The sequence below is a fragment of the Leuconostoc rapi genome, from assembly GCF_016908715.1.
Taxonomy (GTDB): Bacteria; Bacillota; Bacilli; order Lactobacillales; family Lactobacillaceae; genus Leuconostoc; species Leuconostoc rapi.
On the sequence record NZ_JAFBEK010000004.1, the window covers coordinates 115344 to 161951 of the forward strand.

The following is a 46608-nucleotide window of genomic DNA, read 5'->3' on the forward strand; positions in this document are numbered from 1 at the left end:
GAGTGGTAATGAAAAAGTTGAAATAATATCTAATCGTGCCCATTCCAAATAATTCATGTCTGCCCAATTTAAATCCTGTACTTGATTCGATTTAAAAGCCACCGGCATGATCAATTGTTCGCCAACATAATCATCTAAATGCGTTAATATGTCTTCAAAACTTTGATGTAATACTAATTCCTCATGCGTGACATAGTATTGCGCTGCCAGTTGTGAGTCTGTTCCTATCGGCCCTAATGTGTGTAATTTCATCGTTTTAATTGTTCATTTTCTTTATTAATAGCAGATGTGGTCAATATTGACATGATTTGATCAATCATATCATCAGTAATATCCTTAGAGTTCTCAAAATCATATTTTAGTAACTCACGCATTTTCAACATACGCGGTTGTTGAACAGTCTGCATATCAAATTTTTCTTTATATTGTGCCACTGACGATACAACTTGCATGCGTTTTTCGATGAGTTGAAAAATTTGACGATCAAAAGCATCTATTTCCGAACGCAGTTGCAATAAGGCTAACTCATCTTCGTTTGAACTAAAGAGTGCGACAATCTCGGCAGCAATTCGCTCAGGTGTTTTTCCTACTGTTTCAACTGTAAAATTAGCAATACGTTCATATTTAGGATCACGCTGTTGCCATAAGTTGAAAAAAGCAACCGCTGACTTTTCTTGTAATAGTGGGCGTTGCCCCTCAAGTAATAATCGACTAATTGTACTTTCCAAATTACCATGTAAATAAATAACCGTTGCTGGTGAATCTCTTAATATGTCTAAATTTTCAGCCCTTTCAACAACACCGCCACCAGTAGCCACAATACCGTTAAACGTTTGTACCTCTGATAAAACTTGTGTTTCAAGTTCACGAAAACCAGTTTCACCACGCGTAGTAAATATTTCTGAAATAGATTGATTCGCTATACGCTCGATTTCCGAGTCAACATCTATAAACAACGACTGATGTTGTCGCGCTATTTCTTGACCCACCGTGGTCTTACCAGCGCCCATAAATCCAACCAACATTAAGGTTTGCGGCTCTTTAATCATCATTTCTCCTAACTAACAATCGCTGGCGTGATATTTGAGCAGCATGAATCATTTTAGTGAGGTTCATTGCATCATCGGCAGTCAACGCCTGATTAAACGCTTCTAATTCAGCTATTAGCGCGCGATTATTTGTCAATACACTTGCTTTATTACTCAATAATACATCTGTCCAAAGTTTGGGATCACTTTGAGCAATACGTGTTGTATCTTTAAATCCACCAGCAACATACTGACCAAAATTTTCTGAAGGTCCTAATTGTTTGACCGCAGCATTCACCAGTGCAAACGCTACAATATGGGGTACATCACTAACCATCGCCATCAAATCGTCATGTGCTGTAACATCAATTGATGTAAAATGTGCCTGAATTGGCGCTAAAACTGTTTTTAATTGCTTTATGCGCTGTTGCCCCATTTGGTTTGGTATTAAAAAATAAGGGGTTCCAACATATAAGCGCTCATCTGCGTATGTCACACCAGTTTTGTGCGTTCCAGCCATGGCGTGGCCTCCAATAAACGCAACATGCTGCAGTTCTGAATTTGCAAAAGCCATGATCTCATTTTTCGTTGAACCTGTATCTGTAATAATGACATTTGATTTGAGAATTATTTTCGATAATTCTTTCATTGCTTGTTTAATAATTGAAACCGGTGTTGCTAAAATGATTATATCAGCCTGTCCTGCAACGTCTATGAGGTTATCAGAGATTTCAGACACTATATTACTTTTTAAAGCAGCCTTTCGTGTCGCGTCTTTTGTATCGACACCAATCACGTGATTATCACTTTGTTGGTTTAAAATTAACGCTAACGAGGCGCCCATCTCACCCAACCCTTGAACGACGATGTTCATATCATCACCCGAGACAAATTTTCCAAAAACCCAGGATACGAAACACTGATGGCATCTTCTCCTGTTAACACAACATCCCCGCCGGCCGTTATCAATGCTGCAATGGCATTCATCATTCCAATACGATGATCACCATGTGATGCTAATAAGACCGATTCATTTGTCACATGTAATGGCGTGCCGCCATGAATGATCATCCCGTCTTCTAATGCTTCAATATTTGCCCCCAATTTAGTTAACTCACTAATCACGGTTGTAATACGATCTGTTTCTTTAACACGTAATTCCCCCGCACCAGTGATAATTGTATCGCCCTGTGCTTGGGTTGCTGCCAAAGCTATGATAGGTAATTCGTCGACTGAACTAGGAATGTCTTTTTCAGTAATATTAATACCATGCAACTGTTGTGTTTCAACAGTAATATCCGCGAATGGTTCACCTTGTTCTTTAATCTCTGTCATCACAATTTTAGCCCCCATACGTTTTAATAATTGCAAAGCACCGTCCCGAGTTTTGTTTATACCAACTTTTTTAATCGTTAATTTTGAATTAGGCGTAATCAATCCTGCAACTATGAAAAAAGCGGCACTAGAAATATCTGAAGGCACTGTCACATGTTGCCCTGTCAAATGATGCTGTTTCGTCACAGAAATCACGCCACCTTTGACTGTTATCGTACCACCAAACTGACGTAACATACGTTCAGTATGATCACGTGAAGGTATTTTTTCAATAATGGTTGTCACACCCTCTGCTTGTATGCCCGCTAGTAAGATAGCACTTTTAACTTGCGCAGATGCAACCGGCATCTCATAAGTGATACCAGTTACCTGACGATTTGAATAAATCACACCTGGTAATGTGCCATTTTCAGATAACTTAATATTAGCCCCCATGAGCGACAAAGGCGTCAAGACACGTTTCATGGGTCTACGACTCAAAGACTCATCGCCGTCTATATGAATATCAAACGGTTGTCGACTTAATAAGCCCATTAAGAGGCGTGTAGATGTGCCAGAATTGCCCATGTCAAGCGTTTTGTTAGGTTGACTAAACTGGTCAATACCTCGCCCAATAACACGAACATTCGTCCCTTGCTGATCAATTGTCACGCCAAGCTCACGAAAAACGGCCATCGTGTGTAAAACATCATCAGACACCAAAAAATTCTCTATTTCTGTCACACCATGAGCAATTGCGCCAAACATTAATGCACGGTGAGATATAGATTTGTCTCCTGGAACGGTCATATTGCCATGAAGTCCTGTACTTTGAGCACGCATTAATTTAATCATTTGCATTTTTCCTTATTGTTCATGACATAGATTCGTCATCAAGTATCGTGTCAGTGATAATTCTGATGCACAAGTTAGTTTTTAAAACGCACGAATTTCTTCACGATATTGTGCCACTTGCTCTTTCATACGATCAATATTATCTGAATCAAATTTGTCCAAAACCGACTTGGCTAATTCGATTGCTACCATGGCTTCTGCAATGACTGCCGCTGCTGTAACAGCCGTTGTGTCCGAACGTTCAATAGACGCGCGATGCTCTTTATGTGTATCAATATCAACGGATTTCATTGGTCGATATAATGTTGGAATTGGTTTGACGACACCACGTACAAGAATAGCCTCACCAGTTGTCATCCCGCCTTCAAAGCCGCCTAAATTGTCTGTCCCCCGATAAAACCCTTTGGTTGCGTCCCAAAAAATTTCATCCATAATTTCATCACCATATTTTTCAGAATTATCAAAACCGCCACCAAACTGGACACCTTTAAAGGCATTGATGCCAACAATAGCACGCGCAATCTTACCATCCAATTTTTCATCAGCAGATACGTAGGAACCTAGGCCCACAGGCATGCCTGTAGCAATGACTTGTACTTGTCCACCCACCGTATTAGCATCTCTTTTTGCCTTATCAATGACATCACGCATCGCAGCATCCGCTGTAGCATCTAAAGCGCGCGTTTTAAAATTCTCAGTCACTTCACGCAATTCTTGTAAGTTTTTATATTGAGTCAGTGTGCTCAAATCAGATTTTGCTGGCCCGATATTGACCACAAAGCCGTGGACATCAACACCAATTTCCGCCAAAATTTTCTTTGCAACCGCGCCAACGGCTACACGCATTGTTGTTTCCCGAGCAGACGAACGTTCTAATACATTCCTTAGATCACTCTGATGACGGTACTTCATGCCACCTACCAGATCAGCATGCCCTGGTCGTGGTCGTAACACTTTACGCAACGTATTTTCAGAGGTTGCCACATCATTAGGAGCCATAATTTTAGACCAACTATTGTGATCATCGTTATGAACATTTAACGTTATTGGTGATCCTAAGGTCAGTTGATGGCGCACGCCAGTTAAAAAAGTGACCGTATCCGTTTCAATTTTTTGTCTTTCACCACGACCGTAGCCATGTTGACGACGTGATAATTGTTCATTAACGTCTTCTTGTGTGATATGTAGGCCTGAAGGTACGCCTTCAATAATTGCAATTTCTTCTGGACCATGGCTTTCACCAGCTGTTGTATAACGCATAAGTATCTTTTTTGTGCGAGTCAGGGTTGAACCATGCCCACACTTTCCTTTCTAAATTATCCTATAAATGCCGACATATCGCTGACTTTTTTCATAATCAATGTTGGCTTACCGACAGCTTCTAGCGCAACGAGATTTAAGACGCCGCCGTGGTTCTTTTTATCATTGATTAGTCGTTCAAAAAATTCAGGCGTGCCAATTAACTGTGAATCAGTTGGCAAGCCAACCACCTCTAATCGTTGTTTCAACGCCGCAGTTAAATCATTTTTTGACACCCCATCACGCGCCATACGCGAAGTCATTGCAACCATACCAATAGCTACCGCTTCACCATGTCGCAACTCACCATGCGCAATGAGCTCAATAGCATGTCCAATCGTATGTCCAAAATTAAGGTATTGGCGTTGACTAGCTTCTTTTTCATCGGCCATGACAATTTTGGCTTTATAGACAATAGCACGCCGAGACAACTCTTGTGCATTTTTACGAATATCTGACACCGATTGTATCTTACCAGTAAAATCGAAGAAATCTGAGCTATCAAGTGCCGAAGTCTTAACAACTTCTCCGTACCCTTCAACCAAATCTCGATCAGTCAGCGTATCTAGGTAATAGCTATCAACTAAAACTAAATCTGGTTGATAAAACGTTCCGGCAATGTTCTTTGTCTGACCTAAATTAACAGCTGTTTTCCCGCCAACCGACGAGTCAACTTGTGCAGTTAGTGATGTGGCAATTTGAATAAAAGCGATACCTCTCATATAAAGCGATGCCACAACACCGCCTAAATCGCCGATTACACCACCACCTAATGCAATTAATCCATCCCCACGAGTGAAACCAGCCTCTGCCATTTGCGAAATTAGTTCACCAGCCACCACTAACGATTTTGATGTTTCACCAGCAGGTACTTGTAAAGGTAACACATCAAATCCAGCTTGTTCTAATTGTTTTTGTGTATCAGTTAAATAAAGCGGTCCGACGTGGCTATCTGTTAATAAAACAATTTTACGTGGCGACCAGGCATCAGAAATTTCTTTGCCAATTCTATGGTGTAACTGGGAATTAATTTTAACATCGTAAACTTTTTGATCAAATGATACATGTACCGTCGTCATCATGTTTCCTTTCTAACTTCTCATTCATCCCAACGTGCAGCATGCTATTGTACAATTTGATGAATCTGTCTCACTTTTTCAGCTAGTTGAAAAAACTCAGCTGGTGTTAAAGCTTGGGCCCCATCTACAAGGGCATGCTCTGGATCGTCGTGTATTTCCGTCATAAGTCCCTGACTACCTGCAGCAGTAGCTGCTAACGCTAAAGGTGACACGAACTTTGCAACACCTGCAGCATGTGATGCATCAGCAATCACTGGATAATGTGTCATACTCTGTAAAACAGGAATAGCTGAAACATCAAGTGTGTTTCGTGTATATTTATTATCGTAAGTACGGATACCACGTTCCATTAACATAATCTGATGATTACCACCTGCAGCAATATATTCTGCAGCATTTAATAGATCATCAATTGTTGCTGACATACCACGTTTTAGGATTACTGGTTTACGTTTCTGACCCAAAGATTTTAGTAAGGCAAAGTTTTGCATATTACGCGTGCCAACTTGAAAAATATCAGTATAGAAATCAACCAACTCAACATCACGTGTATCTAAAATTTCAGTTACCATATCCATGCCTAATGTATCAGCAGCAGCACGATGTGCCTTTAGCCCTACTTCACCATTTCCTTGAAAAGAGTACGGTGATGTTCGTGGTTTAAAAGCACCACCACGTAAAATTGTAGCACCAGCTGATTTCACTTTTTGTCCCATCTTGAGTACATGTTCTGGACTTTCAATTGAATCGGGACCAGCCATGAAAACAAAGTGATCACCGCCAATAATTGTATGCTTTGTTTTAATAATTGTATCTTCAGGGTGAAACGCACGAGATGATACAATTGCAGAATGATGATTTGTGATTATTTCAACAATATCTTGTGATAATTCTTTCAAGATTTGCTCTGGTAGACTTTTTACCCCCGCCAAAGCAACACGGTTATCGTGTACAAAGACTGGTTTAATTGGATCTTTTGTATCGAGCTTCTCAGCAATTTTTTGTGCGATATTATTGTTCTTTGTAACTAAAATCATATTATTTTTCCTTCTATGGCTCGTGCCATTAATTGCCGATCTGCTGATTGATTGAACCAAAATTCAAAACTTAAGGCGCCTTGCCCAACTAACATCGGCAAACCATTTTGTGTGAGTAAGTTACGCTTATTAGCTGCTTTTAATAAGCCCGTTTCTTGGTTACGGTAAATCATATCAACCACTAACGCATACTGCGGTAACAACCCAATTTGATACTCTGTTAATAACGTCCTAGCATCATTCATGCCTACTGTCGTTGCATTAATCAATAAATCCGCTTGCTGCAGCGCTGACGTTAATGAACGATTATCTGATAAGTCTGCCAACTGACCTATACCTCGACTCAAATACGCTACCTCTGTTTCGCGTTGAGACCAATTGCCATGTGGCCGATTAAATGCTGTCAACCGGCGAACCCCATATTGTTGCGCTGTGGCAATAACAGCACGAGCAGCGCCACCAGTACCTAAGATGACAACATTTTCATGTGGTTGATTGGGATTAATGCTTTGCCAAAAACCATCGCCATCCGTACTTGTACCAACCAGATGACCATTTATATTCTTAACTGTATTCACTGCATGTAATCGCTGCGCTAATGGTGTTAATTCATCCAAATAGGTAATAATTTCTGATTTATACGGTGTTGAGACGTTGAATCCACCAGCCATTAACACACGTAGCCCAGTGACAGCTGCTGCTAAATTCTCAGGTGCAACATCAAAAGTATGATAATAAGATGCAATTTGTCGTTGAGACATCATTGTATTTTGCATAGCAGGGGATTGCGAATGGCCTGCTGGATGTGCCACTAAACCATATATTGCCATTTTATGCCTCCAAATATTGCGCTATTTTTTTAACAATCACACTGGCATTCAAACCGTACTCGTCTAATACTGTTTGTGGGGCTGAACTCATACCAAACCGATCAATACCAAATATAAGCCCACTATGACCAGTTAGTGCTTGCCAACCAAGTGTTGTTCCTGCTTCTATTATCACATTTTCTGCATTATCTTTGGGGATGATTTTGGCCTTTTGAGCAGTATTCAGTAATAAAAATTGTTGTAAATTAGGCATTGAAATGACACGGCTAGCAACGGACAATTTTTGACTCACTGCCAAAGCCAACTGCACCTCTGAACCTGTAGCAATTAAGTTAATCACAGCATGTGGTTTCTCGTTTATTTTTGCGGCACCATATTTCATAGCTAAATTGGCTTGTGACACTGTGCCGTGTGTACCAATTGTGCCACGACTTAAAATTAAAACAGTTGGCCGATTTGTTGACATTAAGGCTGTTCGCCAGGCTGCTGCAATTTCTGATGCAGTACCTGGACGCAGGACGTTAACATCAGGAATCAGACGTAAACTCATCATTTGTTCCGTTGGTTGATGCGTTGGTCCATCTTCACCAACTGTTACACTATCATGTGTAAACACATAGATAACTGGCACTTTTTGAAGTGCACTCAATCTAATGGCCGCTTTCATATAATCTGAAAATGCCAGAAAAGTAGATCCAAAAATTTTAGTCCCACCATGCAAAGCAATGCCATTCATTACTGCACCCATGCCGAATTCTCGCACACCAAAAGCAATATTTTTACCAACACGATGATTTTTATCAAATAATGGTGCATCAGCAATTTCTGAATTTGTTGACGTAACTAAATCAGCTGATCCTCCCCATAATTGTGGTAATTGTTGCGCAAACGATTGTAAGACTATTTTTGAAATTTTACGACCTGCTTGTCCTTTTTCCATCTCAGTTAAAATTGGCGTCTGCGTTACCTGACTTCGTGTAAACGCTTCATATGCTGCTAACGCACTAGCTTTTGGCTTTTTTTGTTGTACTAATCGTCGGTTGATACGATCACGCATGTCTTTCCGAATAGGCCGTGGCACAGTAAAGTCATGAATTGTTGTGTTGAGCCGTGCGCTTAATTCCTCAAGTTGCACTGGATTTAATGGCGTGCCATGTGCTTTATTTGTCCCCGCGAATGGACCAGAATCACCAATAACTGTCTTAACAGCAATAAATGTTGGCTTAGATGTTAATTTAGCTTCTTCAATTGCTACATGAATTGCTGCCAAGTCGTTACCATCAGCCACCTCCTGCACATCCCAACCATAACTTACAAAGCGCGCTTTGTTATCTGATATGTCTGACCTGCTCTTTTCCCCATCAAGGCTCACTTGATTATCATCATATAGCACGATTAGTTTAGCTAGCGATTGCTGTCCAGCTAATGAGGCCGTTTCATGACTAACCCCTTCCATTAAATCCCCATCACCCACAAGCGAGTAGGTAAAATGATCAATAACACTCGGAAACTGCTCATGTAACTTTGCCTCTGCCATCGCCATGCCAACTGCCATACCCAATCCCTGTCCCAATGGACCAGTCGTAGCCTCAACGCCAGGTGTAACACCTACTTCAGGATGACCCGGTGTTTTTGAGTGCGGCATTCTAAATTGCGCTAAATCAGCAGATGATAAATTAAAACCAGCAATATGCAGTGTCGCATACAACAGCGCAGCGCCATGCCCAGCTGATAACACAAAACGGTCCCGATTGATCATAGTAGTATTTTTGGGATCTATAACCAACTGATTCGCATATAATTCGTATAAAATCGGTGCAACACCAAGCGCAATACCAGGATGTCCAGAGCCAGCTTTTGAAATCATCTGATTAGCAATCAGACGTAAACTATTAACGGTTTGCCATTCTGTTGAGACGGGAATTAACATTTTACTCATAATATTCTCCTAAAAAAATCGTGCTAGTGGCTGACACTTAGCACGATTTCTTAAAGCAGTTTTATGCTGCAAAATAAAAAGTCACTAAGTGTTTTAAATCCACTTAGTGACTGACCTTAAAAATCTTCTGGTCGCTAAGTGCGTCGTATCCCGACGCACTTAACGCATGCGACGGTTCTACATAAACCAGAAGTAATAATAGCTATTGTTTTTCAAGATCTTATTGTTCATAATTTTTCTCATCCTTATTTAATGTTCTAACTATACAACTTTAAATGATAATTGTCAACACATTAATTAAGAAAAAATGTGTTTATACTCATTGATTATAACTCTGAATGGTTTTATACACGATTGCAACAACATACACACCGATGACACGATCAAAGTAATCCGTGCCCACTTGCACAAGAAAAACAGCAATCGCTTGATTAATGCCCATACCGTGCAATACCTGTACCAACATGCTGGAACCCGACGACGTTACTCCATGGAATAATATAACAGTAATGATCGTACTGACAATAGTGGCAGGTACTGAAATGATTAATGCTACCCACCATATTTTTTTAAAATCCGTTGGTTTTACTTTTTTATAAACAAAACCCGAAACAAGTGCCGTTGTTATTTGGCTAGGCATAAAATAAATTGAAAAAAGGTCTCCCGTAGCGCCATTAATCAGTGCCGTTAAGACGCCTGTCATCACACCACCAATAGGTCCAAAAACAGCACTACCAATCAACGTACCGATTGTATCCAAGTATATTGGTAGCCTAGCATACAAAGCCAGATGGGTACCAATAATGTTAATAACAATGAACAGTGCTATTAACGCAATTTTTTGAGCTGACATGTGATTTTTCATGGTAGACGCTCCAAATCAGTCGCAATACGATCTAATTCAATCGCAACGTCGCTGACATCAAGTCCGATTAACCCACTAACAATATAAGTCATTGCTTGTTTGGCATCAATTTCTTGTAAAATTGTGGCGTTAGCTGCCTTATTCCAAAAGTTAGCAGTGTCCACAATACTTTGCCCCAAGGCTATACCTGATGTAACCACAGTCACATATTTATGAATGCCCCTTGATAACTCTGGATGTAATGCATAAACAATAACCAAAGGATCATTAATCACCGCACCTAATACGTGTTCTTGTTGCCAATGAAACTGAAAATAAAAACGAATAATTTTAGCAACGAATATTGTTTTTTGTGGATCTAAGTTTTGCATTAATGCCAATATATTTGGCGTTAAAACAATCTTGCGTGTCACATCCAATGGTACCAATTCGATACAAAGTGGTGCATTTTGAAAAACATAATCTGCTGCATCAGGATCAACCCAAAAATTATACTCTGCAACTGGCGATGTGTTGCCATGACTCTTGTATGCACCACCCATAACAATCAAACGTGAGACATGTTGCCAGATATTTGGCTGCTGCTGAAGCGATACCGCCACATTTGTTAGCGGCCCTAATGCCATAAACCACACGTCGTCATTTTCGGTTAATAACTTGACATAACCTGATTGGGCATCAAGTTCACTTAAGGGCTTTTCTGGCGCATTTGGAATACCACTTTCACCTAGACCATCCATACCGTGCGTATCTTGCGCACTGGTGTACGCATGTTTTAATGGCCTAGTGGCACCGGAAAACACTGGAATATCAAGGCGACCTGCTTCATGCAAAACTTTCAATACATTTTTCACACCTATATCTGTTGGTACGTTACCCGCAACTACTGTGATACCAATAATATCAAGCTCCGGTGAATTTAGTGCTACCAAAAGCGCAAGACTATCATCAATACCTGGATCAGCATCAATAATGACTTTATTTTTTTGCATCATCTCTCCTACCTTTCAAGGTTACTTGGTTTTTTATCCTGGGCAGTTTTCGAACCAGTCCAATAATAGTTAATTATTGATTTTGATAAATGCTCATTAATCATATCAAACATTTGTACACAATAAAACCCCAAAACTATATTTTTGGGGTTTTAGGTTATATATTCAATTTAATATGCATGATACAAAATAGCTAACGCACCAATACCTGTATGCGTTGATATAATAGGACCCGTATTTGTGACTTCAATTTTAATATCTGGCCAAATTTCGTTTAAACGTGCCGCCATTTTTTCGGCTACCTCTGGCACGCCAGCATGAGAAACCCCGATGGCAAGCATATCCGAATATTCTTGCATTTTAGCGATAACATTATCATTGAATTTGGCTATTGCCTTCATCCCGCGACCCTTTACAAGGACCTCAACTGAACCATTTTGATCTACTCCAGCTCCGACCTTGATATTCAGCAAATTTCCAATGAGACCAGATGCTCTACTCAAGCGGCCACCGGCCACCATGTTATCCAATGACGTAAAGCTCAAATATGTGTGCGCATGGGACCGTACTTTTTTAATTTCAGCTACGATATCTGCCATTTTAGCCCCCGCTGCCGCCATTTTAGCCGCAACAAGAACAGGAAAAGCTTGGGCGCGATCTGCGTTTAACGTATCAAAAGTCGTAATTTTAGCAGAAGTCAATGCTGCTGCCTGCTCGGCCGCATGAACAGTACCTGACAAACCAGAAGAAAGGTGTAAACTCAATATTTCTGCGTCAGGATATTTATCATTAATTTCTTCATAAACTGCCTGGAATTTTCCAATTGAAGGCTGAGATGTTTGCGGCAAACTATGACTTGTTGCCATTTTTTCTAAAAATTCATTACGTTGAATTGTTACACCATCTTCATATACGACGCCATCAATTTGAACAGTAAGCGGTACGATTGTGATATCGTATTGTTTAATTTCTTCTTGTGTCAATGCTACAGCTGAATCCGTAACAATCTTAATATTAGACATTTTCTCCTCGATTTCTACGCTTATAACGTTCCACAACAAACGCATAATCGTGCCTGTCATCTTTGTCATGTGGTTGACGACTCACTAACTCAAAGGTTGTTAAGTCAATATCATCTACAAATGTGTCACCATTAATTATACCATCAATACGCGTTACAATCAGATCGGTTGCATACGGCATAAACGCGCGATAAATGGAAGCACCGCCAGCAATAGAAACATCTTTAGATTCAGATTGAATAGTATCTAGTGTTTCCGCAACTGAATGCGTAATCAAAACATCTTCAAAAGGTAAGTGCCAATCTAATTGCCTTGTTAACACAAGGGTTTTGCGATTTGGTAATGGGCGACCAATACTCGACCAAGTTGTCCGTCCCATAACCATCAAAGTATCAGTGGTCTCTTCACGAAACAACTTTAAATCATCTGGTAAACGCCATGGTAAGCTACCATCTTTTCCAATAGCATGTTCCTTGTCCTCTGCCCAGACCATCTTAATTTTTGTCATATGATGTCAACTCCTCTACATAACTAAATAATGAATCAGTTGTGTTATTCACTTCTCCAAGTAACACGGCATGCGCTAGCTTTTTAAGCATCCGTCCTATCTCAGGTCCTGGAGAAATCATGCCACTCGACAGCAAATCATTTCCATTAATTGCCAAATCAGACGTTTGCTTAATCGGCAACGTTTTAAACAGGTGTGCGATATTTTCAATCGTTTGTGTATCTGTCCCAATTAATTGCAGAACCTCAAGAAGTTCCTTACGATAACTATAAATACGATAAAGATCAAAAATATTGGCTGCATTAATCTGACGTGCTATTGGCGCGATCATAACAACTGCCTTAATGTCCTCACGGCTCGTTTTCCAGAGTCTCATGAATTTTTTCATGTCCTCAACAGGCAACGATGATCTAGATAATAAATGTGCCCAAACGACTTGATGATGCTGGCCTTGTCGAAGTTTCAAATCAGAAATAAGCGGCGTTAAATTCCAATTTTGTAAATTACCAGGAAGATACGGTATCACATCGTCACGTACAGCTATTTCCAGGCTTTGAGCTGACTTTTCCCCTTGCAACAGTTTTTCAAATTCAACACGAATGCGCTCAACCGCAATTTTTTCAAGGTTGGGCGCTAATTTTTTCAAGGCATTTTGCGTATCAATCGCAATATCAAATGCTAGTTGCGCACTAAAACGTAACGCACGCATCATTCTTAGCGCATCTTCTGTAAAGCGCACCTCAGCGTCGCCAACAGCGCGAATAACGCCTTTCTGAAGATCAGATAGGCCATTAAACAAGTCAACCATTTCACCAGTATACGTCATCGCTAAAGCATTAATTGTGAAATCACGCCGCTTCAAATCTTCGGCCAAACTACGAACAAATGTTACTTCGTCTGGCCGTCGAAAATCAGTGTAAGTAGATTCTGTTCGAAAAGTTGTTATTTCGTAACCGCTGCCATAATCTAAAACCATCACCGTTCCATGTTGGATACCGGTGTCCACAGTGGTATTAAATAAATTCTTCACCTCTTCTGGGAATGCCGATGTGGCAATATCAACATCGTGTATTGGCTTGTTCAAGAGCATATCGCGCACTGCGCCACCAACAAAATAAGCTTCATGACCAGCATCTTCAAGGCGTTTTAAAGCAAGTTGTGCATCTTTAAATTCTTGTGGCAATGTCTCAATTCTCATCATAAAAGTCCTTAATCAAATTATACCAAAAACAGACTACTAGTGCTGTGAAACTTGATTTGGTAGGTATAGCACGCCCGGACTTTTTTGTCCACATGACGCGCTTAAAAAGCTAAATCTTCTAAGCGCATTTGCATATCTGAGTCATTTGGCGCCAAAAAAAGATAGTGTTTTAGCGTGTCAATTTCTAGTTGTTGTTGTCCCTGTTCATGATACCAAGTAATGAGATCTAATAAAAATTGAACGTTATCTTGGAACAATGGCACAGCATCATGCCAATAGTGCTGCGCCTTGTTATCGTCTCCCACGGCTTGGTAAGCACGGGCTAAAGTCCAATAAAATTGAGGATCAGTTAAATCATCAGCCAAGTATTTTGTCATATCAGTAATCACCTCATCAAATCGCTGCTGCTCAAGATATAAATCAGTTAAATTAATAATTGTCGTGACATCCGCATCATCAATTTTCAGCGCTTGATGGTAGTAATTCTCTGCAGCATCTAAATCACCCATTTTTTGGGCCGCTGTGGCTGCCAAACGGTATAACTGTATATTTGTTTCATCCTGTGCCAAACCAGCCTGATACGTACGGTAAGCATCTTCAATTTGGTTTAGTTGTTCGTATGCCTTTCCCAACAAAGGATAAATTGATGTATATTTAGGATCTGAGGCTAAAATCTCATTAAAAAGTGTGATTGCTTCGTTTTCATGTTGCGTTTCCTGATACAAAATAGCCAACTGAAAGCGTGTATCCATTGTCATACGCTCAGGCTTAATTTGTTCTAAATAGCCAATTGCGTGATCATAATTGCCAATTTGTGCGTACGCTACACCAATACGAGCGACAATATCAACACGGCTAATCTCACGTTGACCTTTCAACAATAACGCACGGTAACGTTTGATAGCTTTTTGAAAAGATTGATTAGCAAAGTAAAATTCTGCCAATGCAAATTGAATAACCTCTTCTTCTGGTGCAATATTTTCAGCCTGCAACAAACTATACTCTGCCGACTCATTGAGACCTTCTGTTTGATAAATATCTGCCTTCACAAGCAATGATCGAAGATAGGAAGGTGAGTCAGGTTGAATTTGCGCTAAGTAATTTTGTGCCTCATCAATTTCACCATCCTCAATTGCTATATCTGCCAACGCAGCGCGAATTTCATCTTCTTCCGGATACTTTTCTAGCAGCTTTTTATAGGCACGACGTGATTGATTTAAAAAACCTAAAGCATATAATTCTTCTGCCAAACTATAAATTAAATTCTCATCGTCGTGTCTTAAAGACTGTGCAAATAAATGTTGCGCTTCGTCAAGCTGTCCGCTTGATAACGCATCCAACATTTTTTGCGCATAATTTGATACCATGACTTACTCCTCCAAATATTAAGTTCCTATCATAAATAATCGTAATATATTTCTCTTAAACGTTTAATTACTAGCATAATTAACTAACAGTTCATTTTAACATAAAACATACCCACACATGAATTACGCTAGCCTCTAATAGGTCGTATTATATCAAATCATAAAAGGCGTTACCCATTAGGATAACGCCTTTTATGTTATACTTTACTTTTTTAAATTTTCAACGCCATCTTTGACTGATTCATAAGCATCTTCAGCCTTATCTTTAACTGTTTCAGCTGCATCAGACAACTTGTCCTTAGCTTTGCCAAACAAACCTTGTGCCTTACCTTCTACTTCACGACTCTTATCACCAGTAATTTTGCCTTCGACCTCTTTGGCCTTACCCGTAACCTTGTCCTTAGCATTATCAAACTTTTCATCAATTGACATCATATGTTCTCCTTGAATTTTATTTGATTGGTACACCAATATTGTAACATACACTGTATTAATTGTATATTAACAAGCTTCAATTGCCATCATAAAAGCGTCTGACGCCAAACAAAAAAACAGCCCTATTTCAAGACCGCTTTTCCAGATATTACTGTTAATATCACAGTATATAAATTACTTCACTGCTTCTTTTAGAGCCTTACCAGGCTTAAATGCAGGTACCTTTGATGCAGGAATTTCAATTTCTGCACCAGTTTGTGGGTTACGACCCTTACGAGCTGCACGATCACGAACTTCAAAGTTACCAAAACCGATCAATTGAACTTTTTCACCGTTCTTCAAAGCTGCTTCGATTGATGCAAATACTGCGTCGACTGATGCAGTGGCATCTTTCTTTGTCAAACCTGTTGCTTTTGCAACTGAATCTACTAATTCTTGCTTGTTAGCCATTTTGCTTCTCCTGAGAGTATTTATTAACCGTCGAGCGGTTTTGAAATGTGTCGAAACATTATTTCATGTAACTAGAATAACATAAGAATGCCCCAATGTGTAGTGTTTACGCGACTTTCGCCGTTTCGTAACCATTTTGTCATAAAAAATTCATGACTATGAAAGAAATCATTTAAAAAAACTAATTTATCGGCTTTACTTACGAGCGCGGACAATTAACTTAATTGGTGTACCTGTAAAGTCAAATGCTTCACGTATTTTATTTTCTAGGAAACGCTCATACGAAAAATGCATGAGCTCAACGTCATTAACAAAAATCACAAATGTCGGCGGCTGAATAGCTACCTGAGTCGCATAATAAACACGCAAGCGACGCCCATTATCTGAAGGTGTTGGGTTTACTGCAATAGCATCCATAATAACATCATTAAGAGTTGATGACGATACACGCTTTCGATGATTATCATCAACATCCCTAACAAGTTGTGGTAGGCGGTCTAGACGTTGCCCTGTCTTAGCGGAAACGAAAATAATTGGTGCATAGTCTAAAAACTTAAATTCCGCACGGATTAAATTTTCAAAATCCTTCATTGTACGATCATCTTTATCAATTGCATCCCACTTATTGACAACCACAATCATAGCACGCCCAGCTTCATGAGCAAAACCAGCGACATGTTTATCTTGTTCGCGAATACCAGCCTCTGCATCAATTACCATTAAAATAACGTTACTATTATCGATTGCCTTTAAAGCGCGCATAACAGAATACTTCTCTGTGTTTTCGTAAACCTTTCCACGCTTGCGCATACCCGCCGTATCAACCATGATAAATTCATCGCCTTCAGGCGTTACAAAACGTGTATCAATGGCATCTCTAGTTGTTCCTTCAATGCTAGATACAATAACACGTTCCTCACCTAGCATGGCATTGACAATTGAAGACTTACCAACATTGGGGCGGCCAATGATACTAAATTTAATCACACCCTCATCTTCTTGTTCAGCTGCTTCATCTGGGAAATTTTTAACAACTGCATCTAACATGTCGCCTAAACCAAGACCATGAGCCCCTGACACTGGGTAGGGTTCTCCTAAACCAAGTGAATAAAAGTCATAAATATCTTGTCGCATTTCAGGATTATCAACCTTATTGATTGCTAAAACGACAGGCTTTTCAGTCTTATATAACATTTTAGCCACAACTTCATCTGCAGATGTGACCCCTTCTCGACCAGAGGCGACCATAACAATAACATCTGCCTCATCAATTGCCAACTCAACTTGTGCGCGAATCTCAGCTAAAAAAGGTTCATCACCAAGTTCAATACCACCGGTGTCAATCATACGAAACTCATAATTCAACCATTCGGCTGGCGCGTATAAACGATCACGTGTCACACCAGGCTGATCTTCCACGATTGCAATACGTTCTCCAGCCATACGGTTAAATATCGTTGACTTGCCCACATTTGGGCGTCCAACAATTGCTACTATTGGTGCTGACATAATAGCACCCCTTTCTTTTCTTACCGTGAGCCACTACTAATACCCACTCAATTTTTCTTCCAAAATAAAAGAACTGGCTAACCAGCTCTTTTATGTGTTAATTTTACAACTTATCACCAAAGATGTCGCCTAATGTTGCACCAGAATCATCGTTTTGCTTATAAGCAGCGATGTCTGCACGTGAGGCTGAACCATCTTTACGACGATCTTCACGTTCAGGCTTTTCTTCCAAAGCTTTCATTGACAATGAAATACGTTCTTCGGCTGGCTTGATATCCAATACTTTAACTTGTACCTTGTCACCAGACTTCAAAACTTCTGAAGGGTTCTCAATACGCTTATTTGAAATTTGTGATACATGGACAAGTCCTTCAATACCAGGCAAGATTTCAACAAAGGCACCAAAGTCCTTCACGCGCTTAACTGTTCCTTCAAGAACGGCACCAGCAGCAATTTGGTCTGCGGCTTCATCCCAAGGTCCACGTTGTGTTGCTTTGATTGACAATGAGATGCGACCCTTTTCAGTATCCAAAGCCAAAATTTTAACATTAACCTTGTCACCCTTTGTCAAAACATCGGCTGGGTTTTTAACGCGGTCATGTGAAATTTCTGATACATGGACCAAACCATCAACACCACCCAAATCAACAAAGGCACCAAAGTCTGTCAAACGGGCTACAGTTCCTTCAACTACTTCACCAACTGTTAACTTACTAAATACTTCAGCAAGTTGAGCGGCGCGTTCTTGGGCTGCTACGGCCTTACGTGACAAAATCAAGCGTGCATTAGCAGGGTCAATTTCGATAACTTGTGCCTTGATATCCTTATTCTTGAACTGGTTCAAGTCAGATACGAAACGCTCTGCAACCATAGAAGCAGGTACGAATCCACGGACACCATTAACATCAACAATTAAACCACCGCGAACAGCATTGATAACTTTTGCATCAACTGTGTCGCCTTCGCCAAAGCTAAGGTTTCCCCAGGCTTTACGAGCGTCTAAACGCTTCTTTGACAAAAGGTATGACACACCCTCTTTATCACTTGTTACATTCGAAATAACAACAGCTTCAATGCTGTCACCAATCTTCAATTCGTCTGCCAGGTTGATGTTACGATCGTCTGAGTACTCACGTGCTGGCACAACTCCTTCTTCACCGGTAGGCAAACCAACAACTGCTTGGTTATCGTTATCAATGGCTAAAAGCTCACCTGTAATAACATCTCCCACCTTAATTTGATCTGCTGCGCTTTCGAGAGCTGCTAAGAACTCGTTGTTTGTTTCACTCATGACGTCTAACGTCCTCCTACAATTTACACTATGAATATAGTTTACCAGAATATTTTGTTCTTGTATAGTAAAAAACAGCGTTTTCACGCTGTAAATTATTGTTTCTGTTTATTTTGAATAATTTTTGTGATTTTAGACACAACTTCATCAATACTTTGCCCGGTTGTGTCCACTAAAACGGCATCTTCAGCCTGTGTTAGTGGACTAATTTCGCGATGAGAGTCTTTATAATCCCTCGCCTCAATATCTTTTTTTAACGACACCAAGTCAACCGTCATGCCTTTAGCAATATTTTCTTTGTAGCGTCTGTTTGCACGTTCTTCAACACTAGCAATTAAAAATATTTTGACCTGAGCATATGGCAAAACTGTCGTGCCAATATCACGGCCATCCATAATAATATCACTACTGTTGGCAATATGCCGTTGTCGTCCTACTAAATCTTGGCGGACTGCTGCATATGAAGCAACTTGAGAAACATTATTCGTGATTTCTGTTGAACGAATGTCTTCAGTTACTTCTTGATTATTGAGATACACACGTTGGGTTGGTGTACCGGGTTCAAATCTAATGTCTATTTGTGTCAACAAGTTAACAATCCCTGACTCATCATCATAAGCTATGCCAGCATTTTTAGCCGCCAAGGTCACTGTACGATACATTGCACCTGTGTCAACGTAAACATATTTTAGATCAGTTGCCAATATTTTAGCAATTGTTGACTTACCTGCTGACGCTGGGCCATCAATTGCTACTTGGAAATTCTTTAACATAATTACCCTCTGCTTATTGCGTATTCAAATCTCTGCCAGCATATTGCGTATAGTTCTCAACCGTTAATCCAGGGTTCAATGCAACAACTTGTTCTGTTGTCATACCATGAGTTACAGCAAAATTATACAAAGTTTGACTAGCACCAAGAACTGCTGTTTGCGTTGCGCTTGAAGAGCTAGCTTGACTACTTGTTGCTTCACTTGAAGAAACACTTGAACTGACTTCAGCACTAGGTTCTTCACTTGACTGACTGTCAACTTCAGATTCTGAACTTGTTGACAAATCATCTGATGATGTATTTGACGATTCTGAAGAAGATGATTTGTCATCAGACGTTGATGATTTTTTAGAACTAACTGATTTGGCAGCTTGCTGTTCAGGCTCTTTGTGGTTCGCCCAAAAACCGTAAACCGGCACACTTGATAGAATGACTAAAGCCAAAATGCTCAAAAATAAACGTAACCCTTTATGTCCAGTTGCGTTATGATCAGATTTGCGAGCAAATTTTGGCTCTAGTTTTTGTTTTTTTGGCCGAGAAGATCGGCTCATGTTATTTGGGTCATAATCGTTCATTATAAAACGACCTCCATTGTCGTATATTCACTTAAAATTTTACCACATAGGACTTCATCAGTGTGTATAATGTTTGGTTAAGAATTTAAACTATTTTGTAATGGTCTCAAAATTGATAAGACACTCAAACTAACAACACCCCATATGGCACCCTGTATTAAGTTAAAAGGCAAGACCATGGCGACAAAATACTGCGTTAAGCCGATTATTTTTTCAATATCAAAATGGGCAAATTTTGCGTATAGTGGAACTGCTACAAACCAATTCATAATCACCGCCGCAACAGTCAACCCCAACGTTGCTACTATGACTGCCAATACACTTTTAACAATATTCTTAGTTTTAAACTGTGGCATCACCCAAAACATAATAAGCGCAAAAACGATTACTGCTACCAGATTAACTGGCAACCCCAGGTAGGTATTAACGCCCTCGTTTGCCAAAATTAATTTTAATACTGTTCGCAAAACAATCGTCCATATTGCTGCAGACGTATTAAGCCAGTAGCCAGCAATAAGAATAGGCACAATTGAAAAATCAAGCTTCAAAAAATCAGCCCCTGGAATCAATGGCACCTGCGGGAATAACATTAAACCAAACGAAATTGCGCTAAAAATCGCAATTAAGGTTAAGCGTTGCGTTCGTGTTGTTGATGAAATAGACATCATTTTTGCCTCAAAAAAGCTGCGCAATTTGTCAGGGTATCACAAAAAGGCAGCTTTAACTTTCTTTTTTAACTTCTTTATACCCGACTTTACGGTCGGCTCTGGATTTTGACCAGATCAGCTGCTTACGCAGGTCGCGGGCTTATCATGTCATGCATGTCTCACCGCCGGTTGGGAATTACACCCTACCCTGAAGTTTTTATTTAATTTTCATCATTGTAACAAATAAATAACCTAATAGCAATAATTTATTTTCTACGATAATTTTTGTAATCTTCTGCTTTTAAACGTTTAATTTCGGGGTTTGTTAATTTACGATATTCCCCAGACTGCAAACCAGTTAAATCGAAAAAAGCATATTGCTCTCGTGTCAATTTTTCAACAGGTAATCCCACCTTTTGCAACATGTTTTTAACTTGATGATTTCGACCTTCATGAAGAATAACACGGACCATACTAGTCTTCTTGTCTTTATCAATACGCTCAATCGTCACGCGCGCCGGTGCCGTCTTACGACCTTTAATGACAACACCATGTTTCAATGGCGCTAACTTATCATCTGTTGCAATACCCGCTACCTTCGCAATATATACTTTATCTACCCGTGACTTTGGGTGCATCAATTGATTAGCCACAACACCATCATTTGTCAATAACAACACGCCAGTTGTATCATAATCTAAACGCCCAATAGGATAAACACGTTCAGTAACGTCTGATAAAATATCTAGAACTGTTCGGCGACCTTTTTCATCATTGTTTGTCGTTACCACACCGCGTGGTTTATTTAATAAATAGTAAACTAATTTTTCACGACCCTCAAGCGGTACGCTATCAACAGTCACAGTGTCATTTGGCTCAACTTTCACACCAAGTGCTGTAATTGTTTGACCGTTCACTTGAACGCGACCCTTAGCAATGAGTTCTTCTGCGCCACGTCTGGAAGCTAATCCAGCTTGGGCAATTACTTTTTGTACACGTTGTGCTTCTTCAGACATGTTTGTTCTCTTCTTCCGTTTCTGCTAGACGCATTTCAAACGCGCTAGTAAATAACTCACCACCCTCATCATCAATTTCTAACGTATCAAAATCTGGTAGCGGTGGTAAATCTGATAATTGTTTTAAACCAAAATAATCTAAAAATTCTGCTGTTGTGCCATACATAATAGGTCTACCAGGTTCATCCTTTCGACCTGTAGCGATAATCAATTGTCGTAATGCTAATTTTTGTAAGGTCCCTGACGATTGCACACCACGAATTTGATCAATTTCAACACGTGTAATTGGTTGTTTGTAGGCAATAATGACCAATGTTTCTAATTGTGCTTGTGACAGCGTTGTGTTAATAGGCGCGTCAAAATAGCCTTTTACTACAGCACCAAGTCCTGATTTTGTGACTAAACGGTAGGCATCATCGGTTTCTCTAATTTCTAAAGCACTGGTGACGTCATTATCATAATGTGCTGCTAAATCATCAATTAGCGCGATCACAGCGGGCCGATCAAACTTTGTGATACTACAAATATCTTTAATTGTTATGCCTTCATCCCCCGCCACAAATAACACGGCTTCTATTTGAGCAAGATTATTCATTTTCATCCAACTTTTCAATTTTTAAAAATATTTCTGCGTACTTATCTGTTTGGTAAAGTACAATTTTATCTTCTTTAGCCATCTCAAGCACTGCTAAAAAAGTCATCACGAGCGGTTCACGATCGTAAACCTCATCAAACAATGATTCAAAACGAATTTCATCACCCACCTGATACAAAGCAAAGTGCCGTTTGATATTGTTAATGGCACGAGTCAACGTATATTTTTCACTGACAACCCGTCGGCTTATTGGACGTTGTTGTTTCTTTTTACTTAATAAATGCGAAAAAGCTGTTTGTAAATCGATTAACCCTAAACCTGGTGCTAGCTTTGTTTCAGGTATCATATCTATTGGCGCCAACATTGGCAACCTAGAAAATGATTGTTGATGTTGTATTTCACGTTCACGTAACTCGTTACTGGCAATTTGAAATTGCTTATATGTCAATAATTGCAACATTAACTCTTCGCGTGGATCAAAAAAATCGTCATCCACAAACTCATCATCAAATGTTTCTTGTGGCAATAAGTCAGATGATTTAATTTGAACAAGTGTGGCTGCCATAACCAAATATTCACTGGCAACATCTAGCTGCATATTTTGTTGTTCATGAATAAATGACAAATATTGTTCTGTAATCGTTGCAATGGGTAAGTCCAAAATATCCATTTCGGATTTTTTAATCAAATGCAATAATAAATCCAATGGCCCCTCAAATTCACTTAATTTAATTGTTAACCCATTGGTTGCGATGTCGACTTTCTCCACTTATTAATCAATTTTTGATTATCTAATGTACCCATAATAAAGGCTGTTTGGTTTTGACTCTGAAATTCTGATAACATGGCAAAATAATTGGCTGCTGTACGCGATTCTGGCGTCAGTGCCACGTGCCGGATAAGCACAATATCTTCGGACAAAAACTCAACACCTAAAACACCTTGGACTTGCGCACCATCTTGCCAAACATACAAGCAACGCGCATCACTCCCATTATACCAAGCAATCTCCGCATTTAAATGGGCTAATTCACGAAGACCTGGTAACAAAGATAGAATACCCATAACCGTCTTCTGATTGTCATTTCTAGCTTGTGTTAACATCGTTTCTCCTGAATTATTTTAGGTTAAAATCAGTTTACGCTCGTGGGTGAAAAGCGTCATACACTTCGCTTAACCTCTTCTTTGAAATGTGTGTATAAATTTGCGTTGTCGAAATATCAGCATGACCCAACAATTCTTGCACAATTCGCAAATCTGCACCATTTTCTAAAATATGGGTCGCAAAAGAATGCCGTAGTGTATGTGGAGACACATCTTTATCAATTCCTGCAGCCAATACTAATTTTTTAATGATTTTCCAGACACCTTGCCGACTTAATTGTGTGCCTCGATCATTTAAAAAAACAAACGGCGACACTTTTTCCTTTAATAAAGTTAACCGACTGTGAGCAAAATAGCGTTCTAACCACTCAGCAGCAACCTCACCAATCGGAATAATTCGCTCCTTATCACCTTTCCCAATCGTTTGAATTAGACCAAGTTGCAAATGCAAGTCACTCATTTTGAGGTTGACCAGCTCGCTCACACGTAAGCCCGTAGCATACATAACTTCAATAAGCGCTCTATTTCGTACACCTAATGCGGTTTTTTCAGTTGGCACCTGCAATAACGCATCAATTTCCGCAACACTCAATACCGCTGGTAGATGCTCTGCCTTTTTTGGGGGCTTCACATCAACCATTGGATTATGCAGAATCATTTTTTCTTGTGACAAATAACCAAAAAATTTACGCAATGACGTAACCATACGAATGACTGAATTATTTGATTTATTCAACTCACGTAAATGGTTTAACCAAGTGAGTATAACAACATGATCAATGGCATTTAAATTAAGTTTTTCAGCTGTCATATAGGCCCCAAATTGCTTCAAATCTTGCTGATAACTTTTAATTGTGTTGTCCGATAAGCCGCGCTCAATGCGAATATAATGTAAATAATCTGCAATGGCGTTATCTATTTCTTGTGTCATTATTTTTCAATTAGCTTAATGCCGCCATCAACTTGTTCAATGACGCGGTCTTTGTAGAGATGGCCTAGTGCCCTTTTAAATTGGCTTTTACTAAAACCAAATTGACGCTTAATAGCTTCTGGTGCGCTTTTGTCATTAAATGGCAAAAAGTGGTCACTACGTCGTTGTAACTGTACAAGCAGGAACTGTGCGTCTTCGTCCATGGTTTTATATGCTAATGGCTTCAAAGATAGGTTCAACGAGCCGTCCTCTCGCACACCAATAACGCGCGCATCAACAACCTGTCCTAAACGTGGTTCATCATCACGTTGTGAAGGATGAATGAATCCAAGATAATATTCGTCAGTTACAACAAGTGTCCCAGCAATTTTATTACGATAAACAGTTGCTTTAACAGTTTTTGATTTTATTTCTTGCGGTGCACGGCGAGACACGGCATCAATAATATTTTGTTGCGCAATCGCACCCCAAAGGCGTCCCTTATTGTCCTCTTTCATAGCTAACATCAACTTGTCGCCCTTTTGTGGCCACAAAGTTGTTATTGTTGGTAAATCATCTAGAGATACAACAAGATCTTTATTGGGTAATCCAATCGACACAAAAACGCCTAAATCATGACGGTTCGCCACAACACTGCCCCACCCATAGACATCTTTTTGTGCAGTTGGGGCTTGTTTTGTTATTTGAAATTTATGATTCTCATTCTCATAGGCAAACCCAGTGACAAAGCCACCAACCTTTAGGGGTTTCTCAAGTTCAGCTTTATCGATTTCATAAGTATGCCCATCGATTTGCGCGAAAAAGAATTTATCATTTTCGTCTGTTACATTTGCTTTAATAATTGTTCCAACTATTGGATTCGTCATCAATTTTCCTCTGACACGCAACTTCACGTGTTTTCTTTAATAGTCTATTTTACCATGAATAAGTTTATCTTGTTATACCTAGACAGACCGACATCATTTATTTAACGCTGTTTTGACAAGATTTGCGACTAATTTACCGTCCGCCTTGCCTTTCACCTGCGGTGTTACAAGCCCCATAACCTTACCCATGTCCTTTGGCGTTGTTGCATCTGTTATGGTAACTGCTTCATCAACAATTGCCTTAACTTCTACCTCAGTCAATTGTTTTGGTAAGTATTTTGCAAGCGTATCCAATTCAGAACGAATTCCTTGGGCTAAATCTGGACGGTCACCTTTTTCAAATTCTGACAAGGATTCATGACGTTGCTTAACTTCACGTGATAGAACCGTGAGTTCTTCTTCATGAGTTAATTCGTGTCCTAAGCTAATTTGTTCGTTCATGACTGTAGATTTCACCATACGAATAACGGATAAGGCAGCCTTATTTTTATCCTTCATAGCTTGTTTCATATCAGCGTTCAATGTTTCGAGTAATGACATTTTTTTCTTCTTTCCTGTATTATATTGTTACTTTATTTTACCACAAAAGAAAAACGCCACCAAAGTGACGTTCTAGAACCAATTAACGGCCCTTCTTCTTGTTACGCTTTTGTGCTGCTTCAGACTTCAATTTACGAGCAACTGAAGGCTTAACATAGAATTCGCGCTTACGGTATTCTTGGAGAGTACCGTCCTTTGAAACACCGCGCTTAAAGCGACGCAATGCATCATCCAAAGATTCGTTCTTACGTACGATGACCTTTGCCATGTGATAACCCTCCTTTCTCGCATTTTATTTCGTTTAAACGACATGCTATAAATACCTATTAATTTTAGCAAAAATAAACGTTACTGTCAATCATTGATTTATGTGGCAATCGAAAAATTACTGTGTTGCTGACGCCTCTATTTTAGCAGCATTCGCTGCGGCCATATCGTCACTTGCTGCCTGATTATCACGATAAATATGCTTATCCTGCGCCACGGCAGCGTAGACCTTTGGCAATTCTCGACTCAAAACGTCCCTGACTTCTTGTGTTGCATGGGTTTCCATTAACATTTGGCGCAATGCTGAAGCATGTGCAAAACCACGTAAATAGATTTTGAAATAACGTTTTAAGGCCTCAAAATGTTTTGGTGTGATTGTATCATTAACTTCATCAAACAGGTCTAGCTGTAGATTAAGCAGTGCGATCGATTCCGACAATGTATGTTGACGTTCCTGTTTTTCAAATGCATAAGGATTTTCAAAAATACCACGACCAATCATAATGCCATCAATTCCTAAATGTCTTTTGACAAGTTGAAGTCCAGCTGCGCGTGTTTTAATATCGCCGTTGATCTGAATTAATGTTTGAGGTGCAATTGCATCACGCATTGCCAAAATTTCATCAATATATTCTTCATGTGCTGGCGCTTTTGACATTTCTTTACGTGAACGCAAATGAACAGTCAAAACAGCCACATCTTGCTTTAGAATAACGGGTAGCCATTCGCGAAATTCTTCAGGCTTATAAAACCCTAAACGTGTTTTCACAGAAACTGGCAATCCAGACAACTTAGCTGCAGCCACAATTTCGGAGGCCAATTCTGGCGTTCGAATTAAGGCCGATCCAGCATTGTTTTTAATCACTGAATTGTCTGGGCATCCCATATTAATATCAACTGCTTGATAACCCATACTTGGTAACTTTTTTGCAGCATCAGCAATTTCTTCAGGACGTGATCCCCAAATTTGGGCAACTGGTTGCTGTTCGTGTTCGGCGACAGCTAGCCTACCTTGAACAGAAAACTTTGCCTGCGGATGTAACATTGAACTGGCATTAGTAAATTCAGTATAATATACATCTGGTGCGCCAGCTTGAGCCACGACACGTCGAAATATAGTATCTGTAACGGCTTCCATCGGTGCCAAACTAAAAAATGGCTGTTTATCAGTCGCAACATGTCCAACTTGAGCATGTTGAACGACCATGTCCCAGAACTTGTTTTGAGGAGACTTTAAAGTCATATCTCTTCTCCTTATTTATTGTAAGTTAATCAAATATAACATATTTACGTAACGGTTGCACATACTCGATTTCGACTTACCCTACAAAAAATTAGATGCGATTATCTTTTTGAATGGCATTGAGTGTGTAAAAAGAACCAGTAACGACAATCAATGCTTGTGATGATTCTCGAACACGCATTGCCAGCGAAATAGCTGCTGAAGCATCACTAGCAATTTCAACATCAACATTTGGATAACTGACCAATATTTCAGCTGCCAGTTCTTCGGCAGATAGGGCGCGCGTTTTGTTGTTTGGTGTCACGGTTATAATACGTTGTACACTTGGCACGATTATATCCAACATCTCGTGATAATCTTTATCTTTCAAAACGCCTAAAATCAGAGTAGGTTTAATTTTTAAATGCCATGCATTTAACGCTGACACAAGGCCATTAATCCCATCGACATTATGCGCTGCATCAAATAAGATATTCACGTCTTTATGATAATTCATACGCCCAAGTAATTTAACATTTGCAAGTCCTTGCCGTGTTTTTTCGACTTCAAAATGATACCCTAAAGCCTCCAGTGCTGCTTTAATTTGTAATACAATACTAAAATTATGTACCTGAAAAGCACCCGACATACTCAAAAAATAGCCGGGTGTGCCATTAATGATAAGATCCAAACCTGCGGGAGTTGTATTTGCAATCGTAATCTGATCTTGTTGGTATTCAAACCACTTAGCGCCTACTGCCAAAGTTTTATTTTTTAATACTTGTCGCGCTGTTAGATCTTGCCCCGCATAATCAATTACCCATGTACCAGGTTTGATTATAGCTGCTTTATTTTCTGAAATTTCTAACAAATTACGCCCAAGTATATTCTGGTGATCAATACTGATCTTTGTAAATACCGTTAAGAGTGGTGCATTAATCGCATTAGTGGCATCTCGCAAGCCGCCTAAACCTGCTTCAAATAACACAAAATCCACATGTTGATCTACAAAATAGCATAAAGAAATAACTGTGAAGTATTCAAAATATGTCAGATGATTGGCAGAAACACCGTGTGTTTTAAAAATGGCAACAATACGATCGTAATACGTCAAAAAATCTTTCTCGGAAATCATATTGTCATTAATGCAAATTTGTTCACGGGATGACTTGATATATGGGCTTGAAAAACGGCCATAATCATAACCATTGGCCTGCAAAACAGCCCCCATCATTGCCCCTGTTGAACTTTTGCCGTTCGTTCCAGCAATGTGTATGATTTTCAATTTTTGATCAGGATTTTCCAACCAGTCTAATACTTCACGAACAATTGGCACACGTGTATCGTCAAGTATATGCCATTTATTATCAAAGCTCTTAATCACATTTCTATAGCGCGTTGCCAGCCGCATATCGCGTTTTTCTTCTGGTTTTGCCACAATCATCCTCCGATAATTTCTTTGAAATCTATTCTATCACATGTTTTCATTAAAAACGCTGTTTGATAAAACAGAATATCATATCATTATCAGACAATCATCGAATTTTGAATCAATATTATTTATACTGGGAAATCTGTAAATATTGCATGTACACCCCATTTTTGTAACTTTTTAGCCACTACTGCTTCGTTAACTGTCCACACATTGACTTGTAAGTCATGTGACAATAATAACTTAACTTGTTCTTCTGTCATATAAGTCACATCGGGATGAATGTAAGTTGCACCCACATTTTTGGCTAATTCAATAATATTATTAGGCAATTCGCCTTCAATTAGTAAACCAATCGGTATTTTTGGCATCAATTCATGGTATTTCTTCAATAAATCGACATCAAAACTAGAAACAATCACTTGGCTTGTTTGATTGAGCTGATGTAAAGATTGATGAACACGCATCAGATAAAAATTTTGCTGTTCATGCTTCACCTCTGTTTTAAGTTCAAAATTCACATTAAGTGCATGCGCATTGATAAAATCAATCAGCCACTGCAAGGTAACAATGCGTTCATCCGTAAACTCGTCCCCAAACCACTGCCCAAAATCTAGTTTTTGCAAACCAAGTAACGAATTATGGTTAACCAAACCATTTCCATTAGACGTTCGATCAACTTTACTATCATGAATCAAGACTAACTGACCATCTGAAGTCATATCAATATCAGTTTCTAACCAGTCAACGCCCAAATTGACCATTTTTTCAAAAGCTGCGCGGGTGTTTTCTGGTGCCTGAGCAGAAATACCGCGATGTGCTATCTTTTGCATAAAAAAACCTCTCAATTATTTATTTTGACACTAGGCACGCTTGTCATAATTATGCCCGCTTATACTATCTCTATCCTACCAAAATTACTTAAACACACATATCATATTATGTTTTAGTTTTGTAAATCAGTGTAAAGTTATCGTCATTTAATCAATTTCTTTGCGTCAAAATTCGACTTAATAGCCATGATCTAAATTCACAACATTTTGTTTAATCGTGCCGTCTGTTACAAACGATTGCAGATTCTTTTCAAGAACGCTAAATAAGCCACCTGTTCGCCCTGCATTAACATGTTCGCCCCAACTAGTATGCTGTGTTAGCAATACTTGCCAACGTTCAAAAAGCGGATGATTTGTAGGCAACGGTTCTGGTGTTGTCACATCAAGTGCCGCATAGGTCACTCGTGAGTCATCAATTGCTGCCAGCAAGTCATCTTGGTTCAACGTTGTGCCCCGACCAATATTGATGAACAAAAATAATTGATTAACTTGTTCGAAAAAGCGGGCATCAAAAAAGTTTTCAGTCATCGGTGTGCCCGGTAAGCCATCTACCACAACGCGCGACTTCGCTAGTGCCTTTTGATAATTATGTATACTGTATACTTCATCAAAGCCCACAACTGGATGTCCAGTTGTATTCACACCATAGACAGTGCCACCAAAAGCCTTAATATGCGCGGCAATTTGCTGCCCAATGCGTCCTGTTCCAAATACTAAAACGGGCAACTCATTAACTAGATATTGATTCGTAAAAGGTTCCCAATGTTTTCGTGAGGCGTAAACATTTAAACCACGCGCAAAATATAAGATATAGCTTAGGACCGTCTGCGCAATTGGCACAGCCTTTAGGCCACTAGCGTTAGTCACGACAACACCAAAATTCTTGAGCGTTTTTAACGGTAAGTAGTCCACACCAGCAGATTGTGTTTGAATCCATTTTAATTTTGAATTTGGATTGTTTAATATTTGCTTACCAATCGCATCATCCCATGCGTAACTGATAACAATTTCAGGTATCTGCTGTGCCGTAACAGTATCTGGTGTGACAACCGTTACATCATATTTTGCTAAAAAAGCACGATCTGATTCAGTAATTGCTTTCACTGCTAAAAGTAACATGTCGGGACCTCTAATTCATTTTCTACTATTATACCAAACCATAATATTTTTAACATAAAATGAGATTTAAATTAAAATGTTGACATTTAATTATTTTGATGCCATAATATAAAATATCAAATCAAAGGAAACTCATGCGATGCTCATGTTAAGTTCATACAACTTCACAAAACTCATTTCGATCAACGTCGTCATTATTACCTGACTTCTCGCTGGTCTATTTTGTCTACCAGTCGAGAAGTCAATTCTCGACTGGCGTGAAGATGTTGAATTTTTCAGCATTCTCAAGAGGCGCTAGTTTATTGCTAGCGCCTCTTTTTCTTTTGATTTTTATGGTATGTTGCAAGCACAAGTTCAGTCATTGGTTGAAAAACAGTGTTTTTATCACTAACTGAGCGCTATTTAGGAGGATTTATAATGGATCAAACAACAACAGCACCGCTCACAGCGGCTAAACATGACAAAACGTCATCTAGTAACAAAGAACGGCCAAAATCAACCGTCCGAGATGCCGTGTTTGACATTTCCACCGGCATTTCAAATGCCATTCTCGCTGTGCTTGGCATGGGTCTATTAATGTCTTCAATCGGGAATCTACTTGGGTATACACCTCTCATACAAGCTGGACTAATGGGTCAAAAGTTATTGGCCCCTGCCCTTGGCGTTGGTATCGCCATCATGATGCGCGCTAACATTTTGACAACTGGTGCTGCCTTGATTTCTGCTACGGTAGGTTCGAATGCCGTCTACTTCACCTCAGCTATGACACCACAAACACATACTGCAACAGGTTGGGTAGCTGATCAAGCTGCTGGATCAATTGTGTTGACTTCTGGTCAGCCAATCTCTGCTGTTTTAGCAGCAGTACTGGCTGTACTCGTTGGTAATTGGTTGACCGGTAAAACGCCACTAGACATGATGCTCGTGCCACTAGTCGCCGTTCTCGCTGGTACATTCTTTGGATTGGGTACAGCGGCAGTTACGACACCATTTTTAAACTGGGTATCAGAGTCTTTAGCTTCAACAATGAGCGTTAATCCTTTCCTTGGTTCGTTCATTGTCTCAGTTGTTTGGTTCTTGTTTTTAATGACGCCAGCCTCCTCTGCCGCCCTTGCTATTGCAGTTATGCTCGATCCACTTTCAGGTGGTGCCGCTTTAATTGGCACCACCGCAGGATTCGTTGTTTACACAGCTATGGGATGGACACAAAATAATATAGGTGCTAATATTGCCCAAACAATTGTCACACCAAAAGTACAGTTTCCTAATTTATTAAAAAGCCCTCTACTCATGTTTGGCCCTGCGTTCATAGCTGGTATGTCAGCTATGGTCGCTGTTGGTATATTTCATCTGAAAGTGCCATTTGCCATTGCAGGGCTTGGCTTAAATGGCTTTATTGCACCAATAGCATTAGCTTCATCTGACCCTCGCGCACTAGTACTAGTTGCTGTATTTGGTATTTTAGTACCCGTTGTTGCTAGCATGGCAATGTACTACGCCTTGAAAAAATCAGGTAAAACACGTAAAAATGATTTACATTTAGATGTTGTTTAATTTTTATATAAGCGTTATAGTAAAATTATTATATTTTTATAAGAAAGAAGAAGAAAATGTCACAGAAGAAAGCACAACCCAAAGATTTCAATTGGTCAGAACTTGGATTTGAATATCACGACCTTCCTTACCGCTTCCGCGCCTATTATAAAGATGGCAAATGGAGTGAAGGTGGTCTAGAAACTGACTCTAATTTACCAGTGAATGAGGCAGCAACTGGTCTTCACTATGGCCAAAACATTTTTGAAGGTTTGAAAGTATACAGACGCCAAGATGGTGGTGCTAATCTGTTTCGCCCTGACCGTAACGCAAAAAGATTACAAAATTCAGCTGCGCGGCTGATGATGGCACCAGTTCCTGAAGAACTATTCTTGCGTGCCTTAAATGCTGTTACAAAAGCAAATAAAGATTTTATCCCGCCCTACGGTACAGGTGCAACGCTTTATCTTCGGCCATTCGAATTTGGAGGTGGTCCAGTTGTTGGCGTACATCCTGCGGATAATTATGTTTTTGAAGTCTACGCAACGCCTGTTGGCGCATACTATAAAGGTGGTTTAACGCCAACGGCCTATGTTACTAATGAATATGATCGTGCAGCTCACGGTGGTACTGGCGCGGCTAAGGCTGGTGGTAACTATGGCGCATCAATGCTTGCTGGTGACGAAGCACACGCTGCTGGCTACTCTGATGTTGTTTATCTAGATCCGCGTTTGCATGAAAATATTGAAGAGTTAGGTTCCGCAAACTTCTTTGGTATCACAAAGGACGGTCGCTTCTTGACACCAAAGTCACCTTCAATTTTGCCATCAGTAACAAAGTACTCTCTTCTTGAAGTCGCAAAGGAGCTGGGACTGGAAGCCGAGGAAACAACCATTTCAATCAATGATTTGGACCAATTCACAGAGGCAGGTGCTATGGGAACTGCAGCAGTTATTTCTCCTGTCGGATCAATTACGCATCATGGCAATAAACATGTCTTTTACTCAGAGACAGAGGTTGGTCCTTGGACACAAAAATTGTACGATCGTCTGACTGCTATTCAATATGGTGATGAAAAAGGTCCAGAAAATTGGGCCGTTAATGTTCCCCTTGATTAATTTTTGATTCGCACAGCGTCTTTCAATAAAAAATGCCGTACTGTAAAATAATTGTTTTATCGTTTAATCATTGACGAGTAAACTATTTCTTGTTATACTAGTATAGTTGTCTGATGGATATCAGACATCACTGACCATGGCTCGTTGGTCAAGTGGCTAAGACGCTGCCCTTTCACGGCGGAATCGAGAGTTCGATTCTCTCACGAGCTATATCAAGTCGCAACTCCGGTTGCGGCTTTTTATGTGTTCAGTATTTTTAAAAATAAACCCTAAAGTTTGGATAATATCAGTCCGAACTTTAGGGTTTATGTCATTAAAATGGTTATTTTTGTTTGATTACAAATGCGCGTTTTGTAGTCGTTTTGTTACTTGATGCCACTTTTTTATTTTTATTGATTTTTTCTTTACTATTATTTCTATTTTTTTCAGTTTTTTTATGTGTATTTCTATGTGATCGCTTACTATTTTTTGACCGCTCCTCTGGTTCAACTGGACGCGGGTTAACATTCTCCAAAACAAAGTAAGGTGCACCAAAATTAACATATTCAAATAAATAATCCTGAAGTGAAGCTATTTTATCATCATTTGCCACTGTTTTGTCATTGCGATAAAAGCCCTTTAGTCTTAACTGCTCCGCAGAAATATCGCCAACAATATAATCATATTGTGCCAGCAAAGGTGTATATCGGATAGCTAACTTTTCTGTGTCAAAAGCCGACTTGAAATTATCTACCAATTCTAACGTTAGTTTATCAATTTCTATTTCATCACCGTGTCGTGTAATCTGATATGCTGTTTTACGTTCTTCTTGTTGCAATAATGTTTGCGTTTTTAATGTTTCACGATCCATATGGAGTGCCTTTCCTCTAAACAGCGTGTTTGGTATCACTGTACTTTTCTTGATAATATTGTGCCATCAACTCGCGTAATAAAATGTCTAATTGTATTTTAGCAGGGGCTTGTTGTATAATCGGGAAAAATGGGACCCATTTATAGTGATCAAGTGTTGCAATGTTATATTGCTTCTGATTTTCAAGCGGTTTTCCTTGGTATAAAATTTGTCCATCACGCTGACGATCAATACCAGAAAAACGAATATAACCAAATACTTTACCACGAAATCCACTACCCTTCATTGCTAATGTTGCTAACCAACTTTGTTGCTCGTCAATCTCTTCAAAGAGCGTCTTGATTTCTTGGCCTGTTAATGTGATTAACATCGGATTAATAGCATGTGGCATACTCTCCAACAACTCATATTGGCTTAAATCGCCTTTAGGCAAATCATCAACAAACATACCACTCGAGACCATGGCAGCTGGTACGTTAAAATATTTTTTCAAGGCTCGCAGTGCATCATAATTTTGTTCATCAGTAGTTAAGTCGCGTGGTAACGTTGTCACATGCTTTTTTTCTAACAATTTCTGCCCGTTACGTAACCAACCACTAATCAAAGTGTAGTCTTCATCAGATTCTGCTATTTCATATATTGGTGTAGTTACAGCTTGCTTATTTAAGATATGATGATTGGAAAGAGACAGTGTGATATCACCAACATTTTCCCCATATCGACCAGCTGCAGCTAATAAACTACCATTTAATAGTTTACCATGTGGTAACAAATGATGTGTGTGTGCGCCAATGATCACATCAATATCATACTTTTCACCAATATGTTCATCAGTAGGCAAACCTAAATGTGATAGTAGAATAACGACATCTGCTTGTTGATGAAGCAAAGGTAATAATTTATCGATTGTTTCATCAATCTGCTGCGGATACCAACCCAAGGCAGGATATGTCAGATCATACGGGGCTGTCAATGCGAAAATAGCTAGTTTTGTGCCAACAGCAGTTTGGATAATTTTATAATTTTGAGCCCACTTAGGCTGTGTTTGATTTGGTTCTTCTTTCAAATTACTTAGTATAACATCAAAATCAGCGTCATCATATAAATGATTCATTGCATCATGCGATAACACTAATCCTTCATTATTGCCAATGGTTACCCCATCATAATGAGCATCGTTCATTAATGCCACATTTCCTTGGCCCATTGTTGCATCCGTAAATGGATTCAAACGATCAATTGCATCGCCAATATCAAACGTGTAACTTTCTGAGTACTGTATTTGCTTATTTGACAAAAATCTTAATATACGTGGCCAGTTTTCAAAATGAGAATGCATATCATTTGTATGCAATAGGTGTATTGTTTCAGTCAGCATCTAAATCCTTTCTATACGCCGCATAATACCATGGCTATTTATTATTTTAAATATATGTTTGACAATATTTTTTATTATATAGTTCTATTTTACACTAACTGCACAAAAAAGGCGCTGCATTTCGCAGCGTCTTATTGACCGAAATGATACAAAAACGCCATAAAGTTTTGTAAATTCGCGGGGAAAGCGTTTAAACCCCAAATAATACGTTCATGTTCACCGGGCGCTTTGTAACGTACGCCCCACTCATCGTTTAAACTTGCGTCCATATGTGAAGGACCATGGTACTCAGACATCCATGTGTTAAGATATGACATGGCTTCTTGCGCAAAAGCATCCCAAGATGTAGTCATATCCACCCAAGGCTCTTGATATCGCCATTTGAATGATTCACCCTTTTCATTAAAATGTGGGTTGTAATAATCAAAATCAATATCTAAAATGTTTTTGACTTCTTGACGCTTGTCTCGGCTTTGCCAAAATGCGTGCCCTTCATGTCGTTTAACATAAATATAATCAAATCCAGTCACCAAATTACCACGATAAACCACCAAAAAATCTAATCGTGCCTGTTTCATATTAACCCTCGATTATAATCAAATCTTTGGTAATACCCGCCGTCAAATTTTCATAACCATCCTGTGTCACAATGATATCATCTTCAATACGAACACCACCTTTTTCAGCTAAATAAACCCCTGGCTCAATTGTCAATAAGTGTCCTGCTTGTATTTCATCACTTGACTGTGCGCTTAATGCAGGCCCCTCGTGTATATCTAAACCAACGCCGTGACCTGTTGAATGATTATAATACTCACCATAACCATGCGCTGCAATGTAATCTCTTGCCACATGATCGATTTCGCTACCAGAAATACCTGGTTTTATAATGCCAATGGCATTCTCATTCGCTTGCTTGACTACTGCATAAACTTCTTTTAGTTCATCGCTAATGTTTCCAACAGCAATGGTACGTGTTACATCAGATGTGTAATTTGCAACATAGTAGCCGAAATCAATTGTAACCAAATCTCCTGATTCAATGGCTTTATCCGTCGCTTCACCATGTGGTAATGCTGAGCGATATCCTGATGCAACAATCGTATCAAACGATGCTTTTTCAGCACCATATTTCTTTTGCAAGCGGTCCAATTCATTGGCAACTTGACGTTCCGTCATACCAACTTTAATCAAAGGAAGCAACTCATTAAATGCGTGCACGGAGGCTTGAGCTGCATTTCGTAAGGCTGCTAATTCGGAATCGTCTTTTATCTCTCGCAGCGCTTCAACAGCTGAAGGTAATGCATCAAAGGCAATATCTGCTGGTAATAATTCATCAATATAATCATAGATATTGTATGGCAAGTCTGCCTCAAACGCCAATTGTTTAATATTGAATTCTACGGCGGTAGCTACTGCCTCTTCGTAATAGGCACGAGTGATTTTCAAATCAACTCCTGCAGGTAAACGATGACTATAATCCGTTTCATAACGTGAATCAGTAATTAAGCGTGCCTGATTGCGCCCAATGACAATAACGCCGTCACCAGTACCACCATCAAAACCTGTTAAATACTTTGTATTAGCGCCTTGATAAACGATCATACCATCAAGAGATAGTTTCTTTAAAAGTTTTTGTAATTTGGTAATTCGTGCTTCAAAATATTTAGTCATATAATGTATCCTTTTTGTTTAGTCGATATTTTCATTATAGCACAAGTACCCATTCAATCTATTGATTCCTCGTCTCGTTATTGCTTTGGACATTAAAAAAATCAGAACAATAAATTGTCCTGATTTTTAAATTGGATTACTTTGCAGCAGCCAAAATTTCATTGTATTGTTCACGTGAGTAAACAGATACTTGACGCTTTTCGCGACCTTTACGTTCAAACTTTACGACACCATCTGACAAAGCAAAAAGTGTGTCATCGCCACCCTTTTTAACATTCACACCTGGATAGATATGTGTGCCACGTTGGCGATAAATAATCGAACCAGCTGTCAAAGCTTGTCCGTCAGCAACCTTAGTTCCTAAACGACGACCAGCTGAGTCACGACCGTTGGCTGAAGATCCGCCACCTTTGTGGTGCGCGAACATTTGTAAGTTTTCTTGGTTCATCAACATAAGTCTATTTCTCCTTTACAAGTAATGATTACGCGATTGAATCAATCTTCACGCGTGTATATGGTTGGCGGTGACCTTGCTTAGAATGCATATTCTTCTTAGCCTTGTACTTGAAAGTAATCACTTTCTTTTGCTTGCCCTGCTTTTCAACAGTTCCAGCAACTTTAGCACCTTCAACAAAAGGTGCCCCAACTTTGCCATCAATCAAAACAACTTGGTCAAAAGTAACCTTTTCACCTTCAGCTGCATCTAACTTTTCGACGAAAATTGTATCGCCTTCAGCGACTTTATATTGTTTGCCGCCTGTTACAATAATTGCGTATGCCATTATTGAATTCTCCTTATACTTAGACTCACCATCCCAGGCGGGTCGGCCCTAGTCCGACACGTACTTCAACCTGTTCCGAGTGGTTGTAGCTATGCTAACAACCTTTCAATTATAACAAAACCAAATCATTTCGTCAATATAACTTACTCTTATTTTTTATCCAAACGTTCAAAATTAAATAACGCCAAACCAGTTTGCGCCCATCCTGTTGTATTAATACGTAAGATTTCAACAAACTCTGCTAACAATTCAGTTTGTGCTAAGTTCATATTTTCCACCAACCATTTAGCAATAAGTGCCCAAAAACCACCAGTAACTATTTCCCATTGAAATATTTGTCGACGACGGAGTTCATCATCAGTTATTACAGACAACTGGGTTTGCATTTGTGTTCGCATGCGTGACATTAATGTTGTAAAATAAATTGAATCATGATGTAAATTAAGTACTGCATTATAAAATGCGGCACGATCACTAACTGCTGCAATCATTTTAGCTAGATGAAATTGACCTTGTATTTGTGCCATAAATGCTACTAATAAACTGTTATTAACTTCTGAAATTAAATGTTCCTTATTACGATAATACTTATAAAAAGTCCCTCGTGTCACTTGTGCACGACCTAGTAACGTTGTAATTGAAAATTCTGGCTGTGTCGTTAATAAACCAATCGTTGTTTCCTCAATAAGCTTTTTTGTCCTTAAAATTCGAGCATCTTCTTTTCCCACAATAATCCTCCTAACAAAAAAGCACAATGACTGTGCTCACTCCTCATTTTTGGCGCCAATTTTGTAAATTGCTGATTCAATATTGAGATCAATTTTCATTTGCGTCACGATATCAGCACGTTGTGCTGAACTTTTATTCATTGCATTGACAGACATTGTTATAATCGTATCAAATTTATCATGAAACCGGGATGCCACACTACCATCAATATTATAATGCCCTTTTTTAGCGGCTTGGACAATTGTGATGATACCATCTCGACCATAAAATGCATCTCTCAGTGCTTGTGCATCGGCATTACTCAAATTGCGGCTATTATGTTTAATAATCTGATCACCAGATTTTTCAATTGCTGTCATCGTTTTGGGCTTCTTGTAATTGAAATCATCCAATTTATCAATAAAATCATTGATATTGCTACGAGAAGCTTTTAAATGTCGATAGTCTGCCCTAGGAATCGACACACCAGCATATTTTGGTTGTTGATTCACTGTTGCAAAAGCAGCCAATAGTACAACAATAATAACACCTAAGGCAATAAATGCTTTTCTCATATATTAATTCCCCACATTTCAATACCTCTAGTATACTATGAATAATTAAATTTTTAAAATAGATGTTTTAAATCTTTAAAATTTACTGTTTTTATGCTATGATATAATTTGTATTGCGTTGGTAGCTCAGCTGGATAGAGCAGCCGGTTTCTACCCGGCAGGTCGAGGGTTCGACTCCCCCTCAACGCATATTGGCCGTTTTACCATATTTGTTGGTAAGACGGTTTTTTGTTTGGAAAGTGTTGGTGTGATTGGCTTTAGAGTAACTATATGTGCTTATCAGTAATCACTAAAATTCACTATTTTTGCTACAGGTTGCTACAAAAGTGCTACAAACTAAACCTACAATTTAGCTCCTTTTGTTATTTATTTAGCCGTATTAGCGTACTCAAAGTAAATGTCGATTTTACCTGAATATATTTGGCGAATGGTTCTAATCCAATACAAGCTTTTCGACTTCTTAGTGAGCCGTTTGATAATCTCTGCTACTAAGCGACTATCAAACAACGTAATTATCATGTTTTTCAATAAAAATGTACAATATATGAGTTTAGATGTATAATCTAAACAAATTCGAAAGGGGCATTTTCATGATCGCAGCAATACTTGACTTTTTCTCAGGAATTATAGGTAGCTTCGCTAGTGGTTTAATGCACGATGCTCACAAAAAAGATAAGGATGAGAAGGACGCATAGACTCGTTAATATACAGGTATGTATAAGATTGGTAAAAATTCTATCAAGCATACTGACCGTTTTATCAGAATTTCACATAAAACGGTCTTTTATTTTTAAAAAAATATATATGATTACGGTTTAAGCATACATATAGACTACATTATAATTAAATATCGTGTTTTGACCGCTTTGAGCGACAATTTACAGCATACAAAAACCAATTAGACATTAATCCAATTGGCCAACTTTGTCTTACTTATTTTTCTTCATCATCTTTTAATTTATTGATACTATCCTTCACTGAATCTTTAGCATCTGTCACTGCGTCTTTTACTTTACCAAAAACGCCTTGAGCCTTGCCTTCAGCTTCACGCTGTTTGTCCCCTGTAACTTTACCCTCTACCTCTTTTGCCTTACCAGCAATTTTGTCTTTTGCATTATCAAACTTTTCTTCAACTGACATATAATGTTCTCCTTGAGTTTTATTTGATGTTACACGTTTATTATAACACACCTCATAAAATATGGCAAAAATGCCATATTTTATGGTGACGATTCTAAAAAACATACAAACACTAAGTTAATTTCTCTTGCGCATTGAAATGTTAACTTTAAAAAGTTATATCTACAGGCTGATCTCGAAATGATTCAACTTTGACAGATCTAAGTGTTAATTGAATAACTGCCTTATTTTTAAACGTGTCCGACAATTCTCTTATTTCCGAATGTTTGGTTAATGTTTGTTGTAATTGATCTGATGTAACCATATTTACGTCAATCTCGTTGGAAGTCAATCTAGTGCCCGTTTTTTTATCAAACCAAGTTGCAATTGCTACTGATTGACTATCACGTATGTTTTTAACCCTTTGCGAGGTCACATCTGACACGACATAAAAAACATTTGTCGCAGTATGCGACTGTTTAAATGTTATGATGTTTGATGCAATCTTTCCTGCTGCATCAGCCGTTGATAATATTAAAATATTATCTAAATTTTGAAGGGCTTTCTGAAAGGGATTACTATTTTTTAAAACAGTTACAGATTTAAATTGACGTTTTTGTTTCAGAATAGTTAGTATGGTCAGTGGCACTGTCAAAATAATATAACCCACAATCGTAGCCAACAATGATTTGTAGAAATAATTATTGACACCTGATATATCAACAATGTATGTAGAAACAAACATCGTGATTAAAAAAATAAAAAATAATTGAATAAATCTTTTAGCGTACATCGTAACCCCCATCACTTATGCTATCATAATTTGCAAAATCCAAACAATTGAATAACACTTTGCTATGTATTTCAAAAAATATTATTCGCCAGCAGTCACTTTAATACCAACAATAGCCACGATTAATAAAACAATAAAAAACCAAGTAGCCACTGGAAACTTATCATGAAATAATAACACGCCAACAACCACTGCCCCAACAGCACCAATACCCGTCCAAATTGGGTAAGCCAAACTAAAGGGTAATTGTTTCACTGCTTTTAATAAGAAAAACATACTAGCAATTAAACCGATAATTGTTATCATTGCCCAACCAATCTTAGTGAAGCCTTGGCTTAATTTCATAGTTGTTGACCATAATATTTCAGATAACCCTGCAAGTAATAAATAAAGCCATGACATATGATAATATCTCCTTAAAAATAAAAACAAGCGCCAGCTAGCTTTAACCACTTCCGACGCGAGGATTTGAGTAATGAAACATCAATATCACTATATTTTAACATATTTTTTTACGGCACAAATTTGATTCTTTTAAATAGGTGTACCCAAAAGATAAAAACGCTACCCTTTAAGAGTAGCGTTTTTTATTCATAATAATTATTGCAACCCTTGTGGCTCTAAAAGTGAGCCTTAATCTTATAGATTGGTTGACCTTTAGCCATGAACTTTTGTTCATATTCAGTTTCAATATTACCAGCAACCTTTTCAACATCATGATGCAAGTCTAATGTATAATCATCCGTTGTCCATCGCATACCATAATTCATAAAACTAATCATTGAGTATTCAAACAAGTGTCGGTTATCCGTTTTAAATTCGACCTCACCATGTTGTGGCAAAATTGCTTCATAGGATTTTAAAAATGATTTGTAAGTTAAGCGACGAGATTCGTGTCGCTTTTTTGGCCAAGGATCAGAAAAATTAAGGTACAGTTTCGACACTTCTTCTTTTTCAAAATAAGTCTCTACACCGTTGCCATTACCATAAATGTAACGCAAATTTGGCAACTTACCTACTTGGTCAAAACTTCTACGCGCAGCCATTGCCACAGCTGTTTCTTGAATTTCCATGCCGATATAATTGATTTCTGGATGAGCTAACGCCATCCCTAATATAAATTGTCCTTTTCCAGAACCAATTTCAATATGAATTGGTTGATTTTGATCAAATAGCGTTTGCCACTGACCAATTTTTGCCGTTGCCTGTTCTTGATCAATCACAATATCAGAATGTTCGGTTAACCAATCAGGTGCCCAGGGTTTTGCTCGAAGATGCATATCGTTTCTCAATGTGTTCTATATGGGTTAACACATGGCTTTCTTTTTATTTTATTTTTTGGGGAATATAAACGCGGTTTAAAAATAGACTAACAACACACATTGTGATACCTACAGCAATTAGCGCCATCCAACCATGTATGGCACTAACGCACGTAAATAGAACAATCAGGATCATCATCATTTGTTTTATTAAATGACTAAACGCTTTTTGATTCGATTTATTATCAATTGGTAATAGACGGGTCCAAATATTTTGTTGCGTTGTCGTATAAAGCGGCACTAACTGAAATATCACCAGATACATCATAAGCGATGCAATTCCTGCAATTAACCATGTTGGTACATCATTTAAAGCGTACAAAATAATAATAGCTACAGTTATTAAACGCATAATCAGTGGTAACAATTCAGTATCTCGCATAAAGCGTGTTAAATACAAGCGATATATGACTGGCTGCCGTTTAGCCAGCCACTTAATGATAACATCCAGATAATGTCGCCGTTTAGATGTACGTGGTTGGTTTGGTACTTCGGCAAAAGTCGCATAAAAATGCAACACCCGTTGCTCATGGTCTATCGCTTGAGAAACAGCTACCGGCCAATCAATCGCCAAACTGTTAGATCTTGATTCACTAATGTAAGTCACCCTGCCCAATAATACAATCAAAATCATCCAAACACTTCCAAACATCCATATGAAATCGCTTGGCAGCTGTCGTATTAGTGTGGTCATCATGGCCGGCACTAAAAAGTTTAACAACAATCGGCGTGCAATCACATGAGATTCCAACCATACAAGTCTTGGGTTTACAAAAAAAGTCGCACGTGTGGCTAACAATAACAACCATTTATAGCTTACCATAAACAATAACAACAACATCATACGCGTCAATGTAAACCGATGGCTTTGCACTAAAATAGGTGTTAAAACAACAACAAAAGCTAATTGCCACAAAGCACCATAAATAGTACTCAGTATCATACTATGATTAAAATACTTTTTTATTATTATTTGATCACTACCCATTAGATATAGACGATCGGCAGGTTTTAAATAGGTCACAATTGTGCCTACCTGTAATCCCAAAAGCATCCATAGCACCTCAACAAGCCACCAACAGTTTGATTGCAAAATTGAGTTAAGGATCGGAGAAGTGATTAGTTGTCGATAACCTAGCACACCAACACCAAAAGCAATTAAAAGGAACACAACGAAATGATCATTGAAAAGTAATCTTAAATATTTCATATTTGTACGTTGTGCACGAGCAAAACGCTGCATGAAAAGATTATTTAACGTCATCAATTCCAGCCCCTTGTATCAAATCAAAAAAATCATCCAATTGCGTCATCGGTAACCCATATTTTTGTGCCAATGCTTTGGGTGAACCCTCAAAGTAAACATGCCCGTCATGTAAAACAATAAATTTATCAACAAATTGAGTCGCTGACGCCAACAAATGCGTTGTCATTAAAACGCTTCGTCCAGCCTTAGCCTGTTGGCGCAAAAGGTTAGTAACTGCTTTTTGTGCTAGTGTATCCAATCCCAAAAAAGGCTCATCAACAATTAACAATGGTGCATCTAACATGAAAGCTGACACCAGCATCACCTTTTGACGCATCCCTTTTGAAAAATGGATCGGTAACCAATGTAATTTATCTTCTAGACGAAATACTTTAAGTAACGCAAGCGCATGGTCCCAAGAAGTACTATCATCCATTTCATGAGCAGCTAACATCAAATGCAAATGCTCACCTAAAGTCAGTTCCTCATACAAAATGGGCTGTTCCGGAATATATGCAATTTGTGATTTAAAAGCTGTGGGCTCATTCGCTAACTGTATATCATTTAATGTGATAGTGCCCTGCTTTGGTCGTAATTCTCCGATAACATGGTTGATCGTCGTTGACTTTCCAGCGCCATTCAAGCCAATCAAAGCAACAATTTCACCATCAGCAACTGCTAACGAAATATTTTTGAGTACCGTGTTGCCAGCGTAACCGCCGGATAAGTTTTCTATGTTTAATCCCATGTCATCTATTATAACAGGCATATCGTATTATTTGCTATAATAGAGAGAACAAAAAGAAATGAGGGTAAAACATGACAATTTTTGATAAAATTATTGCTGGTGAAATTCCAAGCTACAAAGTATATGAAGATGACGATATCTTAGCATTTTTAGATATTTCACAGGTCACACCAGGCCACACACTGGTTGTACCAAAGCAACCAGTCACTGACATTTTTTCATACGATGACGATTTAGCACAAAAAGTATTATTAAAATTGCCCAAAATTGCGCGAGCCATTAAAGCTAGCAACAATAAAATTAGTGGCATTAACATACAATCTAATAATGGCCCTTCTGCTGGTCAAACTGTTTTATACTCACACTGGCACCTCATTCCACGCTATGATAATGACGGACTAAATGACAAACTTGCGCCCACAATTGATAATAGTGCAGAATTTTCAGCAGAACGGTATCAAACAATTGCTAATGCAATTGCCTCTCAATTTTAAAGGAGAAACTTATGAAAATTTTTGATAATTTGAAAAATCTGACAACTCAAATTAAAAAAATTGCGACATTAACAAAAAAACTTCAAGCTCAGCAAGCTATCGTATCTGAAAAATTAATTGCGGCGCAAGCAGTTCAAGAAGACATTCAACGTGATATTGAAAAAATGAATTTCAAAAATCAACCACACTTAGACCGTATTCAAGAAAAAACGACTCATCTCAATGCTGAATTAGCAAAGTTTAAAGCGAAATAACTGTTTTTGTGGTAAACTATTCAAATACTCATTAGAAAAGGAAACGAAACACGTTATGCGTAAATTTATTTGGGGGCTCCTTGTAGTAATTTTTATTGGGGGTCTTGTCTTCCTTGGTTTAAACTCATCAAAGACTTTGATGACGTCAGACTCAGGAAAAATCACAGAAAACGAATTCATAGCTGACATTAAAAAGTCATCAGCCGGACAACAAGAATTTGCTAATATGGTTATTAACAAGGTTCTTGCTAAGCAATATGGTGGTAACGTATCAAAATCAGATATTCAAGATGCCTTTGATACACAAAAAGCACAATATGGCGATTCATTTAAGCAAGCCTTGGCATCTAACAACACAACCGAAGATCAACTAAAGGTAAATATCAAAAACAACTTAATTATGACTGCCGCAGTTAAAGCAAATTACAAAATAACTGACAAGCAACTCAATGATGCCTATAAGAATTATCATCAAAACACTACGATTTCCTTAATCACTGCGAAAAATGAAGATGCTGCTAAAAAAGCCATTGATGATTTGAAATCTGGCGAAAACTGGGATACTGTTTATAAAAAGTATACAACGGATAAAACATACGCAAAACAAAATGGCCAATTACCCGCATTTGATTCAACTAGTACAGCTATTGATACAGCCATACAGAGCGCTGCATTTAAGTTGAACAAATCAGGCGACTACTCAAGCTCACCTATTACTGGTTCAAATGGTGGTTATTACGTTATTACTTTAAACAAAAAAGCATCTAAACCTGGTTTAAATAGCGTCCGAAATAAATTATCAGATCAAATTGTATCATCATTCTTGAATGATCAGAAAAACACATCAAAAATTCAAGCAATTGTTGGAAAAATTTTACGTAAAGAAAACGTCAATGTAAAAGATTCTCAACTAAAAAATGCTCTAAACACTTATATGACAGCTGGTATTTCATCATCAAAGTAAAAAACATAACCTCTTTGAAGTGAACCCAATAACTTGGACAAAATAAAAAAATGTCCAGAAAGTTATTGGGTTTTTTCTATGTCTAAATATTCAAATGAATTTAAATTAAT

Annotated in this window: 53 protein-coding genes, 2 tRNA genes, 1 riboswitch and 1 other annotated feature (1 of these 57 cut by a window edge); of the genes, 7 read left to right on the forward strand and 48 right to left on the reverse strand. The window is 38.6% G+C overall.

Annotated elements, in window-relative coordinates; genetic code table 11:
* The 34 genes from JOD28_RS05600 to JOD28_RS05765 all read right to left on the reverse strand — a co-directional run.
* Window positions 1–252 carry the 5' portion of a hypothetical protein gene (locus JOD28_RS05600; RefSeq protein WP_204769854.1) on the reverse strand. Its footprint begins 303 nt before the window's first position, so only the first 252 of its 555 coding nucleotides appear in the window; the start codon lies at window positions 250–252; its stop codon lies beyond the left edge, outside the window.
* Window positions 249–1049, reverse strand: coding sequence for a shikimate kinase (locus tag JOD28_RS05605; protein WP_204769855.1), 801 nt, complete (start codon window positions 1047–1049; stop codon window positions 249–251). Before JOD28_RS05605 ends, JOD28_RS05600 begins: the two co-directional genes overlap by 4 nt.
* Window positions 1042–1902 carry a prephenate dehydrogenase gene (locus tag JOD28_RS05610; protein ID WP_204769856.1) on the reverse strand — a complete coding sequence of 287 codons (861 nt, stop codon included), beginning with the start codon at window positions 1900–1902 and terminating at the stop codon, window positions 1042–1044. The genes JOD28_RS05605 and JOD28_RS05610 overlap by 8 nt, the downstream gene beginning before the upstream one ends.
* Window positions 1899–3197 carry a 3-phosphoshikimate 1-carboxyvinyltransferase gene (gene aroA, locus JOD28_RS05615; protein WP_204769857.1) on the reverse strand — a complete coding sequence of 433 codons (1299 nt, stop codon included), beginning with the start codon at window positions 3195–3197 and terminating at the stop codon, window positions 1899–1901. The genes JOD28_RS05610 and aroA overlap by 4 nt, the downstream gene beginning before the upstream one ends.
* An 81-nt stretch (window positions 3198–3278) precedes the next feature.
* A complete protein-coding gene (gene aroC, locus JOD28_RS05620) occupies window positions 3279–4457 on the reverse strand; it encodes a chorismate synthase (protein WP_204769858.1) in 1179 nt (392 codons plus the stop codon).
* Window positions 4458–4513: 56 nt separating this feature from the next.
* Window positions 4514–5575, reverse strand: a complete 1062-nt coding sequence (gene aroB, locus JOD28_RS05625; protein ID WP_204769901.1) for a 3-dehydroquinate synthase — start codon at window positions 5573–5575, stop codon at window positions 4514–4516.
* Window positions 5576–5619: 44 nt separating this feature from the next.
* Window positions 5620–6612 carry a 3-deoxy-7-phosphoheptulonate synthase gene (aroF, locus tag JOD28_RS05630; protein ID WP_204769859.1) on the reverse strand — a complete coding sequence of 331 codons (993 nt, stop codon included), beginning with the start codon at window positions 6610–6612 and terminating at the stop codon, window positions 5620–5622.
* Window positions 6609–7442: a shikimate dehydrogenase family protein gene (locus tag JOD28_RS05635; protein WP_204769860.1), complete on the reverse strand. Its 834-nt coding sequence runs from the start codon at window positions 7440–7442 to the stop codon at window positions 6609–6611. Before JOD28_RS05635 ends, aroF begins: the two co-directional genes overlap by 4 nt.
* A gap of 1 nt (window position 7443) precedes the next feature.
* Window positions 7444–9381 carry a transketolase family protein gene (locus tag JOD28_RS05640; protein ID WP_204769861.1) on the reverse strand — a complete coding sequence of 646 codons (1938 nt, stop codon included), beginning with the start codon at window positions 9379–9381 and terminating at the stop codon, window positions 7444–7446.
* 319 nt (window positions 9382–9700) lie between these two features.
* Entirely contained in the window at window positions 9701–10246 is a 546-nt protein-coding gene (locus JOD28_RS05645; RefSeq protein WP_204769862.1) for an ECF transporter S component, read from the reverse strand.
* The gene (locus tag JOD28_RS05650; protein ID WP_204769863.1) at window positions 10243–11238 is read right to left on the reverse strand and encodes a nucleoside hydrolase; all 996 of its coding nucleotides are present in this window, start codon (window positions 11236–11238) and stop codon (window positions 10243–10245) included. Before JOD28_RS05650 ends, JOD28_RS05645 begins: the two co-directional genes overlap by 4 nt.
* A 170-nt stretch (window positions 11239–11408) precedes the next feature.
* Window positions 11409–12260 (reverse strand): DegV family protein, encoded by an 852-nt coding sequence (locus JOD28_RS05655; RefSeq protein WP_204769864.1) that lies wholly within the window; start codon window positions 12258–12260, stop codon window positions 11409–11411.
* A complete protein-coding gene (locus JOD28_RS05660; protein WP_204769865.1) occupies window positions 12253–12768 on the reverse strand; it encodes a dihydrofolate reductase in 516 nt (171 codons plus the stop codon). Before JOD28_RS05660 ends, JOD28_RS05655 begins: the two co-directional genes overlap by 8 nt.
* Window positions 12755–13966: a CCA tRNA nucleotidyltransferase gene (locus tag JOD28_RS05665; RefSeq protein ID WP_204769902.1), complete on the reverse strand. Its 1212-nt coding sequence runs from the start codon at window positions 13964–13966 to the stop codon at window positions 12755–12757. The genes JOD28_RS05660 and JOD28_RS05665 overlap by 14 nt, the downstream gene beginning before the upstream one ends.
* 104 nt (window positions 13967–14070) lie before the next feature.
* Entirely contained in the window at window positions 14071–15336 is a 1266-nt protein-coding gene (locus JOD28_RS05670) for a tetratricopeptide repeat protein (protein ID WP_204769866.1), read from the reverse strand.
* Window positions 15337–15540: 204 nt separating this feature from the next.
* On the reverse strand, window positions 15541–15768 hold the full coding sequence (locus tag JOD28_RS05675; protein WP_204769903.1) for a CsbD family protein: 228 nt from the start codon (window positions 15766–15768) through the stop codon (window positions 15541–15543).
* Window positions 15769–15945: 177 nt separating this feature from the next.
* Entirely contained in the window at window positions 15946–16245 is a 300-nt protein-coding gene (locus JOD28_RS05680) for an HU family DNA-binding protein (RefSeq protein WP_415617560.1), read from the reverse strand.
* A gap of 171 nt (window positions 16246–16416) precedes the next feature.
* Window positions 16417–17730 (reverse strand): ribosome biogenesis GTPase Der, encoded by a 1314-nt coding sequence (gene der, locus JOD28_RS05685; RefSeq protein WP_204769867.1) that lies wholly within the window; start codon window positions 17728–17730, stop codon window positions 16417–16419.
* A 103-nt stretch (window positions 17731–17833) separates the two neighbouring features.
* On the reverse strand, window positions 17834–19021 hold the full coding sequence (gene rpsA, locus JOD28_RS05690; protein ID WP_204769868.1) for a 30S ribosomal protein S1: 1188 nt from the start codon (window positions 19019–19021) through the stop codon (window positions 17834–17836).
* Window positions 19022–19116: 95 nt separating this feature from the next.
* Window positions 19117–19794 carry a (d)CMP kinase gene (gene cmk / locus JOD28_RS05695; RefSeq protein ID WP_204769869.1) on the reverse strand — a complete coding sequence of 226 codons (678 nt, stop codon included), beginning with the start codon at window positions 19792–19794 and terminating at the stop codon, window positions 19117–19119.
* Window positions 19795–19807: 13 nt separating this feature from the next.
* Complete coding sequence (locus JOD28_RS05700; RefSeq protein WP_204769870.1) at window positions 19808–20368, reverse strand: peptidoglycan-binding protein LysM; 561 nt, start codon at window positions 20366–20368, stop codon at window positions 19808–19810.
* A 77-nt stretch (window positions 20369–20445) separates the two neighbouring features.
* Complete coding sequence (locus JOD28_RS05705) at window positions 20446–21033, reverse strand: ECF transporter S component (RefSeq protein ID WP_204769904.1); 588 nt, start codon at window positions 21031–21033, stop codon at window positions 20446–20448.
* 66 nt (window positions 21034–21099) lie between these two features.
* Window positions 21100–21235: riboswitch (FMN riboswitch) on the reverse strand.
* 46 nt (window positions 21236–21281) lie between these two features.
* Entirely contained in the window at window positions 21282–22031 is a 750-nt protein-coding gene (locus tag JOD28_RS05710; protein WP_204769871.1) for a pseudouridine synthase, read from the reverse strand.
* A complete protein-coding gene (gene scpB / locus JOD28_RS05715) occupies window positions 22024–22626 on the reverse strand; it encodes an SMC-Scp complex subunit ScpB (protein WP_204769905.1) in 603 nt (200 codons plus the stop codon). Before scpB ends, JOD28_RS05710 begins: the two co-directional genes overlap by 8 nt.
* Window positions 22619–23395, reverse strand: coding sequence for a segregation and condensation protein A (locus tag JOD28_RS05720; RefSeq protein WP_204769872.1), 777 nt, complete (start codon window positions 23393–23395; stop codon window positions 22619–22621). The genes scpB and JOD28_RS05720 overlap by 8 nt, the downstream gene beginning before the upstream one ends.
* Window positions 23362–23730 carry a riboflavin biosynthesis protein RibT gene (locus JOD28_RS05725; RefSeq protein WP_204769873.1) on the reverse strand — a complete coding sequence of 123 codons (369 nt, stop codon included), beginning with the start codon at window positions 23728–23730 and terminating at the stop codon, window positions 23362–23364. Before JOD28_RS05725 ends, JOD28_RS05720 begins: the two co-directional genes overlap by 34 nt.
* A gap of 34 nt (window positions 23731–23764) precedes the next feature.
* Window positions 23765–24661, reverse strand: a complete 897-nt coding sequence (xerD, locus tag JOD28_RS05730) for a site-specific tyrosine recombinase XerD (RefSeq protein ID WP_204769874.1) — start codon at window positions 24659–24661, stop codon at window positions 23765–23767.
* Window positions 24661–25527 carry a CvfB family protein gene (locus JOD28_RS05735; protein ID WP_204769875.1) on the reverse strand — a complete coding sequence of 289 codons (867 nt, stop codon included), beginning with the start codon at window positions 25525–25527 and terminating at the stop codon, window positions 24661–24663. Before JOD28_RS05735 ends, xerD begins: the two co-directional genes overlap by 1 nt.
* Before the next feature lie 93 nt (window positions 25528–25620).
* Window positions 25621–26067: a GatB/YqeY domain-containing protein gene (locus tag JOD28_RS05740; RefSeq protein ID WP_204769876.1), complete on the reverse strand. Its 447-nt coding sequence runs from the start codon at window positions 26065–26067 to the stop codon at window positions 25621–25623.
* A gap of 82 nt (window positions 26068–26149) precedes the next feature.
* A complete protein-coding gene (gene rpsU, locus JOD28_RS05745) occupies window positions 26150–26335 on the reverse strand; it encodes a 30S ribosomal protein S21 (RefSeq protein WP_004899901.1) in 186 nt (61 codons plus the stop codon).
* A gap of 117 nt (window positions 26336–26452) precedes the next feature.
* Entirely contained in the window at window positions 26453–27577 is a 1125-nt protein-coding gene (locus JOD28_RS05750) for a tRNA dihydrouridine synthase (RefSeq protein ID WP_204769877.1), read from the reverse strand.
* Window positions 27578–27668: 91 nt separating this feature from the next.
* A complete protein-coding gene (locus tag JOD28_RS05755) occupies window positions 27669–29000 on the reverse strand; it encodes a bifunctional folylpolyglutamate synthase/dihydrofolate synthase (protein WP_239531116.1) in 1332 nt (443 codons plus the stop codon).
* A gap of 116 nt (window positions 29001–29116) precedes the next feature.
* Entirely contained in the window at window positions 29117–29821 is a 705-nt protein-coding gene (locus JOD28_RS05760) for a glycerophosphodiester phosphodiesterase family protein (protein ID WP_204769879.1), read from the reverse strand.
* A 177-nt stretch (window positions 29822–29998) separates the two neighbouring features.
* On the reverse strand, window positions 29999–30940 hold the full coding sequence (locus JOD28_RS05765; RefSeq protein WP_204769880.1) for an NAD(P)-dependent oxidoreductase: 942 nt from the start codon (window positions 30938–30940) through the stop codon (window positions 29999–30001).
* Between the two features lie 417 nt (window positions 30941–31357).
* On the opposite strand from JOD28_RS05765, the gene JOD28_RS05770 reads away from it, so the two are divergent.
* The 3 genes from JOD28_RS05770 to JOD28_RS05780 all read left to right on the forward strand — a co-directional run bounded on the left by JOD28_RS05770 (window position 31358) and on the right by JOD28_RS05780 (window position 33801).
* Window positions 31358–32494, forward strand: coding sequence for a PTS sugar transporter subunit IIC (locus tag JOD28_RS05770; protein ID WP_204769881.1), 1137 nt, complete (start codon window positions 31358–31360; stop codon window positions 32492–32494).
* Window positions 32495–32550: 56 nt separating this feature from the next.
* Window positions 32551–33591, forward strand: a complete 1041-nt coding sequence (locus JOD28_RS05775) for a branched-chain amino acid aminotransferase (RefSeq protein WP_204769882.1) — start codon at window positions 32551–32553, stop codon at window positions 33589–33591.
* A gap of 138 nt (window positions 33592–33729) precedes the next feature.
* A tRNA-Glu gene (locus JOD28_RS05780) sits at window positions 33730–33801 on the forward strand.
* 112 nt (window positions 33802–33913) lie between these two features.
* Here the strand turns inward: JOD28_RS05780 and JOD28_RS05785 are convergent.
* The 8 genes from JOD28_RS05785 to JOD28_RS05820 form a co-directional block, all read right to left on the reverse strand.
* On the reverse strand, window positions 33914–34441 hold the full coding sequence (locus JOD28_RS05785) for a YutD family protein (RefSeq protein WP_204769883.1): 528 nt from the start codon (window positions 34439–34441) through the stop codon (window positions 33914–33916).
* A 16-nt stretch (window positions 34442–34457) separates the two neighbouring features.
* On the reverse strand, window positions 34458–35819 hold the full coding sequence (locus JOD28_RS05790) for a bifunctional metallophosphatase/5'-nucleotidase (RefSeq protein WP_204769884.1): 1362 nt from the start codon (window positions 35817–35819) through the stop codon (window positions 34458–34460).
* Between the two features lie 131 nt (window positions 35820–35950).
* Window positions 35951–36397: a hypothetical protein gene (locus JOD28_RS05795; protein ID WP_204769885.1), complete on the reverse strand. Its 447-nt coding sequence runs from the start codon at window positions 36395–36397 to the stop codon at window positions 35951–35953.
* Window position 36398: 1 nt separating this feature from the next.
* Window positions 36399–37493, reverse strand: coding sequence for a M24 family metallopeptidase (locus JOD28_RS05800; protein ID WP_204769886.1), 1095 nt, complete (start codon window positions 37491–37493; stop codon window positions 36399–36401).
* A 136-nt stretch (window positions 37494–37629) separates the two neighbouring features.
* Window positions 37630–37947 (reverse strand): 50S ribosomal protein L27, encoded by a 318-nt coding sequence (rpmA, locus tag JOD28_RS05805; RefSeq protein WP_013103994.1) that lies wholly within the window; start codon window positions 37945–37947, stop codon window positions 37630–37632.
* Window positions 37948–37975: 28 nt separating this feature from the next.
* Window positions 37976–38275, reverse strand: coding sequence for a 50S ribosomal protein L21 (rplU, locus tag JOD28_RS05810; RefSeq protein ID WP_204769887.1), 300 nt, complete (start codon window positions 38273–38275; stop codon window positions 37976–37978).
* 11 nt (window positions 38276–38286) lie between these two features.
* Window positions 38287–38370 (reverse strand) — a sequence feature (ribosomal protein L21 leader region).
* Window positions 38371–38424: 54 nt separating this feature from the next.
* The gene (locus JOD28_RS05815) at window positions 38425–39006 is read right to left on the reverse strand and encodes a TetR/AcrR family transcriptional regulator (protein ID WP_204769906.1); all 582 of its coding nucleotides are present in this window, start codon (window positions 39004–39006) and stop codon (window positions 38425–38427) included.
* A 33-nt stretch (window positions 39007–39039) separates the two neighbouring features.
* Window positions 39040–39558, reverse strand: a complete 519-nt coding sequence (locus JOD28_RS05820) for a molecular chaperone (RefSeq protein WP_204769888.1) — start codon at window positions 39556–39558, stop codon at window positions 39040–39042.
* A 115-nt stretch (window positions 39559–39673) separates the two neighbouring features.
* On the opposite strand from JOD28_RS05820, the gene JOD28_RS05825 reads away from it, so the two are divergent.
* A tRNA-Arg gene (locus JOD28_RS05825) sits at window positions 39674–39747 on the forward strand.
* 744 nt (window positions 39748–40491) lie between these two features.
* Here the strand turns inward: JOD28_RS05825 and JOD28_RS05830 are convergent.
* The 6 genes from JOD28_RS05830 to JOD28_RS05855 all read right to left on the reverse strand — a co-directional run bounded on the left by JOD28_RS05830 (window position 40492) and on the right by JOD28_RS05855 (window position 44786).
* On the reverse strand, window positions 40492–40698 hold the full coding sequence (locus JOD28_RS05830) for a CsbD family protein (protein ID WP_204769889.1): 207 nt from the start codon (window positions 40696–40698) through the stop codon (window positions 40492–40494).
* 148 nt (window positions 40699–40846) lie between these two features.
* Complete coding sequence (locus JOD28_RS05835; RefSeq protein ID WP_204769890.1) at window positions 40847–41470, reverse strand: pyridoxamine 5'-phosphate oxidase family protein; 624 nt, start codon at window positions 41468–41470, stop codon at window positions 40847–40849.
* Between the two features lie 81 nt (window positions 41471–41551).
* Complete coding sequence (locus JOD28_RS05840) at window positions 41552–41872, reverse strand: DMT family transporter (protein WP_204769891.1); 321 nt, start codon at window positions 41870–41872, stop codon at window positions 41552–41554.
* A gap of 218 nt (window positions 41873–42090) precedes the next feature.
* Window positions 42091–42750, reverse strand: coding sequence for a tRNA (guanosine(46)-N7)-methyltransferase TrmB (gene trmB / locus JOD28_RS05845; RefSeq protein WP_204769892.1), 660 nt, complete (start codon window positions 42748–42750; stop codon window positions 42091–42093).
* A gap of 46 nt (window positions 42751–42796) precedes the next feature.
* Entirely contained in the window at window positions 42797–44056 is a 1260-nt protein-coding gene (locus tag JOD28_RS05850; protein WP_204769893.1) for an ABC transporter permease, read from the reverse strand.
* Window positions 44043–44786, reverse strand: coding sequence for an ABC transporter ATP-binding protein (locus tag JOD28_RS05855; protein ID WP_204769907.1), 744 nt, complete (start codon window positions 44784–44786; stop codon window positions 44043–44045). The genes JOD28_RS05850 and JOD28_RS05855 overlap by 14 nt, the downstream gene beginning before the upstream one ends.
* 71 nt (window positions 44787–44857) lie before the next feature.
* On the opposite strand from JOD28_RS05855, the gene JOD28_RS05860 reads away from it, so the two are divergent.
* The 3 genes from JOD28_RS05860 to JOD28_RS05870 are packed head-to-tail and all read left to right on the forward strand — an operon-like array spanning window position 44858 to window position 46498.
* The gene (locus JOD28_RS05860) at window positions 44858–45280 is read left to right on the forward strand and encodes an HIT family protein (protein ID WP_204769894.1); all 423 of its coding nucleotides are present in this window, start codon (window positions 44858–44860) and stop codon (window positions 45278–45280) included.
* An 11-nt stretch (window positions 45281–45291) separates the two neighbouring features.
* Window positions 45292–45534 (forward strand): hypothetical protein, encoded by a 243-nt coding sequence (locus JOD28_RS05865; protein ID WP_204769895.1) that lies wholly within the window; start codon window positions 45292–45294, stop codon window positions 45532–45534.
* A gap of 55 nt (window positions 45535–45589) precedes the next feature.
* Window positions 45590–46498, forward strand: coding sequence for a peptidylprolyl isomerase (locus JOD28_RS05870; RefSeq protein WP_204769896.1), 909 nt, complete (start codon window positions 45590–45592; stop codon window positions 46496–46498).
* Window positions 46499–46608: the final 110 nt, after the last annotated feature.

What these genes read in the sequence shown, in the direction of transcription:
- rpsU (WP_004899901.1), bottom strand. Translation starts at nt 26,335, where the DNA reads ATGGCAAAGGTCATCGTACGTAAGAACGAATCTTTGGATGATGCATTG.
- aroA (WP_204769857.1), bottom strand. Translation starts at nt 3,197, where the DNA reads ATGATTAAATTAATGCGTGCTCAAAGTACAGGACTTCATGGCAATATG.
- JOD28_RS05800 (WP_204769886.1), bottom strand. Translation starts at nt 37,493, where the DNA reads ATGACTAAATATTTTGAAGCACGAATTACCAAATTACAAAAACTTTTA.
- JOD28_RS05670 (WP_204769866.1), bottom strand. Translation starts at nt 15,336, where the DNA reads ATGGTATCAAATTATGCGCAAAAAATGTTGGATGCGTTATCAAGCGGA.
- JOD28_RS05775 (WP_204769882.1), top strand. Translation starts at nt 32,551, where the DNA reads ATGTCACAGAAGAAAGCACAACCCAAAGATTTCAATTGGTCAGAACTT.
- cmk (WP_204769869.1), bottom strand. Translation starts at nt 19,794, where the DNA reads ATGTTAAAGAATTTCCAAGTAGCAATTGATGGCCCAGCGTCAGCAGGT.
- JOD28_RS05710 (WP_204769871.1), bottom strand. Translation starts at nt 22,031, where the DNA reads ATGTCTGAAGAAGCACAACGTGTACAAAAAGTAATTGCCCAAGCTGGA.
- JOD28_RS05755 (WP_239531116.1), bottom strand. Translation starts at nt 29,000, where the DNA reads ATGATTGTGGCAAAACCAGAAGAAAAACGCGATATGCGGCTGGCAACG.
- JOD28_RS05850 (WP_204769893.1), bottom strand. Translation starts at nt 44,056, where the DNA reads ATGACGTTAAATAATCTTTTCATGCAGCGTTTTGCTCGTGCACAACGT.
- JOD28_RS05870 (WP_204769896.1), top strand. Translation starts at nt 45,590, where the DNA reads ATGCGTAAATTTATTTGGGGGCTCCTTGTAGTAATTTTTATTGGGGGT.
- JOD28_RS05675 (WP_204769903.1), bottom strand. Translation starts at nt 15,768, where the DNA reads ATGTCAATTGATGAAAAGTTTGATAATGCTAAGGACAAGGTTACGGGT.
- JOD28_RS05790 (WP_204769884.1), bottom strand. Translation starts at nt 35,819, where the DNA reads ATGCTGACTGAAACAATACACCTATTGCATACAAATGATATGCATTCT.
- JOD28_RS05610 (WP_204769856.1), bottom strand. Translation starts at nt 1,902, where the DNA reads ATGAACATCGTCGTTCAAGGGTTGGGTGAGATGGGCGCCTCGTTAGCG.
- JOD28_RS05660 (WP_204769865.1), bottom strand. Translation starts at nt 12,768, where the DNA reads ATGACAAAAATTAAGATGGTCTGGGCAGAGGACAAGGAACATGCTATT.
- JOD28_RS05655 (WP_204769864.1), bottom strand. Translation starts at nt 12,260, where the DNA reads ATGTCTAATATTAAGATTGTTACGGATTCAGCTGTAGCATTGACACAA.
- trmB (WP_204769892.1), bottom strand. Translation starts at nt 42,750, where the DNA reads ATGCATCTTCGAGCAAAACCCTGGGCACCTGATTGGTTAACCGAACAT.
- JOD28_RS05665 (WP_204769902.1), bottom strand. Translation starts at nt 13,966, where the DNA reads ATGAGAATTGAGACATTGCCACAAGAATTTAAAGATGCACAACTTGCT.
- JOD28_RS05700 (WP_204769870.1), bottom strand. Translation starts at nt 20,368, where the DNA reads ATGAACGATTATGACCCAAATAACATGAGCCGATCTTCTCGGCCAAAA.
- JOD28_RS05640 (WP_204769861.1), bottom strand. Translation starts at nt 9,381, where the DNA reads ATGAGTAAAATGTTAATTCCCGTCTCAACAGAATGGCAAACCGTTAAT.
- rplU (WP_204769887.1), bottom strand. Translation starts at nt 38,275, where the DNA reads ATGGCATACGCAATTATTGTAACAGGCGGCAAACAATATAAAGTCGCT.
- JOD28_RS05750 (WP_204769877.1), bottom strand. Translation starts at nt 27,577, where the DNA reads ATGACTTTAAAGTCTCCTCAAAACAAGTTCTGGGACATGGTCGTTCAA.
- JOD28_RS05770 (WP_204769881.1), top strand. Translation starts at nt 31,358, where the DNA reads ATGGATCAAACAACAACAGCACCGCTCACAGCGGCTAAACATGACAAA.
- JOD28_RS05860 (WP_204769894.1), top strand. Translation starts at nt 44,858, where the DNA reads ATGACAATTTTTGATAAAATTATTGCTGGTGAAATTCCAAGCTACAAA.
- JOD28_RS05765 (WP_204769880.1), bottom strand. Translation starts at nt 30,940, where the DNA reads ATGTTACTTTTAGCAGTGAAAGCAATTACTGAATCAGATCGTGCTTTT.
- JOD28_RS05725 (WP_204769873.1), bottom strand. Translation starts at nt 23,730, where the DNA reads ATGTTAACACAAGCTAGAAATGACAATCAGAAGACGGTTATGGGTATT.
- JOD28_RS05760 (WP_204769879.1), bottom strand. Translation starts at nt 29,821, where the DNA reads ATGCAAAAGATAGCACATCGCGGTATTTCTGCTCAGGCACCAGAAAAC.
- scpB (WP_204769905.1), bottom strand. Translation starts at nt 22,626, where the DNA reads ATGAATAATCTTGCTCAAATAGAAGCCGTGTTATTTGTGGCGGGGGAT.
- JOD28_RS05835 (WP_204769890.1), bottom strand. Translation starts at nt 41,470, where the DNA reads ATGTACGCTAAAAGATTTATTCAATTATTTTTTATTTTTTTAATCACG.
- xerD (WP_204769874.1), bottom strand. Translation starts at nt 24,661, where the DNA reads ATGACACAAGAAATAGATAACGCCATTGCAGATTATTTACATTATATT.
- JOD28_RS05865 (WP_204769895.1), top strand. Translation starts at nt 45,292, where the DNA reads ATGAAAATTTTTGATAATTTGAAAAATCTGACAACTCAAATTAAAAAA.
- JOD28_RS05705 (WP_204769904.1), bottom strand. Translation starts at nt 21,033, where the DNA reads ATGTCTATTTCATCAACAACACGAACGCAACGCTTAACCTTAATTGCG.
- JOD28_RS05645 (WP_204769862.1), bottom strand. Translation starts at nt 10,246, where the DNA reads ATGAAAAATCACATGTCAGCTCAAAAAATTGCGTTAATAGCACTGTTC.
- rpsA (WP_204769868.1), bottom strand. Translation starts at nt 19,021, where the DNA reads ATGAGTGAAACAAACAACGAGTTCTTAGCAGCTCTCGAAAGCGCAGCA.
- aroB (WP_204769901.1), bottom strand. Translation starts at nt 5,575, where the DNA reads ATGACGACGGTACATGTATCATTTGATCAAAAAGTTTACGATGTTAAA.
- JOD28_RS05840 (WP_204769891.1), bottom strand. Translation starts at nt 41,872, where the DNA reads ATGTCATGGCTTTATTTATTACTTGCAGGGTTATCTGAAATATTATGG.
- JOD28_RS05635 (WP_204769860.1), bottom strand. Translation starts at nt 7,442, where the DNA reads ATGGCAATATATGGTTTAGTGGCACATCCAGCAGGCCATTCGCAATCC.
- JOD28_RS05830 (WP_204769889.1), bottom strand. Translation starts at nt 40,698, where the DNA reads ATGTCAGTTGAAGAAAAGTTTGATAATGCAAAAGACAAAATTGCTGGT.
- JOD28_RS05795 (WP_204769885.1), bottom strand. Translation starts at nt 36,397, where the DNA reads ATGAAACAGGCACGATTAGATTTTTTGGTGGTTTATCGTGGTAATTTG.
- JOD28_RS05605 (WP_204769855.1), bottom strand. Translation starts at nt 1,049, where the DNA reads ATGATTAAAGAGCCGCAAACCTTAATGTTGGTTGGATTTATGGGCGCT.
- aroC (WP_204769858.1), bottom strand. Translation starts at nt 4,457, where the DNA reads ATGCGTTATACAACAGCTGGTGAAAGCCATGGTCCAGAAGAAATTGCA.
- JOD28_RS05785 (WP_204769883.1), bottom strand. Translation starts at nt 34,441, where the DNA reads ATGGATCGTGAAACATTAAAAACGCAAACATTATTGCAACAAGAAGAA.
- der (WP_204769867.1), bottom strand. Translation starts at nt 17,730, where the DNA reads ATGTCAGCACCAATAGTAGCAATTGTTGGACGCCCAAATGTGGGCAAG.
- JOD28_RS05740 (WP_204769876.1), bottom strand. Translation starts at nt 26,067, where the DNA reads ATGTCATTACTCGAAACATTGAACGCTGATATGAAACAAGCTATGAAG.
- JOD28_RS05735 (WP_204769875.1), bottom strand. Translation starts at nt 25,527, where the DNA reads ATGACGAATCCAATAGTTGGAACAATTATTAAAGCAAATGTAACAGAC.
- rpmA (WP_013103994.1), bottom strand. Translation starts at nt 37,947, where the DNA reads ATGTTGATGAACCAAGAAAACTTACAAATGTTCGCGCACCACAAAGGT.
- aroF (WP_204769859.1), bottom strand. Translation starts at nt 6,612, where the DNA reads ATGATTTTAGTTACAAAGAACAATAATATCGCACAAAAAATTGCTGAG.
- JOD28_RS05855 (WP_204769907.1), bottom strand. Translation starts at nt 44,786, where the DNA reads ATGGGATTAAACATAGAAAACTTATCCGGCGGTTACGCTGGCAACACG.
- JOD28_RS05650 (WP_204769863.1), bottom strand. Translation starts at nt 11,238, where the DNA reads ATGCAAAAAAATAAAGTCATTATTGATGCTGATCCAGGTATTGATGAT.
- JOD28_RS05820 (WP_204769888.1), bottom strand. Translation starts at nt 39,558, where the DNA reads ATGAGAAAAGCATTTATTGCCTTAGGTGTTATTATTGTTGTACTATTG.